A 55960-nucleotide genomic window follows, 5' to 3' on the forward strand; every position below is an offset into this window, starting at 1 on the left:
CATGCCCCGCTGCTTGAGCAGGGCCCGGGTGTCGTCGATCATCTGCGGATTACCGCAGAGCATGACCCGCGAATGGGCCGGATCAAGTTCAACACCTGCCGTCTGCTCCAGCTCCCCGTTTTCGATGAGCGTGGTAATGCGCCCGTTGAGGGCCCCCAAACAGGGCTCACGCGTCACCACAGGAATGAACTGGAACTTGTGAGCGTACTCGGCCAGATAGTCACGCTGCGTCAACTCGGCAATCAACTGTTGATAAGCCAGCTCCCGCGCCTCACGCACGCTGTAGACGAGGATGATTCGCTCGAATTTCTCCCACACTTCAAAGTCCTGCAGGATCGACAGAAACGGCGCCACGCCGGTGCCTGTGGATAACAGCCAGAGATCCCGACCCTCGACAAAACGATCCAGCGTCAGATACCCGAAGGCCTGGCGATCCACCAGCAAGGTGTCACCTGCCTTCAGACGGCTCAGCTCACTGGTGAACTCACCCCCGGGTACCACGATGGAAAAGAACTCAAGAAACTCATCGAACGGTGACGACACCATGGAATAGGCCCGCCACACCGTGCTTCCGTCGGCTTTGGTCACCCCAAGGCGGGCAAATTGCCCGGCGCGAAAGCGAAAGCCTGCGTCACGGGTCGTACGCAATGTGAACAGGCTGGGCGTCAAAGGCTGCACGTCAAGCAGCGTCTGGCTGCTGAATTTTTCTGCGCTGGCGGTCATGCGGCGCTCCCTCGACAAAGAGCTTCAGTGTCACTCAATTAGAGGCTTTGAAACACCGACGTTTTGTAGTGGTATTTAACACCATCATTTTTCAAGAAAAACAGAATTGTTAACAACGACCAAACAGCCTTTGAGTCAAAACTTTGAATGACGCCTTGAGTACAACTCACCCCACTTCAAGGCCTGAACTTTCACCTATCTTGAAATCCGATATTCCTATCCAGAGCAGCCTCTAAGAACAAAAAAATCCAAACACCCATACAAGAAGCGTCCTACACTCGTTTCCGTGCCTGACTCTTGGATCCAAGATCGCACCCCAGCGAAACACTCTCGGAGACTCTTCAAATGGAACTGTGGAAGGAGCGGCAGATACAGCAGGTGACATTCGCCACAAGAATTGAAACCGCCTACCCGATTCTGCTGACATTTGCCAAAAACATAGGCTTCAAATTCTGTGGGATTTCAGTCACATCGACTGAACGAGAGATACTACCCAAAGCCTTGAATATCAATAACTACCCCGAAGCATGGAACAAACAATACGAAGAGGAATGTTACTGCAAAGATGATCCGGTAGTAGCACACTGCAATCAGTCAATGCTGCCAATTACTTGGAACAAGGAACTCTTCTCAAAAACTCCGAAGTTGTGGGAAGCGTTACAGGAACAAGGACTGCAATACGGATGGTCGCAATCGTTTCATCACGAAGAAAGTGGCCTGTGCAGCATTCTCAGCCTGGCTCGGCCTCACTGTCCGATCAGCGCAATCGAGTTGTATGAACATTTTGGCTACATGTTTTACGTCACCAGCCATCTGGCCGAGTTGTTCGCGCAAGCGCTTCCCACGCGACCGGCCAAGGCCCGACCGCCTCGCCTGTCCGCTCGGGAGGTCGAGGTGTTGAAGCTGTGTGCATCCGGTAAAACCGCCTATGAAACCGCCCGAATCCTGAGCCTTAGCGAACGCACCGTTAACTATCATGTGCAAAACGTGATTCTGAAATTGAATGTCTGCAACAAGGTCTCCGCAGTCATCGCCGCCGCCAAGGCCGGGATCATCTAGTCGGCGTCCCCGAAATCAGGCAAGTAATGCAGTCGAAAAAAAAGTACCATTTGCGACCTTCCTGAGTGATGCCGCGAAACTTCGCGCCGCTGTCCACTCGGACGGTTCCGCCGCACAACACCCTGGGCCGCGGGACACCCGTTGATTACCCAGAGTCCCCCGCCCCATGCCTTTGCTCGATACGCCCTTCGCCCAGCTTGATCTGATCCGCCAGCCCGAACAGCAGAACGAACCGCTGCAAGCTTTCGATGCGGCCGACGAATACCTGCTCAATCATCTGGCCGAGCAGAACCCGGCGGCAAACACTCGGGTATTGGTGCTCAACGACAGCTTCGGCGCGCTGGCCATCAGCCTCTGCGGCAAAGTGCAGGTCAGCAGCAGCGGCGATTCGTTCCTGGCGTTTCAGGGTCTTGAAAAAAACCTGCTGCGCAATGGCCGGGTATTCGATGCGCTGCGCGGCACGCCGGCCAGCGAGCCGTTGGTCGGGCCATTCGACCGGGTACTGATCCGCGTTCCAAAAACCCTGGCGCTGCTGGAAGAACAACTGATTCGCCTGCAAGGCCAATTGGCACCCGGTGCCCAGGTGATAGCCGCAGCCATGGTCAAACACTTGCCCCGCGCTGCCGGTGATCTGCTGGAACGCTACATCGGCCCGGTTCAGGCTTCGCTGGCCGTGAAGAAGGCGCGCTTGTTGATCGCCACGCCTGAGGCCAAGGCTGCGGCCGTCTCGCCTTATCCGACCCGCTATCGCCTCGACGAGCCGGCCATCGAACTGCTCAACCACGCCAACGTGTTCTGCCGCGAAGGGCTGGATATCGGTACTCGCGCCTTTCTTCCGCACTTGCCGAAGAATCTCGGCGCGGCGCGGGTTGCCGATCTCGGTTGCGGTAACGGCGTACTGGCCATCGCCAGCGCCCTGCAAAACCCTGATGCGCATTACACGCTGGTGGACGAATCGTTCATGGCCGTGCAATCGGCGGCCGAGAACTGGCGCGCGGCGTTGGGTGAACGTGAGGTGATCGTTCGCGCCGGCGACGGTCTGGCCGGGCAGGAAGCGCAATCGCTCGACGTGGTGCTGTGCAACCCGCCGTTCCATCAACAACAGGTGGTCGGCGACTTCCTCGCCTGGCGCATGTTCCAGCAGGCTCGTGAAGCGCTGGTCGTCGGCGGTGCGTTGTACATCGTCGGCAACCGTCACCTGGGTTATCACAGCAAACTGGCGCGGCTGTTCCGGGGCGTCGAGCAAGTCGCGGCCACGCCGAAGTTCGTGATCCTCAAGGCGCGTAAATAATCCGGGCAAAAAAAACCCTCCGGTCGGAGGGTCAAAAATCCGTGCCGCAAGGCGACGGGATGGGAAGTTTCAGTGTGTAGTCAGGCCTGCGGCGTTCATGAACATGCGCATCAGGCTGGCGACGATGAACAATGCACCGACGCTGCCGACCCAGATCATGGCCAACCAGCCAAGCCGCTGCCACAGCGGCTTTTTTTCGGCTTCTTCAATGTCGTGCAGGGAATGTTTGCCGGTCATGCTTGCATCCTCCGGTTGAGGGAGATGGCGCCGCTGTCGGCGCCATCGTGATCACCCCTAGTGATAGCCGTCTTCATGGGTGACCTTGCCGCGGAACACGTAATAGCTCCAGAAGGTGTAACCCAGGATGAACGGGATGATGAACAGCGTGCCGACCAGCATGAAGCCCTGGCTTTGCGGCGGTGCGGCGGCGTCCCAGATCGAGATCGACGGCGGCACGATGTTCGGCCACAGGCTGATACCCAGACCGCTGTAGCCGAGGAAGATCAGCACCAGGGTCAGCAGGAACGGCATGTAGTTGGCATTGCGCGCCACCGCGCGGATCAGACCGTACATCGTCACCAGCACCAGAATCGGCACCGGCATGAACCAGAACAGGTTCGGCATGCTGAACCAGCGCGTCGCGATTTCCGGATGGGCCAGCGGCGTCCACAGACTGACGATGCCGATCACCGCCAACAGCACGAAGGCCAGAGGGCGCGCCAGGTCATGCATCTGCTCCTGAAGCTTGCCTTCGGTCTTCATGATCAGCCACGTGCAACCGAGCAAGGCATACGCCACCACCAGCGCAGCGCCGCAGAACAGCGTGAACGGCGTCAGCCAGTCCAGTGAGCCGCCGGCGTATTGCCGGTTGACCACCGGCAGCCCATCGATGAATGCGCCAAGCGCCACGCCCTGGAAGAACGTCGCCGCCACCGAACCACCGATGAACGCCTTGTCCCACAGGTGACGCTTGTCGTCCTTGGCCTTGAAGCGGAACTCGAACGCCACGCCACGGAAAATCAGCCCGATCAGCATGAAGATCAGCGGCAGGTACAGCGCCGACAGCACCACCGAATAGGCCAGCGGGAAGGCGCCGAACAACGCAGCGCCCCCCAATACCAGCCACGTTTCGTTGCCGTCCCATACCGGGGCGACAGTGTTCATCATCACGTCGCGGTCAGTCTTGCCGGGGATGAACGGGAAAAGAATCCCGATCCCCAGGTCGAAACCGTCCATGACCACGTACATCATGATGCCGAAGATGATGATCACGGCCCAGATCAGCGGAAGATCAATACCCATGACTCAAATCTCCTTGGTCAGGCTGCGGTCGTGTTCGGCGCCATCGTCGTCGGCAGCGGACAACGGACGGGCCGGTGTGCGTTTCTGGCCAGGACCACCGTCGTTGGTTTCCTTGCCTTCGTCGGTCTTCGGCCCTTTGCGCACCAGGCGCATCATGTAGCCCAGACCCGCACCGAACAGCGCGAAATACACCACCACGAACATGATCAATGTGATGCTCATCTGCATGAAGCTGTGGTTGGAGGACGCATCCGCCGTGCGCATCAGCCCGTAGACCACCCACGGTTGACGACCGATTTCAGTGGTGAACCAGCCCGCCAGGATCGCGATCAGGCCGGACGGGCCCATCCACAACGCCAGGTACAGGAACGGCCGCGAGGTGTAGAGCGTGTCGCGTTTGCGCAGCCACAGGCTCCAGAGACCGGTGAAGATCATCAGGAAACCGAGGCCGACCATGATCCGGAACGACCAGAACACGATGGTCGAATTCGGCCGGTCTTCCGGTGGAAACTCCTTGAGCGCCGGAACTTGCTTGTCCAGCGAGTGCGTCAGGATCAGGCTGCCGAGGTACGGGATCTCCACCGCGTACTTGGTTTTCTCTTCCTTCATGTCCGGCCAGCCGAACAGGATCAGCGGCGTCGCCTCATTGCCGTGGTTTTCCCAGTGGCCTTCGATCGCGGCAATTTTCGCCGGCTGATGCTTGAGGGTGTTGAGGCCGTGGAAGTCACCGATGACCGCCTGGATCGGCGCAACGATCAACGCCATCCACATCGCCATCGACAGCATGGTGCGAATCGCCGGGTTGTCCTTGCCGCGCAGCAGGTGCCAGGCCGCGGAGGAGCCGACGAAGAATGCGGTCGCCACGAACGCCGCCGTCGCCATGTGCATCAGGCGATACGGGAACGACGGGTTGAAGATGATCGCCAGCCAGTCGGTCGGGATGACCTGGCCATTGACGATCTCGAAACCCTGCGGGGTCTGCATCCAGCTGTTGGAAGCCAGAATCCAGAACGTCGAAATCAACGTGCCGATGGCAACCATGACCGTGGCGAAGAAGTGCAGCTTGCGTCCGACCTTGTTCCAGCCGAACAGCATGACGCCCAGGAAACCGGCTTCGAGAAAGAAAGCCGTAAGCACTTCATACGTGAGCAAAGGCCCGGTGACGGAACCGGCGAAGTCCGAGAAGCGGCTCCAGTTGGTGCCGAACTGATAGGCCATGACCAGGCCCGAGACCACCCCCATGCCGAAGTTGACGGCAAAGATCTTCGACCAGAAATGGTAGAGATCGCGGTAGGTGTCGTTGCCGGTTTTCAGCCACAGGCCTTCCAGCACCGCGAGATAACTCGCAAGACCGATGGTGATCGCCGGGAACAGGATATGGAACGAGATGGTGAACGCGAACTGAATTCGGGCGAGATCTAGTGCCTCTAAACCGAACATAAGCTTTCCTCTATCAGATAACGGTTCCAAGGCTGGCGGCCTTGAACCACTGCCCCCACGGGTATGGAGTGCGGCGAACTCGGATTCGTTCTTCTTTTTACAGGCATCGCGACGCAGGGAGTCTGCCGACGGGTCCCGGATCAGTTCCGCGAAGGGTCTTGATCTGGATCAATCAACGTTGAAAGAGTAGTCCCATTTCCGACGGGGAACCGCGTGGTCTTTTGCCGCGTGACAAGTTGCCTCAGAGTCTTGGTAAAGCCCTGAAATACATCGATGGCCGGGTTGAGTGTCCGGGTCCCGAAAAATCGATGCCTGGCTAACTAAATTTTTTGTCATAGCAACTTCCTGTTACAGACTGGTGATAATCTCGCGGTTCCCCTCGTTCAAGACCGGCCCGCAGATGCCCAGCCAAGAGCCCTTGCTGTTACGCCACCACCGTCCCTTTCTTGCGTTCTGGTTTGCCCGGATCTTCACCGCCAGCGGTTTCCAGATGCTCACCGTGGCGATCGGCTGGAATCTCTATCAACTGACCGGCAACGTGCTCGACCTGGGTCTGGTTGGCCTGGTGGAATTCGCGCCACGGGTGCTGTTCATGCTGCACACCGGGCATGTCGCCGACCGCTACGACCGGCGCAGGGTCGCGGCGATCTGTCAGTCCCTACAGGCCTTGATCGCCTTGGCACTGGCCATCGGCAGCGCCACCGACCATGTCACCCGGGAAATGATTTTTATCCTGGCATTCCTGCTGGGCGCCGCGCGCTCCTTCGAGATGCCGACCACCCAGGCGCTGCTGCCGAGTATCGTGCCCAGCGCTTTGTTCCCGCGGGCGGTCGCCGCCGCGCAATCGGCGCAGCAATCAGCCACTATCGTCGCCCCGGCGATGGGCGGTCTGCTCTACGCCTTCGGCAGCGTGTGGGTCTATGGCCCGACGGTCATTCTGTACGTCATCGCCTGCACCTTGATGCTCAACCTGCCTGCCCGACAAACCCCGCTGAACAAGGGCAAGGCGACGCTGGACTCGTTGCTGGCGGGGATTCGTTTCATCCGCAGCCGCCCGGACATCCTCGGGGCGATCTCGCTGGACCTGTTCGCCGTACTGCTCGGCGGTGCCACGGCATTGTTGCCGGTGTTCGCCAAGGACATCCTGCTGACCGGGCCGTGGGGCCTGGGGTTGCTGCGTTCGGCGCCGGCGGTCGGGGCGTTGATGATGTCGCTGTTCCTGGCGCGCTTCGCCGTCGAACGCAACGTCGGCCGGGTGATGTTCACCGCCGTCGGTGTATTCGGCGTGGCCACCATCGCCTTCGGTCTGTCGACATCGTTCTGGTTCTCGCTGGCAGTGCTGGTGGTACTCGGCGCGGCGGACATGATCAGCATGGTGATCCGCGCCTCGTTCGTGCAACTGGAAACCCCGGACGAAATGCGCGGCCGGGTCAGCGCGGTGAACGGCCTGTTCATCGGCGCCTCGAACCAGTTGGGCGAATTCGAATCCGGCCTCACCGCCCACTGGTTCGGCACCGTACCGGCAGTGGTGATGGGCGGGATCGGTACGCTGGTGGTGACCGGAACCTGGATCAAACTGTTCCCGACCCTGGCCAATCGCGACCAGATGCATGTGCCGGTGGAAGAGGTGAAGGCCTAGCTGCACCGCTGTCACCTGCGGAATAAACCCGCCAAGCACAATCAGCTCGAAAAGATGCGGTACATAGATACCGCATTGAGTGTAATGTATCGCCTTACACTCGCCCCATGATCAAATCCTTTCAGCACAAAGGCCTTCGTGGCTTCTATGAAAACGGTTCGACTCGCGGGATTCGCGCCGATCACGCTAAACGGCTGTCGCGTATGCTGCAGTTCATGGATCGGGCAGCGGTTCCCGGGGATCTGGACCTTCCCGGTTGGCGTCTGCATCCACTGAAAGGGGAACTTTGCGAGTACTGGTCACTGAGCGTGTCCGGGAACTGGCGGGTTATCTTTCGATTTGCAGGGTCGGACATCGAACTGGTTGATTATCTGGATTACCACTGACAGGAGGCAGGCTCATGCCCATGCACAACCCGCCACACCCCGGTGAAACGCTGCTGATGGATGTATTGCCGGAGCTTGGTATCAGTGTCACCGAATTGGCTCGGCATCTCGGATTCGCCCGCCCTCACCTTTCTCGTGTATTGCACGGACATGCACCGATCAGCCCGGATCTGGCCGTCCGTCTGGAGCGAGCGGGGATTGGCAAGGCTCGCATGTGGCTAGGGGTTCAAACCGATTACGATCTTTGGCAAGCGGAGCATCGTGAGCAGCCAGCCATCCAGCGAATCGCCGCTCACGCCTGACGATCTCAGGCCAGTAACTCTCCCGCCACCTTCGATCTGGCGGCCTTGCCCGCCAGTTGCTCAACCAGTGTCAGGGCGAACTCCAGTGCTGCGCCGGAACCCTGGGCAGTGATGCAATTGCCGTCGACCACCACCGCTTGATCGACAAACGTGCATCCGGAGAGGTTATGGCTGGTGGCGGGCAAACAGGTCATGCGTCTATGGCGCAAAACACCAAAGCTTTGCAGTGCGACCGCCGGGGATTCGGCGATGGCGGCGAACAGTCGCCCGGCGCTGGCCTGATCCTTGAGCAGTTGCTGTAAAGGCTGGTGGGCCGCCAAATGTTGAGCGCCGACGATGCCACCGGGCAGGACGATCAGGTCGAAGGTCTGGGCCAGCACATCAATGAGCATCCCGTCGGCGGTCAGTCGCGTGCCTCGGGCACAGGTCAGCATGCGCCGGCCTTCGATGCTGGCGGCCACCACTTCGACGCCGGCGCGGCGCAGCACGTCGATCAGGGTCACGCATTGCAGATCATCGATGCCCTCGGCGAGGGTAATCAGGGCTCTAAAGGTCATGGGCGCAATCCGCTGAGTGGTTCATTAAGCTTAGTCAGCTTTGTCCCGAACCGTTCAGCCTGTGCCGTTACTTGATGTAAAGCTGAGTCGACATCGTGTTGCGCGGGGCGTTGATCGATGTGTTGCTGAACGTGAAAGTGCCCTCCTGCCGGCCCGCCAGATCGAAGGTATAGAGAGAACCAACGGTTTTACTGCCGGGCGTGCACTCAGTCAGATTGCCGTTATCGAAGGCACACACCGGGCTTCGCGTGCCGTTCACTTCAAAACCGTCCAGTGCGGCCTGGGGCTGGCTCTGGCCATAGCCGATTTCCAGCACATAAACCTTGATGCCCGGCGCGCTGTGATCGCACCGGGTCTGCACCTGACCATCGGTAATGTCTTCGAGCCCGCAGGACGCCGACTGAACCTTGATGACTTTCACCTCGCTCAGCGGCGGTGCCGATGCGGCGAATGCAGCGGGGGCCCCGGTCAGCAACAGTGCGATCAACCCGCAGGCCTTCATCCAATGCTTGTTCATGCGATCCATTCCCGAAAAATCAGCGCGCAGTATGGCCGGTTTGGCCGCGACACAAAACTTCGCCGACGATCGATACCAACATCCGCCATATTCCTCACGCTGCTGGTATGATGCGCGGCTTTTTCCGGCCCACCACAATTTTCCAGGCGCTTGCGACGGTCTGTGCTTTGCTGTTGAGGTCGATACATTCACGGCGCCACGCGCGCCACGGGGAGCAGACATGCTGGAAAGGCTGTTTCAACTCAAGGCACACAACACCAACGTGCGGACCGAGATTCTGGCGGGCGTCACGACCTTCCTGGCCATGGCCTACATTCTGTTCGTCAACCCGAGCATCCTCGGCGAGACCGGCATGGACAAAGGCGCGGTGTTCGTCGCCACGTGCCTTGCGGCTGCCATCGGCTCCACGGTGATGGGCCTGATCGCCAACTACCCGATCGCCCTCGCGCCGGGCATGGGCCTGAACGCCTTCTTCACCTACACCGTCGTGCTGCACATGGGCCACACCTGGCAAGTGGCGTTGGGTGCAGTGTTCATCTCGGCCGTGTGCTTCTTCCTGCTGTCGATCTTCCGCATCCGTGAATGGATCATCAACAGTATCCCGCTGCCGCTGCGTTCGGCGATTGCCGCCGGTATCGGCCTGTTCCTGGCACTGATCGCCCTGCACAACGCCGGTATCGTGGTCAGTAACCAAGCGACCATGGTCGGCCTCGGTGACCTGAAGCAACCGGCACCGATCCTCGCCACCCTCGGTTTCGCCCTGATCGTTGCCCTTGAAGCCCTGAAAGTGCGCGGCGCGGTGCTGATCGGCATTCTCGCGGTGACTATCGTCTCGATCGTGATGGGCTTCACCCCGTTCGGCGGCGTGACTTCGATGCCACCTTCGCTGGCCCCGACCTTCCTGCAACTGGACATCAAGGGCGCACTGGACATCGGTCTGGTCAGCGTGATTTTCGCCTTCCTGTTCGTTGACCTGTTCGACAACTCCGGCACCCTGATCGGCGTCGCCAAGCGCGCCGGCCTGATGGGCAAGGACGGCCACATGCCGAAAATGGGCCGCGCACTGATCGCCGACAGTACAGCGGCAATGGCCGGTTCGCTGCTGGGCACCTCGACCACCACCAGCTACATCGAGTCCGCTGCAGGCGTGAGCGCCGGCGGCCGCACCGGCCTGACCGCCATCGTCGTCGCGATCCTGTTCCTGCTGGCGCTGTTCTTCTCGCCGCTGGCCGCCAGCGTGCCGGCCTTCGCCACCGCGCCAGCGCTGCTGTTCGTCGCCGTGCTGATGACTTCGGGCCTGGCGGAAATAGACTGGGACGACATCACCGTCGCCGCGCCGGTCGTGGTCACCGCACTGGCGATGCCCTTCACCTATTCCATCGCCAACGGCATCGCCTTCGGCTTCATCGCCTGGACTGCAATCAAACTGCTGTCCGGCCGCGCCCGTGAGCTGAACCCGGCGCTGGTGATCCTGTCGATTCTGTTCGTGATCAAGCTGGGTTGGTTCAACGCATGACTTTTGATTCCCAGGCCTACGCCGCACAACTCGAAGACAAGGTCACGCGCCTGCGTGACCTGCTGGCCCCGTTCGACGCACCGGAGCCAGCGGTGTTCGACTCGCCGCTGCAGAACTTCCGCCTGCGCGCCGAATTCCGCCTGTGGCGCGAGGGCGGTGAGCGGCATTACGCGATGTTCTCGCAGGATGACAAACGCACGCCGATCCTGATCGAAGAGTTCCCGATCGCCAGCCTGCGCATCAACCAGTTGATGCCACAGTTGAAAGCGGCATGGCAGGCCAGCGCGGCGCTGAGCCACAAGCTGTTCCAGGTGGAGTTTCTGACCACCCTGGCCGGCGACGCGATGATCACCCTGTGCTATCACCGTCCGCTGGACGAGCACTGGCATGCGGCGGCCACCAAGCTTTCGGCGGACCTGGGTGTCAGCATCATCGGTCGCTCCAAGGGCAAGCGCGAAGTACTCGGCCTCGATTACGTGGTCGAGAAACTCGACGTCGGCGGTCGCACTTTCAGCTATCGCCAGCCGGAAGGCGCGTTCACCCAGCCCAACGGCACCGTGAACCAGAATATGCTCAACTGGGCATACGAAGCACTGGGCGATCGCAGCGACGATCTGCTGGAGCTGTACTGCGGCAACGGCAACTTCACCCTGCCGCTGGCGACCCGCGTGCGCAAAGTGCTGGCCACGGAAATCAGCAAGACGTCGGTTAATGCTGCGTTGAGCAATCTGGCCGAAAACGCTGTGGATAACGTCACCCTGGTGCGTCTGTCCGCCGAAGAGCTGACCGAAGCCCTGAACGAAGTTCGCCCGTTCCGTCGCCTGCACGGCATCGACCTGAAGAGCTACGAGTTCGGCAGCGTGTTCGTCGACCCGCCACGGGCCGGCATGGACCCGGACACCTGCGAACTGACCCGTCGCTTCGACAACATCCTGTACATCTCCTGCAACCCGGAGACCCTGGCGGCCAACATCGCCCAACTGCACGACACGCATCGCATTACCCGCTGTGCGCTGTTCGACCAGTTCCCGTGGACCCACCACATGGAATCCGGCGTGCTGTTGACCCGGCGTTGATCGCAGGTGCCAGAAACAAGAAAGCCGTCCTGACCGACGGCTTTTTTGTGCCTGTTCATGACACAGGATCGATCTTGCGCGGGCGCCCGCCCTTCCTGCCGTTGGCCCGTGCAGCTTCTGCCTTGGCGGCGCTGCTCTGGCGACCATTGCGGGAAGCGATCACCGAGGCTGCCATGGCCATCAATGGCTGACTGGCCGAGATCATGCCGGCGATGGAAACCTGCAGGTCCTTGCCATCGTGGCAAAGGGCAGTGCCGGCAAAACCGACGATCAATCCGCTGAAGTCTTCCGGTTCGAAATCATCGAATTCCCGGTAAAGATTCACTGGCAGCAGCACGCCGCTGTCGTCTTCAAAGTGAATCACCAGGCACGGTTTCTGAAAGGACACCGATACGGCTTGCAGGCTGCTGCGTCGGCGCAGCCCCCCGCGATCGACAGCTTCATCGAGGCGCTTTTCCGTTACCGGTCGATCAGCATGCAAACCGGCCTTTACTGTTTTCATAGTTCGATCTCCACACCTTCCTGAGCACCGACCAGGGCCAGCAAGGTTTTGTTTTCTTCTGGCTCGTAATACGCCGATCCGATTCTGAAGGTTGCATTGGTGACTTCGCGCATGACGGCCACTTCGTTCGAGTCCCCGTCCCACCATTGATTATCGAGACACGCCGTCTGCAAACGAGTCCACCAGATTCGGCGAGCCCGCCGCAGATGAACGGTTTCACGGAGCGATTGGCGCAGCCCCTCAAGCACTGCAATCGGTGGCCGACGCGACAGCGGCAGCACATCCCATAACTCCACGCCGTTGTGCCAGAAGCTGAATTTGAAGCGGGCACTCCATGCACCTGAATCTACGTGCGCATGGGGCGGACAATGTTCGTCTCGCAGCATGATCACCACCGACAATCCCTTGTAACTGCACACTTTCATGCTAACCCATCCGTTAGGTTAAAGAGTTTCGAAAACTGCCATTCCCTGACAATTCCGACCATCGGCATTGTTGCCTTCAATGGTCATTACGTTTTCGAGCCTAGTGCGGGATTCAGGAAAGCCTCGCGCAAAATGGTAAGCAGTTCTTTCGCAGCGGCCGCGCATTTGCTACATACGAAGACTCATTCCCCGGTGTAATCAATCATGCAGCGCCACTTCGACGATCTTCAGCTGGGCAGCATCGAGTTGTTTTGCCTGGCCGCCGAGTGCGGCAGTTTCACCGGCGCGGCGCAGGCGGCTTCGGTGACGCCGGCTGCCGTGAGCCGCTCGGTGTCACGCATGGAGGAACGCCTGGGGGTGCGGCTGTTTGCGCGCACCACCCGCAGTGTGAAATTGACCGACAGCGGCCGGCGCTACTACGAAGAATGCCGTCAGGCGCTGGCGCAACTGGTCGAGGCGCAACGGGAAGTCATGGGCCAGCAGCAGGAACCGTCCGGCACCCTGCGCATCAGTATTCCTACGACCTACGCCCATCATCGGATCCTGCCGCTGCTGCCCGCGTTTCGCGCGCGCTTTCCTCAGGTGAAGGTCGACATGCACATCAGCAATCGCAACATCGACTTCGTCGGCGAGGGTTACGACATGGCGATCCGCGTGCGGGCCATTCCCGACTCAGGCCTGATCGCCCGACACCTGGAAGATGCGGCGCTGGTGATGGTCGCCAGCCCCGATTACCTGAAACGCGCCGGCACGCCGCAGACCCTCGAAGACCTCGAACAGCACGAGTGCATCCAGTACGAATTGCCCAGCAGCGGGCGGCGAATCACCTGGCTGTTTTACGACGAGGACGCGCCACGGGAAATCCTCGCCGAGGGCAATTTCTGCTGTTCCGATGACGTGCTCGGAGGCGTGACCCTGGCCAGACACGGCGCCGGGTTGTTCCAGACTTATCGCTTCATCGTGGAAAAGGAACTGGCCGACGGCTCGCTGGTGGAAGTGCTCAAACCCTACAGCGGACGCTCGCGGCCATTCACCCTGCTGTACCCGCAGAATCGCCACATGCCGCTGCGCGTCAGGGCTTTCATTGATTTTCTGGTGGAGCAATTGCCGCGTTGATTCTTGCCAGTGTGCGATCACCGCACACAAAACAGGACTGTCGATGTAGAGCAATTGATTAAAGTAACCAGCTAGTACAATTTAACTCCACAGGTCGAAACCCTCGACCCAAGCCAAAAACAATAAGTGGAGTTTGCCCCCATGCCCCCTATCGTTCTGGTGCTCAACGGCCCGAACCTGAACCTGCTCGGCACCCGTGAACCGGCGACCTACGGTCACGAAACCCTGGCCGACATCTCTGCCCTGTGCGGGCGCGCCGCCGAAGAATTCGGCCTGGCCGTCGAATTTCGCCAGACCAACCATGAAGGCGAACTGCTCGACTGGATTCACGGCGCCCGCCAGCGCTGCGCCGGCATCGTCATCAACCCGGCCGCCTGGACTCACACTTCGGTAGCGATCCGCGATGCCCTGGTCGCCAGCGAATTGCCGGTGATCGAAGTCCACCTGTCCAACGTCCACGCGCGCGAGCCGTTCCGTCATCACTCGTTCGTCTCGGCCATCGCCACGGCCGTGATGTGCGGCTTCGGCAGCCACGGTTATCGCCTGGCCCTGGAACATTTCAGCCAGCGTCTGAAGGGGTGAACCGCATGATCCGCGACAAAGTCATACTGGCCGGGCTGATCGGCGCCGGCATTCAGGCGTCACGCACCCCGGCGCTGCATGAACACGAAGGCGACGAACAGGGCCTGCGTTACCTGTACCGCTTGATCGATCTCGATCAACTGCAACTGGACAGCAACGCCCTGCCCGACCTGCTGCTGGCCGCCGAGCGGATGAATTACACCGGACTGAACATCACCTTCCCGTGCAAGCAGGCAATCATCCCGCTGCTCGATGAACTGTCACCCGAGGCCCGAGGCATCGGAGCGGTCAACACCGTGGTGTTGAAGGACGGCAAACGCGTCGGCCACAACACCGACTGCCTGGGGTTCGCCGAAGGATTTCGTCGCGGCCTGCCAGACGTCGCCCGCGAGCACGTCGTCCAGATGGGCGCCGGTGGCGCCGGTGCGGCGGTGGCCCACGCCTTGTTGAGCGAAGGCGTACAAAAACTGAGCATTTTTGATGTGGACATTGAGCGGGCCGAAAGCCTGGCCAACAACCTCAATCAGCATTTTGGCGCGGGCCGCGCCGTGGCCGGACATGATCTGCCGAGTGCGTTGAGTCACGCTGACGGGCTGGTGAACACCACGCCAATGGGCATGGCCAAACTACCGGGCATGCCCGTGCCGGCAGCATTGCTACGTCCAGAGTTGTGGGTGGCGGAGATCGTGTATTTCCCGCTGGAAACCGAACTGCTGCGCAACGCCCGCGCCTTGGGTTGCCGAACCCTGGATGGCGGCAACATGGCGGTGTTTCAGGCCGTGAAGGCGTTTGAACTGTTCAGCGGCGTGGCGCCGGATGCGCAGCGAATGCTGGCGCATTTTCAAAGCATGAAAGGATAAAACCGTGAGGGGGCGACGCCCCCCTCGATACCGATCAGGCCTGCAGGTAACGCAGCACCGACTCGCAAATCATTTCGCGATGACGCTGCTTGATGGTTTCGTCCGGCAGGTCGATCTGAAAGATCTCACCGAACGTGTGGCGGTTCGACACGCGATAGAAGCAGAACGAACTGATCAGCAGATGCACGTCCAGCGCGTCGAGCCCGGCGCGGAACACACCTTCAGCGGCACCGCGCGCCAGGATCTCGCCCAGCGAATCGAGGATCGTGTTGTTCATCGCCTTGATCGCATCGGAACGCTTCACGTATTCAGCGTTGTGGATGTTTTCGATGCAGACGATGCGCACGAAATCGACGTTGCGATCGTGGTGATCGAAGGTGAATTCCACCAGGCGCCGGATCGCTTCCACCGGCGGCAGCTCGGCCAGGTGCAGACGGCTTTCGGTGCTGCGGATATCGCCGTAGAGCTTCTCCAGCACCTCGACGTACAACTGCTCCTTGCTGCCGAAGTAGTAATAGATCATGCGCTTGGAGGTGTGGATGCGCTCGGCGATCGCGTCCACGCGAGCACCCGACAGGCCCTGCTGGACGAACTCGACGATCGCTTCCTGGAGGATGTTTTCGCGGGTTTTTTCCGGGTTGTTCTTGCGACTCTTGCGCGGCTCTACCGCTGGTAAAACGGGGGCTGCGGAAAGTTCTGAAGTCATTGTCATTGCGGGCTCACGGCCATCACTGCACAGGCTGGCGATTATGGGCCGCGCGCCCCAGCGAAGGAAGCCGCGCGACCCGTGTTTAATCCCGCGTTTACGAATTTCCTACAACTTCGCCTGGCGAACAGCGCCACTGCGTGCTTTGGCCATTGCCGCCAGTCGCACCGCGACGTTGGCCGCGCCATAACCCGCGTAACCGTTCTTGCGCTGGATGATCTCGAAGAAGAAGCGCCCTTCGAACGGCTCGGTGTAGACGTGGAACAACTCGCCGCCCTGGGCATCACGGTCGTAGAGCACGTTGTAGTACGCCAGTTCGCTGAGAAACTCGTCATCGAAATCGAAACGCGCCGCGAGATCATCGTAATAGTTGAGCGGGATATCCAGCAGCGGCACGCCCGCCTCTTTGGCACGGCTGACCTGATCAAAGATGTCGTCGCAGTCGAAGGCGATGTGATGCACCCCGGAACCGCGATAACTCGACAGCGCGTGTGAGATCGCGGTGTTGCGGTTCTCGGAAATGTTCAGCGGCAAGCGGATCGAGCTGTCGCGACTGCGCAGCGCGCGACTCTTCACCAGACCGTACGGATCCGGCAGCACCACTTCGTCGTCGGCCTCGAAATCCAGCAGGCTCTTGTAGAACAGCACCCAGCTGTCGAGGCTGTCCGCCGGCAGCGCCATGGCCATGTGATCGATGCGTTTGAGGCCGCCGCGAGCCACCGCATCCGGCAGCAGATTGAAGTCGGTGCCGTAGACATCCGCCTCTTCATCCACCAGATAAATCAGGCTGCCATCCGGCGCACGCACCGCTGCGAGTTCCAGCTCGTTGGGGCCGACCAGTCCGCGATACGGCTGACCTTTATAGGCAACGGCGCGGGCCAGCGCACTGGCGCTGTCCTTGACCCGCACGGCGGTGGCGCACAGCGACGGGCCGTGGGACTCGAAGAAACTGTGGGCGAACGAGTAAGGTTCGGAGTTGAGGATCAGGTTGATATCGCCCTGGCGCAGCAGGCTGACGCTCTTGGAGCGATGCTGCCCGGCCTTGACGAAACCCAGTCGCTCAAGCCAGTTCGACAGTTTGGCGCCGAGCGCTTCGTCGACGGCAAACTCAAGAAACTCGATGCCGTTGTAGGCGCTGGCCTTCGGCGTCTCGAAGAGGATTTCGCGGTTATCCACAGGGCGGATGTCCTGCTCCAGACGCTGGCGGGTTTTCTCCTCCAGATACAGCAGCGAACGCAGACCGTCAGCCGCATTGGCCCGAGGCGGCGCGGCACGGAAGCCGTCGTTGAAGATTTCCAGCGACAGCGGCCCGGTGTAGCCGCTCTGGATGATTGGCGCGAGGAAGCCCGGCAGATCGAATTCACCCTGTCCCGGGAAGCAGCGGAAATGCCGGCTCCACTCCAGCACATCCATCGCCAGGATCGGCGCGTCGGCCATTTGCACGAAGAAAATCTTGTCGCCGGGAATCTCGGCAATCGCCCGTGGATCGCCCTTGAGCGACAAGGTGTGAAAGCTGTCGAGCAACACGCCGAGGCTTGGGTGATCGGCTTGGCGCACGATGTCCCAGACCTGTTGATAAGTATTGACGTGACGACCCCAGGCCAGCGCTTCATAACCGATGCGCAAGCCACGGGCGCCGGCGTGTTCGGCCAGCAGGCGCAGGTCATCGATGAGGATCTGTTGATCGCCGATACTGTCAGGGGAGGCGTTGCTGCACACCAGCACCAGGTCGGTGCCCAGTTCCTGCATCAGGTCGAACTTGCGTTCGGCCCGCTCCAGATTGCGCTCCAGACGATCGCGGCGGCAGCCTTCGAAATCGCGAAACGGCTGGAACAGGGTGATGGCAATCCCGAGGTCGGCGCACATCTGCCGGATTTCCCGGGGACTGCCGTCGTAGTACAGAAGGTCGTTCTCGAAAATCTCCACCCCGTCGAACCCGGCCGCGGCAATGGCTTCGAGTTTTTCCGGCAGGGTTCCGCTCAAGGAAACGGTGGCAATGGATCGCTGCATGTTTCAACTCCCGGTGGAGACTTCGGCTACGAGGATTGCGCCGCTTTTATAAGGTGAGCGAATTATTGGTCCCGGTTTTTCATTGAGCAATTTAAACTGTACTACCCGGTTAGTTTTGCGTGCGATTATCGAACACAATGCCGGTTTGGCGAATTGACGATTTTTCGCCCACTGCCCAACATCCCTTTCACCTTGAGTCCGGATCTGAACCACCGGTCGCAGCGTGCACAAAAAAAGCACACCAAATAACAAATCCAAAAACGGGTGGAACACATGATTCCTTCACAGACTTCCCGCATGGCCCCGGCCATGAGCACTGCCACGGGTGGCATCGGCGACAAGATCCGCGGCGCCATGGCCGTCGGCAAGACCCGTTGGGGCATGCTGGCGCTGGTGTTTTTCGCCACCACCCTCAATTACATTGACCGCGCGGCCCTCGGCGTCATGCAGCCCATCCTCGCCAAGGAAATGAGCTGGACGGCGATGGACTACGCCAACATCAACTTCTGGTTTCAGGTCGGCTACGCCATCGGCTTCGTGCTGCAAGGACGACTGATCGACCGGGTCGGCGTAAAACGGGTGTTCTTCTGCGCCGTGCTGCTCTGGAGCCTGGCCACCGGCGCCCACGGTCTGGCGACCTCGGCGGTGGGCTTCATGGTCTGCCGGTTCATCCTCGGCCTGACCGAAGCGGCCAACTATCCGGCCTGTGTGAAAACCACGCGCCTGTGGTTCCCGGCCGGCGAACGTGCTGTCGCCACTGGCATCTTCAACGCCGGCACCAACGTCGGCGCGATGTTCACTCCGATGCTGCTGCCACTGATTCTTCATGTGTGGGGCTGGCAGGCCGCGTTCCTGTGCATGTCGGCACTGGGCGGGATCTGGTTGCTGTTCTGGGGCCTGAAGTATTTCAACCCGGAAGATCACCCGAGCGTGAAACAGTCGGAGCTGGACTACATCCAGAAAGAAGTCGAACCGGAACAGGCCCGCGTGCCGTTCTCGAAAATCCTGCGCATGCGCGGCACCTGGGCCTTCGCCCTCGCCTACTCGCTGACTGCGCCGGTGTTCTGGTTCTACCTGTACTGGCTGCCGCCGTTTCTCAATCAGCAATACAACCTGGGCATCAACGTCACCCAGATGGGCATTCCGCTGATCATCATCTACGTCACCGCCGACTTCGGCAGCGTGGGCGGCGGGATTCTGTCTTCGTTCCTGATCGGTCGCGGCATGAATTCGATCAAGGCACGGCTGCTGTCGATGTTCCTGTTCGCCTGCTGCATCATCGGTGTGGTCATGGCGGCCGGTTCCGCCAACCTGTGGGTTGCGGTAGCGGCCATCTCCCTGGCCATCGGCGCGCACCAGGCCTGGACGGCGAACATCTGGAGCCTGGTGATGGACTACACGCCCAAGCACATGATGAGCACGGTGTTCGGTTTCGGCGGCATGTGCGCGGCGATCGGCGGGATGTTCATGACCCAGATCGTCGGCCACATCCTCACCGTCACCAACAACAACTACACCGTGCTGTTCACCCTGATTCCGGCGATGTACTTCATCGCACTGACCTGGATGTACTTCATGGCACCGCGCAAAATTCCTACCATCACCGAATAACCTTCCTGCACCGACCGGCCTGATTTCAGGCCGGTTTTCCTTTCAGCGCCGGCTCTGCTGCCAAGCTGCCGCCAGTCCGCTGCAACAGATCACCGCGATCCCGATCACCGTCATCAGGGTCGGCGTGTGGGCAAACAGCAGCCACCCCAGCAACCCCGCAAACACGATCTGGCAATAGCCGAACGGCGCCAGCAACGCTGGCGCGGCATGGCGAAACGCCTGGGTCAGAAACAGGTGCGCCGTCATCCCGCACGTGCCCAGCGCCAGCATCAAGAAAGCGTGCCCAAGGCTCGGCACCTGCCAGAAGAACGGCACCAGCGCACTCATCACCAGCGTGTTGCACAACCCGGCGAAAAAGTTGCTGGTGGTCGGGCTGTCGATCTCGCTGAGCTTGCGGGTGAGCAATTGATAGAAGCAGAAAAACAGCGCCGAGCAGAACGGCAACAGAATCGCCGGGGTGAACAATTCACCACCGGGGTGGACGATGATCAGCACGCCGATAAACCCGCAGATCACCGCGATCCACTGGCCCCGCGTCACCCGCTCCTTGAGCAACGGCACCGACAGCGCCGTCACCAGCACTGGTGCAAGAAAGTTGACCGCTGTGGCCTCGGCCAGCGGGATGTACAGCAGCGCCGTAGTGAAAAACAGGCTGGTACCCAGCAGGCACAACGCCCGCGCCAACTGCCACAACGGGCGTTTGGTGCGCAAAACACGCAACCCGGACTGCGGCAGAAAAATCCCCGCCATCAGCAGCGTGTGCACCAGATATCGCGCCCACACCACCATGATGATCGGATAAAAACCCGAGAGGTATTTCGACAGCGCATCGTGGCTGGAGAACAGGAACGTCGCCACGACAATCAGCAAGATCCCCTTGAAGGGTTGGTTGACGCCGGAAAGCGGAGTGCTGACGGTCATTGGCTATCTCTAGAAATCAAAATGAGGAAAAAGCCTCCAGCGATAATTTAGAACCAGGTTCCAAATTCTCACACCCTTCAAGCCAAATTCTGTGCGATCAACGCACAGCTTTACAGACAACCCGATCCCGTCTTCCGTTGCGCGGCTAGACGAACAGCTCCGAAGCCAGGCTCGCCGCCGACAACTCCTCGGTAAACCTCAACAACAGCGGCGCCAGTTCATGCAACCTCGCCCCCGGCATCCGCGCACTCGGTCCGGCAATGCTCAATACCCCGATCACTCGGCCATCCGCCGGGTGCCGCACCACGGCGGCAATGGCCGATGTGCCCACCGCCGAACTCTCTTCGACACAGGCGTAACCCTGTTCCCGCGCCACGCGCAGATGCTCGAGCAATTCAATGTTGGTTCGTGGTGCATTCGGGCCGATATCCGCCGGCATTTCGGCGGCCTGACGTTCAACCCGCGACAAGGCCTCGGCATCACTCATGCTCGCCAGCCACGCATGGCCGGACGCGGTGTAGAACAGCGGCGCATCGCGGCCCATGTCCGGGTCGTAGCGCAATCCGCTGCGCGCGCCCTGTGACTTGGCAATCCAGGTCTGGCGCTCGCCGTCGGTGACACCCAGTCGTACCAGCTCGCCGGTTTCCTGCGCCAGTCGATCAAGCACCGGCTGCACGATGTCGGCGCCGCTGCTCGACAGGTAACGAAAACCCATCGCCACCAATTTGGTCGACAAGTGATAACGCAGGGTTTCCGGGTTCTGCCGGACATAGCCCAGCCGGGACAATTCGGCGAGCAAGCGATGTGTCGCACTTTTCGGAATGTCGATTTGTTCGGCGAGGGTTTGCAGCGGCAGTCCGCGCGGCTCGTGGGTGAGGCTTTCCAGTACGCTGAAAACCCGTTCGATCTGACTGCCGGCCATGGTGCGATCTCAGTGAAATTTTGCCGATTCTAAAATACATATCAGAGATTGCGAAATCTGGAACCGACCGCTCGATAATCGCCCTCTTTCTCGGCTGACGAGTTGCCCCTACTGGCTGGCGTTGTTTAGTTTTCGCAATCCCATTCTGAAACACCATCAATGCAGGAAGCGCCGACCATGCAGCACATCGTCAACAGACAAGGACTGAACCTGCCCAAACTCGGCCTCGGCACCTGGCCGATGCTCGGCGACGAATGCACCCGCGCCGTGGAGCAAGCACTGGAGCTCGGTTACCGACATATCGACACGGCGGCGGCCTACAACAATGAAGACGCGGTCGGACAGGCACTGGCGAATACGCCGACACCCCGCGAGCAGATCCACGTCACCACCAAGGTCTGGTGGGACCAGTTGCAACCGGATGCCATGCGTCACTCGCTGGATCGCAGCCTCAAGGCGTTGCGCAGTGAGTACGTCGACCTGTTCATGATCCATTGGCCGACTACTGACTGGGACTTGCCACGCACTCTTGAGACCCTCGCGTCGTTCAAAGAGCAAGGTCTGGCTCGCAATATCGGCGTGGCGAATTTTCCGCTGCCGTTGCTGCGCACGGTCGTCGAGGAATACGGCATCCCGCTGTCAGCGATTCAGGTCGAGTACCACGTCCTGCTCGGACAAAACGCTTTGCTCGACTACGCCCGTCAACACGATCTGGCGCTGACGGCCTACACGCCACTGGCGCGTAACAAGGTCTCGGAGGTTGCGCAGATTCAACAGATCGCCGAAAAACACGGCGTGCTGCCGACTCAAGTCGCGCTGAAGTGGTTGCTGGATCAGGACAATGTCGCAGCGATTCCCAAGGCCAGCAGCCGGGCCAATCAACTGGCCAACCTGGCGTCACTGAAGGTCGAACTGGACGATGAGGACCGTGCTTTGATTGCCGCGTTGTCCAAACGCGAACGTCAGGTCAGCCCGGACTTCGCGCCGGTGTGGGACGCCTTTGACCGCTGACACCTGACCCGGCGAAAGAAATTCGCCGGCGGATTGAATTCCCGGCGCCCGTGCTCGTCAATAACAGGCCCGACCTCGTCACGCGAGGTCGGGCCTGTTTGTCTGTGTGCGAATGGACGGACGACCGGACTGGCGCCACACTCACACACCAGCAACACTCATCACCACACACTTTCCACCTGAACAGACGAGGATTCCCACATGCTATGGAGAAAAGGTCGACGCAGTGACAACGTCGTCGATGCCCGTGGCGATGACATGGGCGGTGGCGGTGGAGGCATGCGCTTCGGTGGCGGCAAAGGCCTGAGCCTCGGGGCGATCCTGTTGATCGTCGGTATCGGCTGGATCACCGGGCAAGACCCGCTACAGATTCTCGGCCAGCTCACCGGCCAAGGCACACAGCAAGCCGCACCGACTTCGCAAACCCGTCAGGCACCGCCGGCCAACGATGAACAGGCTGAATTTGTGCGTTCGATCCTCGGCGACACCGAGGACACCTGGGGCGCGATCTTCCAGCAGGCCGGCCGCCAATATAAGGATCCGACCCTGGTGCTGTTCAGCAACCGGGTCAATTCGGCCTGCGGCATGGCCACCTCGGCCACCGGCCCGTTCTATTGCCCGGCGGACCAGAAGGTCTATCTGGACATGGCGTTCTTCCAGGAAATGTCGCAACGCTTCAAGGCGGCCGGCGACTTTGCCCAGGCCTACGTGATCGCTCACGAAGTCGGTCACCATGTGCAGACGCTGCTGGGCGTCTCGGCGAAAATCCAGGCCGCCCGCCAGCAAGGTCGGCAGATGGAAGGTGACGGCGGTCTGCTGGTGCGTCAGGAACTGCAAGCCGATTGTCTGGCCGGGGTCTGGGCCTACAACGCGCAGAAGCGTCTGAACTGGCTGGAACCGGGCGATATCGAAGAGGCCTTGAACGCGGCGAACGCCATCGGTGATGATCGCCTGCAACAACAGGGTCAGGGCCGTGTAGTGCCGGACTCGTTCACTCACGGTACGTCGGCGCAAAGGGTGCGCTGGTTCAAAACCGGATTCGCCCAGGGCCAGGTCGGCCAGTGCGATACCTTTGCGGCGAAAAACCTGTAAATGCATAAATGGCTGTTGGCTTTACTGTTCATCGGCGGCACCGCACAAGCGGCCGGCGTCGACGCGATCAGTCCCGGACGCCTGCAGTTGCAGGCCGGCGAAATGGCGGTGGGCATCGGCCCGGCGCCGGCGAAAATCGAGCGGGTGCTGATCGTCATTCATGGCAAGCTGCGCAACGCCGAGACCTATCGCAAAAGTGGCGAGAGCGCCGCCGAACTGGCCGGGCAAACCGCCAACACCCTGGTGATCGCCCCGCAGTTTCTCAACGAAAGCGATGTCGCCCTCTATTCGTTGCCCGCCAGCGTCCTGCGCTGGAAAGGCAATGAGTGGATGGGCGGCGGGTTATCCACAGGGCCGAACGCGCTCAGTTCTTATGCCGCCCTCGACGAAATCATTGGCCGGCTCAGCGACCGCAAGCAGTTTCCGGACGTGAAGCAGATCGTGATCTTCGGCCACTCCGGCGGCGGTCAGGTGGTGCAGCGCTATGCCCTGCTGGCCCGCGAACAGCCGGCACTCAAGGCCGAAGGCATTCGCTTGCGTTATGTGGTGGCCAACCCGTCGTCGTACGCCTACTTCAATGAACAACGGCCGGTAGCGTTCGATCACGCGCAGTGCCCGGGTTTCAATCGCTGGAAGTACGGTCTGGTGGATCCGCCGATCTACTCCGGTGGGCAAACGCCTGCGCAGCTTGAAGGCAGTTACGTCAAACGTGAGGTGATTTATCTGCTCGGCCAGCAGGACACCGACCCGCAACACCCGGCCCTGGACAAGAGCTGCGCCGCCGAAGCGCAAGGCGCCTATCGCCTGATGCGCGGAAAAATGTTCTTCAGCTATCTGCTGCGTCGGCATCCGGAAGGGGTGAATCAGCGGCTGGTGGAAGTGCCCGGTGTCGGGCATAACGGCGACGGCATGCTGACATCGCCGGAAGGCCAGAAAGCGATATTCGACCAATAAAAAACGGGGGCCGAAGCCCCCGTTTTTTTCAAGCGAACAACATCCGCCGCAATTCCACACAATCCTTCGCATGCCAGTCGGTCAGCTCCGGCCACGGATTATCCGGCAGGTTCACCAGCACCGTGTGGGTGCCCGCCGCCCGACCGCAGTCGAGGTCAAAGCGGTAATCGCCGACCATCACCATCTCGCTCGCCGGCACTTGCCAGGCATCCGCCAGTTTCAGCAAACCGCCCGGGTGCGGTTTCGGCGGCGCTTCATCGCGGCCCAGTACATCGTCCACCGCAAAGCAGTCCGCCAGGCCGATGGCCTCCAGCGTCACATGGGCCAGCTCCCGCGCATTGCGGGTCAGGATGCCGAGGCGATAACCCCGCGCGTGCAGATCGCGCACCAACTCCACCGCGCCGACTGCCGGGGTCGAGCCGAGCGCCAGATCGCGCTCATGCTCCAGCAGCCACGCATGTTTCGCCGCCGCTTCTTCGGCGGGTAACGCCGCGAGGTGTGTAAGGATGTCGTCCTCCGGCGGGATCGCCAGCGCCACGCGAATCGCCGCGAAGTCATGCACGGCGACGGTCAGGGTGCCGTCCATGTCGAACACCCAGTGCCGCACATCCGCCAGACTCATGCCCAATCCTTGCGATGACGGATCAGGCCTTCCTGAGTCACCGAGGCCACCAGTTGCCCGGCGCGGTTGAACACGCTGCCACGGGAGAAGCCGCGGGAATTGCCGGCCCACGGGCTGTCCATGGCGTAGAGCAACCAGTCATCGGCGCGCAGGTCGTTGTGGAACCACAGCGCGTGGTCGAGGCTGGCGACCTGCATGTCTTTCTGCCAGACCGATTTGCCGTGCGGCAGCATCGACGTGGTCAGCAGACCGAAGTCCGAGGCGTAGGCCAGCAGGTATTTGTGCAGCGCCGGGATGTCGGCCAATGCACCGTCGGCACGGAACCACACGTACTTGATCGGGTCCGCCGGTTGCGGGTTGTACGGGTCTTTTTCAGTGACCGGGCGCACTTCGATCGGCTTCGGGCACAGCAGTTTTTCGCGCATGTGTTCCGGGATCAGGTGCGCGCGTTGCTGGGTCAGTTCCAGCTCCGACGGCAGGTTTTCCGGGCCGACCACTTGCGGCATCTGGCTCTGGTGTTCGAAGCCTTCTTCGTCGTACTGGAACGAAGCGCTGCAAGTGAAAATCGGGTGGCCCTTCTGGATCGCGGTCACGCGGCGGGTGCTGAAACTGCCGCCGTCACGCACGCGATCCACCGAGTAGACCACCGGCAACTTGGCATCGCCCGGGCGCAGGAAATAACCGTGCATCGAATGCACATGACGCGTCTCTTCAACGGTCTGACTGGCCGCCGACAGCGACTGGCCGAGCACCTGGCCGCCGAACAACTGGCGAAAGCCCAGATCCTGACTGCGACCACGGAACAGGTTTTCCTCGATCGGTTCGAGGGTCAGCAGATCCACCAGATCTTCCAACACTTGGCTCATTCAGACTCTCCTCACACAACGCTATGCCGCGCAGTCTTGGCTGCGGCGGCCAATTCAGGTTCTGGCGCGAGCCATGATCGCGCCATTGTAAACGTCCGTGTCGGCTTAGCCATGCAGGGTCTGCAGCCATTGCTCCCTGGTGATGCGGTACAACAGATGTCGACGCAACGGGTGATCGACAGCCACTTTCGGGTGATCGAAATCATGGGCCGGGTCGTGATGCATGCCGATGGCTTGCATGACCTTTTCCGACGGCAGATTGCTCTGCGCAGTGAACGCCACAATTTCCTTCAGGGCCAACCGGTCAAAGCCACAGCGCAGCGCGGTCCACGCCGCCTCGCTGGCATAACCCAGGCCCCAGTGTTCTTTCGCCAGGCGCCAGCCGATTTCCACCGCCGGGGTGAACGGCGCGTCGAAACCGACCACGCCGAGCCCGGTAAAACCGATGAATTCGCCGGTGTCCTTGCGTTCCAGCGCCCACAAGCCAAAGCCGTGTTCGGCGAAATGACCGCGTACACGGCCGATCAGCGCGGCGCTTTCCAACCGACTCAAGGGGGCGGGAAAGTAGCGCATCACCTGCGGATCGGCGCACATCGCCGCAAATGCCGGCAAATCCGCGTCCTGCCACTGACGCATCAGCAGTCGCGCGCTTTCCAGCTCAAGTATCGGCTCCATCGTGCCCCTCCGTTTCCATGCCGCAAGTCTACATCGCTGGTAGGCTTTGCACTCTTTCCTACAGCCTTTATGAATAGTCCGCCATGCCATTGCCGTTGATCTACCACGAAGACTACAGCCCCGAGTTTCCGGCGGATCACCGCTTTCCCATGGACAAGTTCCGCCTGCTGCGCGATCACCTGGTGGACAGCGGCCTCACCCGCGACGAAGACCTGCTGCGCCCTGAACTGTGCCCTGCCGACATCCTCGCCCTGGCCCATGACCGCGGTTATATCGAACGCTACATGAGTGGCGAATTGTCCCGTGAAGACCAGCGGCGTCTCGGCCTGCCATGGAACGAAGCGCTGGCCCGGCGCACGGTGCGGGCCGTCGGCGGTTCGATTCTGGCGGCAGAGAAAGCGCTGGAGCATGGCCTGGCCTGTCACCTCGCCGGCGGCACCCATCACGCCCACTACGACTACCCCGCCGGGTTCTGCATCTTCAATGACCTGGCGATCATCAGCCACTACCTGCTGCAAAGCGGCCGGGTGAACCGGGTGCTGATCTTCGATTGCGACGTGCATCAGGGCGACGGGACTGCACGTATTCTGCACAACACCCCGGAAGCGATCACCGTTTCCCTGCACTGCGAAAAGAACTTTCCTGCACGCAAGGCCGAAAGCGACTGGGACATTCCGCTGCCCAACGGCATGGGCGATACCGATTACCTGAAAGTGGTCGACGATGCGCTCAACTACCTGCTGCCGCTGTATCAACCGGATCTGGTGCTGTACGACGCCGGTGTCGACGTACACAAGGACGACGCCCTCGGTTATCTGCAACTGACTGACGAAGGCGTCGCCGCCCGCGACGAAAGCGTGATGCGCCACTGTCTGGGCCGCGACATCCCGGTGGTCGGGGTGATCGGCGGCGGTTACAGCAAGGATCGCCAGGCCTTGGCCCGCCGTCACGGCATCCTGCATCACAGTGCGCAACGCGTCTGGCAGTCATCGGGTTGTCATTGAGTTGTGCTGCGTTACCCACAATGGCTGTGGAACGGCCTGTGGATAACCTGAGCGAAACGGACTACAGCCCACGCTGAACATGGCCCGCAGCAAGCTGGTTGTTTTTTGATCAGACCTGACAATGGCCGCTGCTGCTAGAATGCGCGGCTTATTCCGCCACGCTATTGCCGCTGCCATGACTCAGACTTCCGCCGCCCCTTCCGCTCACGTCGCCATCATCGGCGGTGGCCCCGCCGGCCTGATGGCCGCCGAAGTGCTGAGCCAGGCCGGAGTCCGCGTCGATTTGTACGACGGCATGCCCTCGGTGGGCCGCAAGTTCCTGCTGGCCGGGGTCGGCGGCATGAACATCACCCATTCCGAAGCCTACCCGGCGTTCCTCTCGCGCTACGCCGAACGCGCCCCGAACATCGCCCCGTTGCTGCGCGCGTTCGACGCCGATGCACTGTGCCGGTGGATTCACGAACTGGGCATTGAAACCTTCATCGGCAGCTCGGGCCGGGTGTTCCCCACCGACATGAAAGCCGCGCCGTTGCTCCGCGCCTGGCTCAAGCGCCTGCGCGACAGCGGTGTGGTTATCCACACCCGCCATCGTTGGCTCGGCTGGGATGAAAACGGTGCGCTGCGCATCGACAGCCCGGAAGGCGAGAAAACCCTCAACCCCGACGCCACCCTGCTCGCCCTCGGCGGTGGCAGTTGGTCGCGGCTGGGCTCCGACGGCGCGTGGATGCTGCCGCTGGAGCAACGCGGTGTAGGACTGGCGCCGTTGCAGCCGAGCAATTGCGGCTTCGAGGTGCAGACCTGGAGCGAAGTGCTGGTCAGCAAATTCGCCGGCGCGCCGCTGAAAAATATCGCCATCGGTTTGAACGACGATGTTCCGCGTCTGGGTGAATGCGTGATCACTGCGACCGGCATCGAGGGCAGTTTGATTTACGCGCTCTCAGCGCCGATTCGTGAGGCGATCAATGTGCACGGTGCAGCGACTATTCACATCGACCTGCTGCCAGGCCGACCTGTGGATAAATTGCAGGCGGCATTGAGCAAACCAAGGGGTTCGCGCTCGATGGCCAAGCATCTGCACAGTCAGGTCGGGATTGATGGGGTGAAAGCGGCGTTGCTGCGTGAACTCACTGACGCCGCAACCTTTGCCGATCCGGCGCTGCTGGCCCGGGCGATCAAGGCCTTGCCGCTGACCTTGGTGAAAACCCGTCCGCTGGACGAAGCGATCAGCAGTGCCGGTGGCGTGACGTTCGAGGCGATGGACGAGCGGATGATGCTCAAGGCGTTGCCGGGGGTGTTTTGTGCGGGGGAAATGCTGGATTGGGAAGCGCCGACTGGCGGGTATCTGCTGACAGCGTGTTTTGCCAGTGGCCGGGCGGCGGGGTTGGGGATGCTGGACTGGTTACGACGCTGATACCGAGTTGCACCTCTTCCCCTCACCCCAGCCCTCTCCCGGAGGGAGAGGGAGCCGACCGAGGTGTCTGGCGTCATACATCGACCTGAGAGACCGAGTCGATTATGGATTCGGGAAAACAGAATCAGGTCGGCGCATCTCTGAAGCATCCCCCAATCAGTCTCTCTCCCTCCGGGAGAGGGAGCCGACCGCGGTGTCTGGCGTCATACATCGACCTGAAAAACCGAGTCGATTATGGATTCATCGATCAAGTGCTTTTCACAACCTGAGTTCGACTCGGTATTTCAGGTCGGCGTAACTCGCAAAAACAACCCCGTCAGTCCCCTCTCCCCCCGGGAGAGGGTTAGGGTGAGGGGGCTTTTGATCTTTAAGGCAATCTTCAAGGCTTACGCTTACGCGGCCCGGTATTGAACACCGGCACTTTACGAACAGGCTTGATCGAAGGCTCCGGCGCCTGAGTCTCGCCGCTGTCCACCCACTTGCCCAGATTGCGCTTGCCACCGCCACCACCGGAAGCTTTCGGCTTCTTCGGTTTCTTCGGCTTCTTGATCACCTGGCCACTGGCATCGGTGTCCGGCACGCGGTGCTCCGGCACGAAGTCCGGTTCGATCTCGCGCTTCAACGTGCTGCGGGTCAGCATTTCAATGGCCGACAACATGTTCACTTCATCGGCACACACCAACGAAATCGCCTCACCGGTCGCACCTGCGCGGCCAGTCCGGCCGATACGGTGGATGTAATCCTCGGCAACGATCGGCAGATCAAAGTTGACCACCAACGGCAGGTCTTCGATATCCAGACCACGGGCGGCAACATCGGTAGCCACCAGAATCTGCACTTCGCTCATTTTGAAACGGTCCAACGCCCGCTGCCGGGTCGCTTGCGGCTTGTCGCCGTGGATGCCGTCGGCATTCACGCCCAGGCCCTGGAGCTTCTCGACCAGCGCGTCCACACCATTACGGGTCTTGGCGAACACCAGCACCTGCTTCCACTTGTTCTTGCGCATCAGGTGCACGAACAGTTCCGGCTTGCGCTTCTTGTCCACCGTCACCACCCACTGCTTGACGGTGTTGGCCGCCACGTTGCGCGGGCTGACTTCGATGCTCAGCGGATCGTTGAGCATCTGCCCGGCCAGCAGGCGGATGTCATCGGAGAAGGTCGCGGAGAACAGCAGCGTCTGACGTTTCTTCGGCAGCGCGCGGTAAATGTTCGCCAGCTCCTCGGAAAAGCCCAGGTCGAGCATGCGGTCGGCTTCGTCCAGCACCAGGGTTTGCAGCTGATTGAATTTCAGCGCCTTCTGGCGGAACAGGTCGAGCAAACGGCCCGGGGTTGCCACCAGCAGATCGACGCCGCCGCGCAGCTTCATCATCTGCGGGTTGATGCTGACGCCGCCGTACACCGCGTAAGTGCGCAACGGCAGGTTTTCGGCGTACTGGCGCACGGCTTCGTGGACTTGCTCTGCCAACTCGCGGGTCGGTACCAGGATCAATGCACGGACCGAGTTGGCAGCGACTTTCGGCCCTTCCATGCTCAGCAGCTGCAACAGCGGCAAGGCGAAACCGGCGGTCTTGCCGGTGCCGGTCTGGGCTGCGGCCATCAGGTCGCGACCGGCCAGCACGGCCGGAATGGCTTGCGCCTGCACCGGCGTCGGGGTCTGGTAGCCGAGCTTCTCGAGGGAGCGCAGCAAGGGTTCGATCAGGCCAAGGGTGGCGAAAGTCATGGGAGTACCGTAGGAAAAATCAGAGCAAAGTGTGCGATGGCGCGCAGTTTACCCTAATTCGCACGCTGCTCCGTCGCTATGGCCTTCGTTGCGGCAGCCGGCTCGGTGACCACCGGCAGCTGCCGTGGACGGCGCCACTGCGGCAGACCGATCAGCACCACCGCGCCGATGATCACCAGCATCGCCAGCGCCTCTTCGATCCCGATGGTCTCGCCGACAAACACGATCCCCAGCAACACCGCCACCGCCGGGTTCACATAGGCATAACTGGTGGCCGCCGCCGGACGGACGTTTTTCAACAGATACATGTAGGCGTTGAAGGCGATGATCGAGCCGAAGAAAATCAGGTATGCCAGCGCCAACCAGCCTTCCAGTGGCGGCATGGCCTGCAGGTGTTCACCGCTCGCCGCGCTGCCGATCAGCAGCACCACGCCGCCGACCAGCATTTCCACCGCACTGGCCATTGCGCCTTGAGGCAGCGGCAGGTGCTTGCTCCACACCGAACCGAACGCCCAGCTCGCCGCCGCGAAAATCAGCAGCGCCGCGCCCAGCGGGCTCGATTGCAGGTTGGAACCCATGTTGAGCATCGCGATGCCGATAATCCCCATCGCCACCCCGGCCCATTCCAGACGCGTGTTGCGAGCGCCCCAGAAATAACCGCAGAGCAAGGTAAACAGCGGCACCGTCGCCACTGCCAGTGCGGCAACACCCGACGCCACACCGCTGTGTTCGGCCAGGGTCACCGCACCGTTGCCGAAACTGAGCAACAGAATCCCGATGATCCCCGCCGCTTTCCACTGCGCCCAGGTCGGCGCCGGTGCCCCGCGCCAGCGCAGGAACGCGTACATCAGGCTGCCGGCGATCACGAAGCGCACACCGCCGAGCATCAGCGGCGGCCAGTATTCGACGCCGATGCGGATCACCAGATAGGTCGATCCCCAAATCACGTACAACGCAAAAAACGCGGCGATCAGCGGCAAGGAAAAACGGCGCACGGCAGACATGAGACGACTCGACATCAAGGCAGGGAGACTGGTTATTCTAGAAAGGCCAACCGCTAAAAATAAGTTACAAAACCTGTTTATAGCGCCGGTACACTTTTGAAAACACGGAGATCGACGGCCAAAACCGCGATTTCGAAAGTCTGGCATTTTCAGGAGTCCGACCTTGGACAAATACGACCGCATGCTGCTCAGCGCCCTGCTCGAAAACGGTCGCGCGTCCTACGCCGATCTCGCCCGCAAAGTGAACCTCTCCGCCCCCGCCGTCGCCGAGCGCGTGGCCAAACTCGAGGCCAGCGGCGTCATCACCGGTTACTCGGCCAAGGTCGACATGGCCAAGCTCGGCCTGCCGATCCAGTGCGTCATCGAACTGCGCCTGAACCAGCACGGCAACCCGAAGGTGTACGACGAACTGATCAGAATTCCGCAACTCACCGAATGCCACCGCGTCACCGGCGACCCGTGCGTGATCATGCAGGCCGCCGTGGGCTCGATGACCGAGCTGGAAGAGCTGATCAACCGGGTGGCGAAATTCGGGTTCAGCAAGACGTCGATCGTGTTGTCGAGTGCGATAGAGAAGCGGGTGCCGCTCGGTCATATCGAGGGCAACGGCAAACCCTGAGGCAATAACACCTACTGCCGCTCGTTCCCACGCTCTGCGTGGGAATGCAGCCCGGGACGCTCTGCGTCCCATTCGAGAGCTGGAACGCGGAGCGTCCCTTGAGGCATTCCCACGCGGAGCGTGGGAACGATCAACCAGGGGTGGACTTCAGCGATAGCGCTGGAGGTGTTCGCCGACTTTAGCGGCCGGGACTTTCTGCAATTTGCACAGCAGGTCGTGCGATAGCTCCCGCACCCCATGCTTGCGCCGCAACTCATCCGCCAGATGCGCCAGCAGGTTCGCCGCCATCTCCGCATCCGCCATCGCCCGGTGGGCCTGGCCGGTATGCGGCAGTTGGGCGAAGGTCGTGAGCGTGCCGAGCTTGTGGTTCGGCGCCGCCGGCATCAGGCGACGGGCCAGCAGCAGCGAACAGGCAAAGTTCTGCAGGCGGGTGCGTTTGATCCGGCCCAGTTCAAAGTCCCAGAACTTCTGGTCGAACGCGGCGTTGTGCGCCAGCAGGGGCGTGCAGCCGACGAATTCGTTGACTTCGTTCATCACTTGCTCGGCCGAAGGCGCGGTGCGCAGCATGGCGTTGCTGATGCCGGTGAGTTGTTCGATGAAGGCCGGGACGCGTACGCCGGCGTTCATCAGGCTCTGGTAACGCTCGACGATGCGGCCGTTTTCCAGCATGACCACGGCGATTTCCGTGGCCCGGCAGCTGCTGCTCGGCGAGATGCCGGTGGTTTCAAAGTCGATGACTGCAATGCGTTCCAAACCGGGTTCAACTCCGTTCAATTCTTGAGCAACAGCGTGCCTTCAATCGGCACATAACGGCTGGCGGCGCGGATCAACGAGTTGGCGGTCAGGCCGGGAACGCCATAGGCCACCGCTTGCACGCCGTGTTTGTTGATGATGCGTTCGAGCAGCATGTCGAAGTCGCCATCACCGGAAGCCAGGACGATTTCGTCGACGTGGTCGGCGGCGTCCATGATGTCGAGGGTAATGCCCACGTCCCAGTCGCCCTTGGCCGAGCCGTCGCTGCGCTGAATGTAGGGTTTGAGTTTCACGGTGAAACCGAGGTTGCGCAGGATCTGCTGGAACTGCTGCTGTTTGCTGTCGCCCCGGTCGATCGCATAGGCGTAGGCCTCGACGATCTGCCCGTCCTTGCTGATGTCCGCCCACAGTGCCGCGTAGTTGAAGTGGCAACCATAGGCCTGACGCACGGTGTAGTAGAGGTTCTGCACATCGGCGAACACTGCGATTTTTTTCACCGGAGTTCCTGTGAGCGCTGACGCGCATGAGCCGGATCAGGCACCAGGCCCGAAAAAGGCGCTCAGTATGCCAGCCCGAAGGAAGGTTCCGCGAATAATCGGCCCGGGGCGCTCAGGCGCCCCGGACGAATGGTGAATCAGACGAAGGAATCGTCGTCATCGAAGAACGATGAGTTGTCATCGCTGTAGTCGGTGTCGGTGAAGCCACCCTGGTTGTTGCCGAAGGAATCGTTGTTGGCCATGCGCTGGTCATCGCCCCAACCGTTATTACCCTGATCGGCCACTTGCGCAGGCTCTTCCTTGATCACTTCGACGATTTCTTCCGGCTGCTGGTTGTGATGGAACAGGCTGCTGATGCCTTGTGCCAGCATCACGCCACCGGCCACACCGGCCGCGGTTTTCAGGGCGCCGCCGAGGAAGCTGCTGCCCGCCGCCGGGGCCGCTTGCTGTTGGCCATAACCCGGTGGTGGCGCGCCAAAGTTCTGTTGTGGCGCGGGTGCACCGAAGTTCTGCTGCGGTGCCGGCTCACGCCAGCCGCCAGTAGAAGCCGGGGCGCTCTGGGTCGGCGCCGGGCGCGGGCTGCTGCCACCGAAGATGCTCGACAGGAAACCACCGCCGCTCGGCGCCGGGGCAGCACTTTGCGCCTTGGCCGATTGCAGTTCGGCCTGCAGTTGCTGAACCTGTTGAGTCAGTTGTTTGTTCTGTTCGTCGAGGCTCTTGATCGCGGCCTCCTGCACCAGAATCGCCTGGGTCATGAAATAGCCTGCGGCCGGCTGGCGCGTCAGGTGTTCCTTGATCCGCGCCTCGGCCTGGGCGTCACGCGGGGCTGCCTCCGTTTCGGCCTGCTGCAGCCGGGAAAACAGTCCATCGATCAGGGTTTGCTCTTCGCTGTTCATGGCGACCTCGTAGATTGCCGGGGATAACGTTGCCCTCCTCCACAGTGGAGGAGGCGCACCTCTGTAATGGAGGCAGTGACAGAATGTTTCAATGGTCTTTACCGAACGTTTACGTTTGCGCCCGGCAGCACATCATCGGTTAAAGTGAGCCACTGTTTTTGACCTGCGATACCGACTGATGAATGCCTTCGATGTGCTGCGTGACTCGCTGTATTTCTTTAAACGCAATCTGGTGCGGATCGTCCAGCTGTGCCTGCCGCTGGTGATCTTCGAAGCCGCGCTGCAACAAGTGGTCGATCGCGCCAGCGACCCGGACGGTTATTCGGCCATCAGCGTGATCGTCGGCCTGCTGGTCTATCCGCTGTACACCGCCGCGCTGATCCTGTTTCTCGACGCCCGCACCCGTGGCGAATCCCCGCAAACCCTCGATCTGCTGGCGATGTCGGCGCGCCTGTGGCCGCGTTTCGCCGTGCTCACTGCGCTCAACACGATGTTGATCCTGCTGGGCCTGTCCCTGTATTTCCTGCCAGGCCTGTGGCTGATGGTCACCCTGGCCTTCGGTGAATACCTGCTGGTGCTGCGCGGCTACGGCCCGTTGCAGGCGATGAAGGAAAGCCTGCGCCTGAGCCGTGGGCATTTCCTGCGGATTCTGGCGTGCATCCTCTGTGTGATGGGGCCGTTGTGGCTGCTCAAGGGCCTGACCTTGCAGGTCTATCCCGATCCGCAGAATCCGTTGATCGCCGTGCTGATCGACAGTGGCCACAGCTTCCTGCAACTGTTCACCAGCGTGGTGCTGTTCCGTCTGTTCATGTTGATCAGCGAATTACCCGACAAACGTGACGGAATAGCCTGACCGCTCTGCGCTTGGGCTGAGCGACGGGTCTCGGGTATGCTCGGGACCACTTCCGTATCGCTATAAGCCGAGCCATGACCCGTCTACTGCGCTACATCCTGCTCTCCGTGCTGCTGGCCGTTGCCCTGATCGGCGTGATGATTTTCAGCCTGACCTGGCGCCCCGACGCCCGGGAGACCCTGCCGGTCAGTTGCACCGGGCAGCCGCCGACGCTGGTGCCCGGCCAGGCGCTGAAGGTCATGACCTGGAACGTGCAATACCTGGCCGGCAAGCGTTACGTGTTCTGGAATGACCTGGCGCAAGGCGACGACGAAGCACCCACCCCGGAAGACATGGCGTTCAGCCTCGATGAAGTGGCGCGGGTGATCCGCGACGAACAGCCCGACGTGGTGCTGTTGCAGGAACTGGATGACGGCGCCAAGGCCAGCGACTATCAGAACCAGCTCAAGCTGTTGCAGGAACGCCTCGCCGACCTCTACCCGTGCAGTGCCCATGCCTTCGACTGGAAGGCCGATTTCGTCCCGGATCCGCATGTCTTCGGCAGCGTCGGCCGGCAACTCGCAACGCTCAGTCGCTTGCGCATCGAACACGCTGAACGCCTGCAATTGCCGGTGCAGCCGCTGAATATCATCAGCCGTCAGTTCCAGCCGAAAAACGCCCTGCTCGCCACCACCCTGCCGTTCAGCGATGGCGGGCAACTGGTGGTGTTCAACACGCATCTGGATCGCGCCATGCAGCCGGACGAAACCTTGCAGGCGCAAGTGACGGCGGTGGCCAAGGTTCTCGACAAACACGAAAGCCACGGCACGCCGTGGCTGATCGGGGGTGACTTCAACCTCTTGCCGCTCGGCCAGTACCGGCGCCTGCCCACCGAACAGCGCACGCCCTACTCCGTGGACAGTGCGCTGCATCTGTTGTGGGACAAGTACCCGATGATCCCGACCAACAACGAAGCCAGCGGCATCGACCGCGCCAAGTGGCTGACCCATTACCCCAACGACCCCGGTCTCAACGGCCCGGACCGCACGGTCGATTACCTGTTCTACAGCCCGAAGATCAAACGGGTCGAAGCCACAGTGCGGCAGGACGATACGTTGCGCATTTCCGATCATTTGCCGGTGATTGCGAAGTTCCTCCTGCCACCCAACTGATCTCAGTGAGCCTCTTCGAGATCGTCGTGCAACAGCCCGAAGATCTGCCGTTTCATGTCGATGAACGAGCGCTCCATGACCATGTCCAGCGTGCGCGGTCGTTCGATCGGCACATCCAGGATCTGCTTGATCCGCCCGGGCCGCGCGCCCATCACATACACCCGGTCGCCGAGCAGGATCGCTTCGTCGATATCGTGAGTGACGAACAGCACGGTTTTCTTGCTGTTGCCCCACACCCGTAACAACAGCTGCTGCATTTGCAGGCGAGTCTGGCTGTCGAGGGCGCCGAAGGGTTCGTCCATCAGCAGGATCTGCGGGTCGTTGGCCAGCGCCCGGGCAATCGCCACCCGCTGCATCATGCCGCCGGACAACTGCTTGGCGTAGTTGTCGGCAAACCCTGACAACCCGACCTCGTGCACGTAGTGATCGACGATCTCCTTGCGCCGCGCCGCCGGCATGCCCCGGCGCTTGAGGCCGAACTCGACGTTTTGCCGCACGGTCAGCCACGGGAACAGCGTGTAGCTCTGGAACACCATCCCGCGATCCGCGCCGGGGCCCTGCACTTGCTGGCCGCCGACGTAGATCTCGCCGGACGTCGGCTCGGCCAGGCCGGCGGTGAGGTACAGCAGGCTCGACTTGCCGCAGCCCGACGGCCCGACCAGCACCGCGAATTGCTGATCCGGCACTTCGAACGACACTTCTTCAAGCGCAGTGAATGTTCCGCCGCCGGGTTTGCTGTAGCGCAGGCTGACCTTGTCCACCTGCAACCTTGGCGCGGCGAGTGCCGGTGCGGCGACCGGCTCGATGAAACGACGGTTGGCAGCGGTTACTGAGCCCATGCGGCAATCCTCAAACGCAAGAAGCGGAACAGTTGATCGGTGACCAGGCCGAGCAGGCCGATGATCGCGATGGCGAGAAAAATCACATCCACCTGAAAGCCGCGCATGGCCTTGAGGCTCAAGTAGCCGAGGCCACTCGATGCGGCGACCAGTTCGGCGACCACCAGATAGGTCCAGGCCCAGCCCATGGTCACCCGCAAGGTGTCGAGCACACCCGGCAACGACGCCGGGGCGATCACATGCAGCACCGCGTCACGCCGGTTGGAACCGAGGGTGTAAGAGGCGTTGATCAAATCCTTGGAAATGCCTTTGGACACGTCCGCGACCATCACCAGTTGCTGGAAGAACACGCCGAAAATGATCACCGACACCCGCTGCTCCAGACCGATACCGATCCACAGGATGAACAGCGGCACGAACGAGGTCACCGGCAGGTAACGGATGAAATTCACCAGCGGTTCGAGGAACGCCTGGACGATACGGAAGCTGCCCATCAGCAAGCCCAGAGGCACTGCCACCAGCGACGACACGATGAAGCCCACCATCACCACTTCGACACTGGCCCAGACATGCTGGCCGAGGGTGCCGTCGCGGCTCAGGCGCACGGCGGCTTCAACCACCGCGCCGGGCGTCGGCAGGAACATCCCCGGCACGATGCCGCCGTAGGACAACCCGGCCCACAGGCCGACCAGCAACACCCAGGCCAGACCGCTGGCGCTCCACACCACCGGCACCGGCAATCCGGTCTTCGGCGTGATGCAGCGGCTCAGCCATGAATTGCGCTTGAACATGACCAGTCTCCTAGAGCGGGCTGACGAAACGGTTATCCACCAGATCGTCGTTGCTGACGTTGTAGGGCTTGCCCTGCAATTCGCTGGCGGTTTCGTTGGCCAGTTTGATCAGCGGTGCGCTGTCACCCGGCGCGCCGGGTTTGCCCAGCAGCTTCTCGCTCATGGCCTGATCGTAGAAGCGCACGCCTTGCGCGGCGGCAGCCAGTTCCTTCGGATCGGACAGGTAACCGCCGACGCCCTTGGCCATGATTTCGTAGGCTTTCTGTGGATGGTCCTTGGTGTACTGCACCGCTTTGTAGAGACCGGCGACCAGCGCCTTGACGTCTTCCGGCTGCTTCTCGATCACCGTGCAGTTGAGCGCCACCACATCGACGATCACCCCCGGCGTACTGCTGCTGTCGATCAGCACCTTGCCCTGCTGCTTGTCGCGCACCATCGACAGATGCGGTTCCCAAGTCACGGCGGCCGGCACACGACCGGCGATGAACGCCGTGGCGGCATCGTCGGCGGTCATGTTCTGCACGGTGATGTCACTCATGCTCATGCCGTTCTTTTTCAGCAGGTACGACAGCCAGAACTGCGAGGTCGAACCTTCATTGACGGCCACGGCCTGGCCCTTGAGTTCTTGCAGGCTCTTCACGTTTTTGCCGACCAGCACGCCGTCGCCGCCATGGCTGTCATCCAGCGCGGCCACGGCCTTGAAGCAGAACTGCGGGCGGTACTTGAGCACTTCGTCGATGGTCGAGGCCGAGCCGGACAATTGCCCGGACGCCTGGGCGGCCATGTACATCGACGCTTCTTCGACCACCGGCAATTCGACGGTCAGGCCGTTTTCCTTGAAGTAGCCCAGATCCTGGGCCAGATACAGGGTGCCGTAACCGACCCACGTGGTGTGGCCGATCGACAAGGTGCCGGCCTGGGCGCCGGTGACTGAAAGGGCGGAAATCGCCAGAGGACATGCAAGACGGGTAAACAAGGACTTGTTCATGGAGCACTCCCAACGCTGTTGATTTAGTTGTCATGGGCAGTACGGCCAGCCGTGGTGTCGCGATTGCACGCTGCGGTCTCTGCTGGACTCTGGCGGGCAATGCCTTGGCTGGCGAAATCGATGTTGACCCAGGCTTGGCGTCAGGAAAACGAGGAAATAGTTAGACGCGAACGATGAAAAAACTGGGTAGTGCGCACCGCGAAAGGGCGCGTCGGGCGGGGGTGCCCGAGGTGGGTGCAGATTGGGAAAAGTCTGGCGGAGATCGTTCCCACGCTCCGCGTGGGAATGCAGCCCGGGACGCTCTGCGTCCCATTCGAGAGCTGGAACGCGGAGCGTCCCTTGAGGCGTTCCCACGCAGACGGTTCGACGCCTCGACGTGGGAACGATATTGGGAGTTAGAGCCGGCCGTATTCCTGCGCCGTACGATCCAGCGCTTTCAACGTCTTGCCCACCAGCTCGTCAATCTCTTCACGGCTGGCAATCAACGCCGGCGCCATGATCATTCGCCCCAGGGTCGAGCGAATGATCACCCCCTCTTCAAAACCGATCGTGCGGCAGCGCCAGGCGATGTCGTTCTCGTTGGCGAAGCGCTTGCGTGTCGCCTTGTCTTCGGCCAGTTGCAGCGCCGCGACCATGCCCGTGCCCTGGATATCGCCCACCAACGGGTGATTGCCGAACACCTCGCGCAGACACTGCTGCAGGTACGGCCCGATGTCATCCTTGACCCGCGTCACCACGCCTTCATCGCGCAATGCCTTGAGGTTGGCAATCGCCACCGCCGCCGCCACCGGGTGCCCGGAATAGGTCAGGCCGTGGGCGAATACGCCGCCCTGCTCCACCAGCACGTCGGCCATTTTCTTCGACAGGATCAAGCCACCCATCGGGATATAACCGGAGGTCAAACCCTTGGCGATGGACAGAGTGTCCGGCTCGAAACCGAAGTATTCGTGGGCGAACCATTCACCCGTGCGACCAAAGCCGCCGATCACTTCATCGGCACACAACAGCACATCGTATTTGCGGCAGATGCGCTGGATTTCCGGCCAGTAGCTTTCCGGCGGAAAGATCATCCCGCCCGCGCCCTGGAACGGTTCGGCAATGAACCCGGCAACCTTGTCCGCGCCCAGTTCGAGGATCTTCGCTTCCAGTTGCTGTGCCGCCCGCAGGCCGAATTCCGCCGGAGTCAGGTGGCCTTCGTGGGCGAAGAAGTACGGCTCGTCGATGTGCGTGATGTCGGGAATCATCCCGCCCATTTCGTGCATGAACTTCATGCCGCCGAGGGCCGTCGCCGCGAGGGTCGAACCGTGGTAGCCGTTCCAGCGGCCGATCATGATTTTCTTCTCGGGCTTGCCCAGCACCTGCCAGTAACGGCGCACGGTTCGGATCAGCACCTCGTTGGCCTCGGAGCCGGAGTTGGTGTAGATCGCGTGGCTGTAGTGCCCCGGCAGCAGGCTGAACAGCAGCTCGGAGAGCTCGATCACCTGCGGGTGAGTGGTGTGGAAAAACATGTTGTAGTACGGCAACTGCTCCAGTTGCCGGCTCGCCGCCGCGTTCAGGTCCTTGCGCCCGTAGCCGAGGTTGGTGCACCACAGCCCGGACATGCCGTCGAGGTAACGCCGACCGTCGTTGTCCCACAGGTGCAGGCGGTCGCCACGTACCATCACCCGTGGGCCTTCGTCGTTGAGGGCCTTCTGGTCGACGAACGCATGAATGTGGTGCGCTGCATCGGCGGCCTGGTAGTCGCGGGTTTCACGTGAGGTGGTCATCGCCGGATCTCCTTTTTTGTTGTGAGCGGCTGTCATGAGCGCAGTTGAAACCAGGTGGTTTTCAACTGGGTGTATTTGTCGAACGAGTGCAGCGACAGATCGCGGCCGAAACCGGATTGCTTGCCGCCGCCGAACGGCACGGTCACGTCCAGCGCATCGACGCTGTTGACCGACACCGTACCGGCTCGCAATTGCCGCGCCACCCGATGCGCGCGGTGCAGATCATCCGTCCACAGCGACGCCGCCAGACCGTAGACGCTGTCGTTGGCCAGTTGCAAGGCGTGGGCTTCATCATCGAACGGAATCACCGCCAGCACCGGGCCGAACACTTCTTCGCGAAACAGGCTCATGTGCGGCTGCACGTCGGTGAAAATCGTTGGTTTAATGAAGTTGGCCGAACCGTTGAAACTCAGCTGCCGCCCGCCGCAGACGCGGGTCGCGCCTTCGCGTTCGGCCTGGTGGATGAAGCGCAGAATGCTATCGGTCTGACGGGTGTCGACGATCGCCCCGGCCGCACTCGCCGGATCCAGCGGATCGCCCGGCTGCCAGCGCTCGGCCTGAGCTTTCAGTCGCTCGACGAACTCATCATGAATCGAGCGCTCCACCAGCAATCGCGAGTTGGCCGAGCAGACTTCGCCCTGATTGAAGAAGATCCCGAACGCGGCTTTCTGCGCCGCCAGATCCAGATCCTTGCAGTCGGCGAACACCAGATTGGCGCTCTTGCCGCCGCACTCCAGCCACACCTGTTTGAGGTTCGACTGCGCGGAGTACTGCATGAAATATTTGCCGACCTGAGTCGATCCGGTGAACACCAGGCAATCGACATCCGGGTGCAGGCCCAGGGCTTTACCGGTTTGTTCGCCGAGCCCCGGCAGCACGTTCAACACACCGGCCGGCAGCCCGGCCTCCAGCGCCAGTTCGGCCAGACGCAATGCGGAAAAAGGTGATTGCTCGGCGGGTTTGAGGATCACCGAGTTGCCCGCCGCCAGCGCCGGGGCGAGTTTCCACGCGGCCATGTCCAGCGGGAAGTTCCAAGGCACCACGGCGGCGACCACGCCCAGCGCTTCGCGGGTGATGGTCGCCAGCACGTTCGAGGCGCTCGGCGCGACTTGATCGTAGAGTTTGTCGAGGCTTTCGGCGTACCAGCGAAACACCCCGGCGGCGCCCGGCACGTCGATGTTGTAAGCGTCCATCACCGGTTTGCCCATGTTCAACGAATCGAGCAGCGCCAGCTCTTCGCGATTGGCCAGAATCAGATCCGCCAGACGCAGCAGCACTTGCTTGCGCTCGGTCGGTGAACGCCCGGCCCAGGTGCCGGCCTCGAATACCTGCCGCGCATTGCGCACCGCCGCGTCGACATCTTCTTCACCGCACGCGGCGACGTTTGCCAGAAGCTGGCCGGTGGCCGGGTTGATCGCGGCAAAGGTCTGCCCCGACTGCGCTGAACGCAACTTGCCGTCGATCACGGCCTGATCGGGAAAACTCAATTCAGCGGCCTTGCGCTGCCAGTCTGCAAGCTCGAACACGGTGGTTGCTCCTTGGACTTTTATTCTTTTGAGAACAGTGCGGAGTCGATAGTCGCTCAGGCCCGTGCGAGCTAAAACCAGTAAAAATGTCTTCGCAGACAATAAAAAAGGTAACCAGCCGATAGCCCCCTCGCGCGCGTATGGGGCTATTGTTCAGGGACAAAAAAACCGCCGACAGAACGGAGGCCGGCGGCGTACAAATTGCTTGGATGTGGAATCCGTTCGCTTTGAGGTTCACCGTGGCCGCTTACAACCTGCGTCAGTTGAAATACTTCATCACCACCGTCGAATGCGGCAGCGTCGCCGAAGCCTCGCGCAAGCTGTACATCGCGCAACCGGCGATTTCCACGGCGATCAAGGGGCTGGAAGACAGCTTCGGCGTGCAACTGCTGATCCGCCATCACGCTCAGGGCGTGTCCCTGACGCCGAGCGGTGCACGGTTCTTCCGCAAGGCCCAGGAACTGCTGCGCATGGCCAAGGAGTTCGAACAGAACGCCCTCGCCGACAACAACGTGGTGGCCGGGCAGATCGATATCGGCTGTTTCGAAACCGTCGCGCCGCTGTACTTGCCACAACTGATTGCCGGCTTCTCGGCGCTGTATCCGGGGGTGAAAATCCGCATCCGCGACGGCGAACAACAGGAACTGGTGCAAGGCCTGACCTCGGGCACCTTCGACCTCGCGATCCTGTACAAGCACGACCTCGACGCCACCATCGAAACCGAACCCTTGATGCCGGCCCAGCGGCCTTACGCCCTGCTCCCGGCGGATCACCGCTTCGCCCAGCTCAAGCAGGTTTCGCTGCGGGACTTGTGCCTGGAACCGATGATCCTGCTCGACGTGCAACCGAGCCGCACCTACTTCGTCAGCCTGTTCGAAGAGCTCGGCCTGTCACCACGCATCGAGTTCAGCTCGCCGTCGATCGAAATGGTGCGCGGCATGGTCGGCCAGGGTTTCGGCTTCTCAATCCTGGTCACCCGCCCGCACTCGGAATGCACCTACGACGGCAAGAAAGTCGTGTGCGTCGACATCGTCGAAGACGTCACCGGCTCAGGCCTGGTGGCCGCGTGGCTCAAGCGCGGACAACTGACCAAACCGGCGCAGTTGTTTGCCGATTATTGCCGGGAGCAGCTGACCGCCAAGGCCAGTCGCTGAACCTCACGTACCGCGCGGTTTGGCCCGCGCAGTGGCTTCAGCCACCAGCGGATCATCCGGCCAGTAATGCTTCGGATACCGCCCCTTCAAATCCCTCTTCACTTCCGCATAGGTGCTGCGCCAGAAGTTGGCCAGATCCTGCGTCACCTGCACCGGCCGCCGTGCTGGCGATAGAAGATGCAACTTGACCACTTGCCGCCCGCCGGCAATGCGCGGTGTGTCGGCGAGGCCGAACAACTCCTGCAAACGCACGGCGAGAATCGGTGGCTGCTCGCTGTAGTCGAGGCGAATCGACGAGCCCGACGGCACGCTCAGGTGATGCGGTGCCTGTTCGTCAAGTTGTTGCGGCAGTGGCCACGGCAGCAGATTGCGCACGATGCTCGACAGGTCGAGGTTGGCGAAATGGCTGAGCCGCGAGACCTTGCCCAGATAAGGCATCAGCCAGTCTTCAAGGGTTTTCAGTAGTGTGGCGTCGCTGACGTCCGGCCATTGGCTGTCGCCCTTGGTGTCCAGATCGAGCTGGCGCAGCAACGCGACTCGCGCCTGCCATTGGCGCAGCTCCGGGGTCCACGGCAGCAGTTCCAGACCCTTGCGCCGCACCAGATTGACCAGTGCCTGACTGCGGGCGTTTTCGTCGAGACCGGTCAGCGGTTCGCGGCTGAGGATCAGTTCGCCAACCTTGCGCTGACGCTCAGCACGCAGCACGCCCTCGCGTTCGTCCCAGTCCAGTTGATCGACGTTGTGTACCTGTTCGGCCAGCACCGAATCGAACAGCGCCGGATCAAAATCCGCCGCCAGATAAATCCGTTCCTCGCGTTGCCCCTGACGGCTGCCCAAGTCGGCAATGACGATCCACGGTTCTTTCATCAGGCTGTCGGCTTCGGCGAACAACGCCGCACGGCCGTTGGCCAGTCGATATTCGGCACCACCGGCGCGCCGCTGCTGGGCGACGCGGTCCGGGTAGGCCAGCGCCAGCAAGGCGCCGAGCCAGCGCGGGTGATCCGGGTCGGCGACCGGTTCACTCGCCTTACCGCGCAGATAACCACGATATTGCCGCGCCAGTTGCCGGGCGCGCTGCACGCCGCCCTGAGCACCGCGCGCCGCACGTTCTTCGCCGGACAGCAGCACCAGACGACTGTGCAGATCCGCCCCGGCGCCGCGCAAGATATCCCGCTCGCCGAGCAACGCAGCGACGTCGCACGCCATGGTCGCCAGCCCCAACGCCTGACCGCGTAGCAATAAATGCGCGATGCGCGGATGCGCCGGCAGTTCGGCCATGGCCTGACCGTGACGGTTGAGAGTTTCGCCGTCCAGCGCACCGAGGCGCTGCAACAAATCCTGCGCCTGTGCATAAGCGGCCGCTGGCGGTACGTCCAGCCAGATCAGATCACTCGGCGCCACGCCCCAACGCCCGAGTTGCAAAGCGAGACCGGCGAGATCCGCCGAAAGAATTTCCGCACTGCCATAAGCCGCCAGTTGCTCATGCTGATCCTGCGACCACAGGCGATAACACACGCCCGGTTCCAGACGCCCGGCCCGGCCCGCGCGCTGAGTGGCGCTGGCCCTGGAGATGCGTTGGGTGTCGAGGCGGGTCATGCCGCTGCCCGGATCGAAACGCGGCACTCGCGCCAGCCCGGCGTCGATCACCACGCGCACACCGTTGATGGTCAGGCTGGTCTCGGCGATGTTGGTGGCCAGCACCACTTTGCGCTGGCCAGCCGGGGCCGGGTCGATGGCGGCACGCTGGGCGTTCAGGTCGAGTTCGCCGTGCAACGGGCAGAGCAACACGTCGCTGCGCTCACCGATGGCGTCCGCCAATTGCTGATGAACACGCCGGATTTCCGCCTGCCCCGGCAGGAACACCAACAGGCTGCCGGTTTCGTCGTGCAGGGCTTCGAGCACCGTTTGTGTGACGCGTTGATCGATGTATTCGCCGGGCTGGAACGGCCGGCCCCAGCGCATCGTCACCGGGAACATCCGGCCCTCGCTGCGCAGGATCGGCGCGTCGTCGAGCAACCCGGCCAGACGTTCGCCTTCAAGGGTGGCGGACATCAGCAGAATCTTCAGCGGTTGTTCAGCTCGAAACAGTTCGCGACCGTTCAGACTGAGCGCCAGCGCCAGATCGGCGTCGAGGCTGCGTTCGTGGAATTCGTCGAAGATCAGCAGACCCACGCCTTCCAGCGCCGGGTCGTCCTGCAAACGCCGGGTGAGAATGCCTTCGGTGACCACTTCGATGCGCGTGTTGGGGCCGACCTTGCTGTCGAGGCGAATGCGATAACCGACAGTTTCACCGACCTTCTCGCCCAGTTCGCTGGCCAGCCGTTCTGCGGCTGCACGCGCGGCCAGTCGGCGGGGTTCGAGCATGAGAATGGTCTGCCCGTTCAGCCACGCTTCATCGAGCAGGGCCAAGGGCACGCGGGTGGTTTTACCAGCGCCGGGCGGTGCTTCGAGCACGGCTTCGTGGCGTGTCGCGAGGGCTTCACGCAGGGCGGGTAAAACTTCATCGATTGGCAACGAATTCATACTGGCTCCCCAGGGCGTGCCCACAGTAAATTGCGAGTCGCGTTAAAGCTGTGAGCGTGCCAGGCAAGGCGCGGGACGCAGGTAAGGGTCGTTTCCTTACCAAGTCCCGCAACGCAGCATGGCGCGCTCACAGCTTTAGCCCGGAGGGCCGAACCCCGGAAGGATTCGGTAGCCATCACGCGATATGGATCTGGAGAAAACAACTTCAATCCTCAACGTATTTCGATAGGGGTGAGACGGGGCCGCAATTTACTGTGGGCATGCCCTGCCGGGCCGAGTATAACGGCGAACTGCTGAGCGTTCGTCAGGGTCTTAACTTCACACGATGACGCTTCGTTAATAGATGACTCAGGAGATTCCCATGCGCTTACCTTTTCGCCTGATCGGCGGTGTACTGGTTGCCACCCTGCTCACTCAGATCACCGCGTGCGGTTCGATTTTCTATCCCGACCGGCGCGGCCAGATCGACGGCAAGATCGACCCGGCGATTGCCGTGCTCGATGCCGTGGGCCTGCTGTTCTATATCCTTCCGGGCGTGATCGCGTTTGCCGTGGACTTCACCACCGGCGCGATCTATTTCGAACCGGGCCACACGGCGCAGGTCGATCCGGCCAAGCTCAAGCAAGCCATCGGCCCGGACGGCCAGGTCGATAACCTCAAGTTGCAGGCTATTCTCGAAACAGAACTGGGCCGCAATCTACCGCTGGACGACCCACGGCTGATCCAGCACAAGGGCAGCACCCAGCAACTGGCGATGTTCGGCCTGCAACCTGCCGCATAAGGAATCAACGCACCCATGACCTCCAGCCCCGAACACGCCCGCCTGCTAAGGCTGGCGACCCGCGCCTCGGTGGCGGTGGCCTGTACGCTGATCATCGCCAAAGCCATCGCCTGGTGGCTGAGCGGTTCGGTGAGCATGCTCGCCGGCCTCACGGACTCGGCCCTCGATGGCGTCACTTCGTTGCTCAACCTGCTGGCGGTGCATTACGCGCTGCGCCCGGCGGATGACGATCACCGTTATGGTCACGGCAAGGCCGAATCCCTGGCGGGCATGGCGCAGGCGCTGTTCATTGGCGGCAGTGCGGTGTTGATCGCGTTTCAGGCTTATGAGCGTTTGAACAATCCGGAGCCGCTCGGCGCGCCATGGCTGAGCATCGGCGTGATCGTGTTTTCCCTGTTGCTGACGGCGGCGCTGTTGATGCTGCAGCACCGGGTGATCAAGCAGACCGGCTCCAACGCGGTGCGAGCGGACTCGCTGCATTACCGTTCGGACATGTTGCTCAACGGCAGCATTCTGATCGCGCTGGTGTTGGCCGGATTGGGTTTCGCTCAACTGGATGCGTGGTTCGGCCTGGGGATTGCGGCGTACATTCTTTGGAGCGCGATCCAGATCGCCCGGGAAAGTTTTTCGGTGCTGATGGATGAAGAACTGCCGGGGGATGTCAGTCAGCACATGCTCGAACTGGCGTGCGGCGTGCCGGGCGTTTTGGGCGCACATGATCTGCGCACACGAATTTCCGGCAATCACTGGTTCGTGCAGTTGCACCTGGAATTGCCGGGGGATCTGACGCTGTCAGTCGCCCATGGCATCAGCGATCAGGCGGCGGATGCGATTCATGCCGCCTACCCACGGGCCGAAGTGCTGGTGCACGCCGACCCGCAGGAAGTGGTCAAGGCCGCCAGGGCTCAATAACTGACCTGATAACCGCGACTGCTCAGGCAATTGCCCTGGGCCTGGCGGTAGGCCTGCACCACTTCGGGCGCGGGCTGGTAGGTCGCGGTGCGCGGATCGAAACCGCTTTGCTGCACCGCGTACTGATAGCACTGATAGCCGTCCTGCTGGACCTGCTCCGGCGACTGACCGTTGGCGGGATACGCTTCGACGTCATAGCCGTTGCTCGCCGGTTGCGGAGGTTGCTGCACCGGCGGCTCGACCACCACGTAATCCTGCGTCGCTTCCTGGTAGGCGTAGTACGAGCCTGCCGCCAGGAACAACAGCGAACCGCCGATCCACACTTCACGGGCGTAATCCGGCAGGTACTGGATACGAATACCGCGTGGCGGCTGAACCACGATGTAGCGCGGGCCTTGCGGGCGATACCAGTAACCGCCGGAGTAGAAGTAATCCTGGCCACGATATGGCACGCGGAAGTCACGATCCGGGAAACGGTCGATCACATGGCCCGGCCGGTATTGCGGGCCGGGGCCCCAGCCGTTGCCATGCCCGTCCGGACGACCCGGCCAGCGGTTGTCGTTGGGACGATTGCCGGTCTGCCAGTTCTGGTGGTAGCCATTCTGCGGACGCTCATCGCGGTAATAGCCCTGACGCGGTTCCTGAGTCTGGCGCACGGTGTCGGGGCGTGGCTGGATCGGCAGGCTGTTGGCCGGCAGTTGTGGCGGCGGTGGCGGTTGGCGAACCGGATTGGGATTGTAGGCCGGACGGTTCTGGTCGTGGTTCTGCCACTGGCCGTTGTTGTGCTGCTCGCCGTTGTGCTCGAACTGGCGGCTGTTGTCGCCGCGAATGATTTCGTTGTTCTGCGGGCGCGGCTGATTGTTGCCGCCGTGGCCCTGATTGTTTTCCTGATGTTCCCGCTCGCGTCCGCCATTTTCAGGGCCGCGATTCTGCGGCTCATCGGCCAGCGCTTGCGCGCAGACACTCACACACAGCACACCAACACTGGCCAGACGCCAGATACGCGACTTCATGAAATTCCTCACTGCGGGCTGGACCCTGTAATTAAGAGGGTTTGTAGCTAAGACCGGGAATGGGCACACCGGGTTCTGCTACAGGTTATCAGTCACGCCATTTATTTATTGAGCGAGCGAGGCCAAATTGCGGGCAAGAAAAAAGGGAGACCCGTCGGCCTCCCTTTTAGAGAACTTCGTCCTGGCTCGACGCTTTTGACGTCGGCTCACCTCACGCCGTCTTCTGGACAGTGTGCAGCTCGGGGGCCGGCACAACCCCGGTGGGGGTGGCGGCCGCGGCAGGCCGGATAGGGCGGGCCGCGTGGACTGTGTTACCGAGCAGTGATTCTGGTGATAAGAATAGGCCGGAGGCTGCGACAGATGATTGCGAAGATTGCTCAAATAAACATCACTTGCGCAATTTTTAACCCTGGATAGATAATCCGCCGCAATAGTTAGGACAAAGGACCGATTGATGAGCAAACTCGACCGTTACGACCTCAGCATTTTGGCGGAATTGCAGCGCGACGCCCGCATCTCCAACCAGGAACTGGCCGAGCGCATCGGTCTGTCGCCCTCCCCGTGCTCGCGCCGGGTCAAGCAACTGGAGGACGACGGATACATTTCGCGTCAGGTGGCCCTCCTCGATCGCAAGATGCTCGGCCTGAGCCTGACCGCCTACGTGCTGATCGGCATGGACCGGCACACGCCGGAGCGTTTCGAGAACTTCGAAGCAGCGATCCGCACCTTGCCGCAAGTGCTGGAATGCAGTCTGGTCACCGGGGTGGATGCCGACTATCAGTTGAAAGTGGTGGTGCCGGACATGGACCATTATCAGAAGCTGCTGCTGGGGCACCTGACCCGCATCGAAGGCGTGACCAGCGTGCGCTCGAGCTTTGTGCTCAATCAGGTGCTCAACAGCACCGAACTGCCGCTGACTCATTTGCGTAGCTGAAATCGACGAATGACTGCGGCACACCGACGCAGGTCAATGCTGCGTCGTTCGCCGCTGGCGTATACTCCCGGCCGCCCTTTCAGCCGCACAGCGCCGGAGATGCCCGATGGATCCAGCAGTATTTGAAGAGTGGATGATGACCGGTCTGGTCAGCATCCTGATCATTTTCATGGGTTTCATCGTCTGGGATCTGGCGAAGAAGTCCAAGGCCGGGCGCTTCGGCTCGTTCATTCTGTTCTTCGTGCTGGGCCTCGGCGTGGCCGCGTTCATCATCAAGAGCGTGGTGATCGGTCTGATCGAATCCGGCGCTCTATAAGCGAGCCGGCACTTCTTTCCACTGGCCCTGGTCGAGCCCTTCGATCGTCCAGTCACCAATCCTGACCCGCACCAGCCGCAATGTCGGCAGCCCGACCGCCGCCGTCATCCGCCGCACCTGACGGTTGCGGCCTTCGCGAATCACCAGTTCCAGCCAGGTTGTCGGAATCGTTGCACGAAAGCGTACCGGCGGATTGCGCGGCCACAGTTCAGGCTCCTCCAGTTGCCGCGCTTCAGCGGGCAAGGTCATGCCGTCATTCAGTTCGACGCCGTCACGCAGACGCTGCAACTGCTCGGCCGTCGGCACACCTTCGACCTGCACCCAATAGGTTTTCGCCAGTTTGTGCTTCGGATCGGCGATCCGTGCCTGCAACTGACCGTCGTTGGTCAGCAGCAGCAAACCTTCGCTGTCGCGGTCCAGCCGCCCGGCCGGGTAGATGCCCGGAACGTCGATGTAATCCTTGAGCGTCGCCCGCCCTTCGCCGTCGCTGAATTGCGTCAGCACATCGAACGGTTTGTTGAACAGGATCAGCTTCGGCTCGGCCGGTGGTGCCTTGGCGACACGGCGCGGGGCTGAAGAGGATGGCTTCGCGCCGGGGCGGCGGGAAGGTGGACGTGGGGGACGGGACATGGGCAAAACAACATCTGGCGATCTGGGCTGCTAATGCTAGTGCCCAGACCGCCAAATGACCACGACAAACCGTTAGCGGAACGGCGGCTCGTCGAAGCTGCGCAGTTTGCGCGAGTGCAGCGAGTTGAGTTCGGTGCGCAGCAGGTCCACCGCTTCGATACCGATCTTCAAGTGCTGGCTCACCGCGCGCTCGTAGAACGCGTTGGCCGAACCCGGCAGCTTGATTTCGCTGTGCAGCGGCTTGTCCGACACACACAACAACGTGCCGTACGGCACCCGCAGGCGATAACCCTGGGCGGCGATGGTGCCGCTTTCCATGTCCACGGCCACGGCGCGGGACAGGTTGATCAGCGGTCGTTCCTGGGCCCAGCGCAATTCCCAGTTACGGTCGTCGTAGGTCAGCACGGTGCCGGTGCGCAGGCGTTTCTTCAGGTCGTCGCCCTTCTCGCCGGTGATGTTGGCAGCCGCTTGTTGTAACGCCAATTGCACCTCGGCCAGCGCCGGGATCGGAATGTTCGGCGGCACCACCCGGTCGAGAATCCCGTCGCGACGCATGTAAGCGTGGGCCAATACGTAGTCGCCGATGGTCTGCGACTGACGCAGGCCGCCGCAGTGACCGATCATCAGCCAGCAATGCGGACGCAGCACCGCCAAGTGGTCGGTGATGTTCTTGGCGTTGGACGGGCCGACGCCGATGTTCACCAGGGTCACGCCGTGGCCATCGCTGGCGATCAGGTGATAGGCCGGCATCTGGTAGCGGTGCCAGACCACACCGGCCGCAATGGCCGAGGCTTCGCCGTGGTCCATGCCCTTTTCGATGATCACGTTGCCCGGCAACACCATGCGCACGAAACGCGGGTCGCGGCGCAATTGCTCAAGGCCATGAAGGATGAACTGATCGACATAGCGGTGGTAGTTGGTCAGCAGGATCCAAGGCTGCACATGGCGCCAGTCGCTGCCGGTGTAGTGCACCAGGCGACGCAGCGAGAAGTCGACGCGGGCCGCATCGAACAGCGCCAGCGGCAGCGGATCAGTGTTTTCCCAGTCGTAGAGACCGTCGGCGATGCCATCGGTGGCGGCGGACAGGTCGGTACTCGGGAACACCCGCGCCAGGACAGCCGCGGTGACGCCGGAGCCGGCCAGTTCATCGCCCTGCTCGACCACGTACGGGTACGGAATGTTCTGTGCGCTGACCCCGACTTCCACGGTCACCGTGAAGTCGTGCATCAGCGGCACCAGCTGTTCCAGCAGGTATTTGCGAAACGCCGCCGGGTGGGTGACGGTCACGCTGTAGGTGCCCGGCAACTGCACCTTGGCGTAGGCGCGGGTGGTCTGCGGGACTTCGCCCTGGCAGTGGTAGGTCAGACGCAGTTCGGGATAACGGAACAGGGCACGTTGCTCGGCGTCGGGCTCGACGCGATCCTTGAGATAACGCTTGAGCGCCGAGTTCAGCGCCGTGGTGGCCCGCTCATGGAGCTCGGCCAGACGATCCACGGCTTGTTCGGCGGTTTGAACGACAATAAACGCTTCGGTCACGATCAGCTTCCTGTGTTCTGACTTGCAGAGCTTCATCTTGCCTGCATCGTGGCGTCACGGAAACAGTGGCGTAATGGCTTTGTCGCAATCGCCCTTCAGAAACCTTGCGGTGTCGAGCGGGCGACGATGGACTCGACATCCAGCCCACGGGGCAAGGCACCGTAGACCCGGCCGCCACCGCTCAGACGACTGGCGATAAACGCATCGCTGACCGCCGAATTCCCGGCCTCCAGCAACAGCTTCGCTTGCAGCCCCAGGGCAATGTCTTCGGTCAATTGCCGCGCACGGTACTGAATGTCGCCGGTGTCCTTGAACGACGCCTGCAATTGCTGGATATGCGCGGCCAGCCGCTTGTCGCCATGGCCGTCGCCCAGCTCGTTGAACAGCACATCGAGCACGCCCGGCTCCTTCGACAGTGCACGCAACACATCAAGGCACTGCACGTTGCCGGAGCCTTCCCATGTCGAGTTCACCGGCGCTTCGCGGTACAGGCGCGGCAGAATGCTGTCTTCGACATACCCGGCGCCGCCCATGCACTCGGCGGCTTCATTGATCATGGCCGGCGCGCGTTTGCAGATCCAGTATTTGCCCACCGCCGTCACCAGTCGGGCGAACTGCGCTTCGTGGCGATCATTAAGATGATCCAGCGCCTTGCCCATGCGCAGGCTCAGGGCCAGCGCGGCTTCGCTTTCCAGCGCCAGATCGGCCAGCACGTTCTGCATCAGCGGTTGTTCGCTGAGCAATTTGCCGCCGACCTTGCGATGGGCGCAGTGATGACTGGCTTGGGTCAGGGCCTGACGCATCAGCGAACTGGAGCCGACCATGCAGTCGAAACGGGTCATCGCCACCATCTCGATAATGGTCGGCACCCCGCGCCCTTCTTCACCGACCATCCACGCCAGCGCACCACGGAACTCCACTTCGCTGGAGGCGTTGGACTGGTTGCCGAGTTTGTTTTTCAGGCGCTGGATATAGAACTGATTGCGCGTGTCGTCCGGACGATGGCGCGGCAACAGGAAACAGGTCAGGCCCTTGTCGGTCTGTGCCAGCGTGAGGAACGCATCGCACATTGGTGCAGAACAGAACCACTTGTGCCCCACCAGTTCATAAGCCTGGCCCGGGCCGCTGGCGCCGACCGGATAAGCCTTGGTGGTGTTGGCGCGCACGTCGGTGCCGCCCTGTTTCTCGGTCATCGCCATGCCGATGGTGACGCCCGCCTTGTGGGCCATGCCGACATTGCGCGGATCGTATTCGGTGGCGAGGATTTTCGGCAGCCACTGTTCGGCCAGATCCGGCTGCAAACGCAGCGCGGGAACACTGGCGAAGGTCATGGTCAACGGGCAACCGCTGCCGGCCTCGGCCTGGCTATGCAGATAGCTCATGGAGGCGCGGGCAACGTGGGCGCCGTCCTGTGGATGAGCCCAGGGCAACGACGTCAGGCCATGTTCGATGGCGGTGCGCATCAGCTCGTGATACGCCGGATGAAATTCCACCAGATCGACGCGATGACCGTAGCGGTCATGGCTGGCGAACACCGGTTTGTTCTGGTTGGCGAGGAACCCGGCCTCCATCAGCGGCCCGCCGGCCAACGCGCCGTAGGCATCGATCCGCGACTCGGCCCAGCCGGCGCCGAACCGCCGCGACCACTCCTGCAACGGCAGGTCGATGCGGTACAGGTTGGTGCCGTCCAGCGACGGTGGCTGGTTGGTGACTTCGTGGGTTTCGGCGAACTGATGCAGGTTCATGACGGGGCTCCTTGATCGGCCAGAGCTTCAGTTAAGCACCGCCCCCGAACCGATCAAAGTGTCATACCGGCCTAAATGCCGGCGCTTTCACCCTATCAACAACTCAACACCCGCCGTTGCATCGCAACCTGCAAGTCTTCGAATTTCACCGGTTTGCTCAGGTAATCGATCGAGCCGGCGGATGCGCAATGCTCTCGATCCACCCCCAGCGCGATCACGAACACCGGCAGGTTGGCGCAGCCCGGCAGGTCATGGATCTGGCAGCACAACGATGCGCCATCAAGCGGTGGCAGCTGGCAATCGATCAGCACCGCATCGAACGCTTCGCGCTGCAAATATTCGAGCGCCGCGGCACCATGGTCGGCAGTGCGCACGCGGAAACCGAGCTTGAGCAGCATGCCGCGCATCACCAACTGATTGACGCTGTTGTCGTCCACCAGCAACACGGTGCAGTCCTGCGGTGCGCGCACGGCATCGCGAACGAGCGTCGGCGCCGCTTCAACCGCCGGCAACTCAAACTCGACATCCAGCTGAAAGCGACTGCCGCGCCCCGGCTCGGAACGGTGCGTGAGCTTGCCGCCGAGCAGTTCCACCAGTTGTCGGCAGATCGCCAGACCAACGCCCAGGCCGCCGTACTCACGAGTCATCGAACCGTCGAGCTGGAAGAATCGCTGATACATCGTCGCCTCGCCCAGATCGGTGAAGCCGATGCCGGTGTCGATCACTGCAAAGGACAGCGCCAGACGATTGTCTGTCGACGGTTTACCGGTAACCCGTAGTGCGAGGCCACCGACGCGGGTGAACTTGATCGCGTTGTCCAGCAGGCATTCCAGGCATTGCGCGAGCTTGGCGCTGTCGCCCTGCAGACGATCCGGCAGAGTCGGCAGCACGTCGACCTTGAAGTCCAGCGACTTGCTCGAGGCGTTGCCATCGAACTGCACACGCAACGCCTCGACCACGGCGCGCAGGCTGAAACTGCCCGGCGTCGCCTTGAGCTTGCCGGCCTGCAGTTCGGTCAGGGTCAGGATGCCGTTGACCATGCGCATCATGTCCCGCGCCGAACCGGCGGCGGTCTGCTGGTATTGCTCCAGCTCCGGGTCCAGTTCGACGGTCTGCATCAACTCGAGTGAACCGATCACACCGTTCATCGGCGTGCGCAGTTCGTGGGTCAGGGTCGCGAGGAACTCGTCCTTGAGCTTGTTGCTGTGGGCCAGTTGCTGGTTGAGCACTTCCAGCTTCTGGCCGGCGTCGAACAGGGTCTGCGCCTGTTGTTCGCGCATCGCGTTGATGCGGTCGGCCAGCGCCAGCGACAGCAGCGCCACCTCGATGGCCGAGCCGATCTGGCTGGCGTACATGGTCAGGAACACGTTCGGCAGCAAACCCAGGACCATCATCGTGTTGACGATCCCGCCGAGCAGAAACGCTGACCAGGCGATGATGAAGTAGCGCGCCACTCGCAGGCCGCGCCACCAGGCGAGGATCCCGGCGGCGAAGATCACCACGGTAAAGGTCAGCGCCAGGGTCGTCGCCAGACGCAGGGCCAGGGCATAACTGGTCATCAGCGACAGACCGATTACCAGTGCGCCGAAGGCAATCAGGGCGATCAACAAACGGTCGAGCCAGCGGCTGTGGTTCTTGGTCTGCAGGAAACTGCGGGCGAACTGGCTGCCGAACAGCCCCGCGCAACCGATGAAGAACGGCGTCGCAGCGTTGGCCCACCAGGGGTTGTCCGGCCAGAAATACTCGACCGCCGCGCCATTGACCGACAGCTGATACAGGCCGAACGAGCCGATATAGAAGATGTAATAGAGGTAACTGGTGTCGCGCACACTGAGGTAGATGAACAGGTTGTAGACCAGCATCCCCAGCAGCACGCCATAAATCAGGCCCAGCACGTACAGGCGCACCGGCTGAT

At 61.6% G+C, this 55960-nt stretch carries 55 protein-coding genes (2 of these 55 cut by a window edge); 24 read left to right on the top strand and 31 right to left on the bottom strand.

From position 1 onward, the window contains the following. Positions 1 to 723, bottom strand: partial view of a ferredoxin--NADP reductase gene (locus tag AC07N4_RS24485; RefSeq protein WP_493066471.1) — the 5' portion only. The gene continues 54 nt to the left of window position 1, outside the view; the window shows 723 of its 777 coding nt (coding positions 1-723); its start codon is at positions 721 to 723; the stop codon falls past the left edge of the window. Positions 724 to 1068: 345 nt separating this feature from the next. Here AC07N4_RS24485 and AC07N4_RS24490 point away from each other — a divergent pair, with 345 nt between their 5' ends. Together AC07N4_RS24490 and AC07N4_RS24495 are read left to right on the top strand one after the other, a co-directional pair. Further along, positions 1069 to 1782 (top strand): autoinducer binding domain-containing protein, encoded by a 714-nt coding sequence (locus AC07N4_RS24490; protein WP_102621114.1) that lies wholly within the window; start codon positions 1069 to 1071, stop codon positions 1780 to 1782. Positions 1783 to 1948: 166 nt separating this feature from the next. Further along, positions 1949 to 3073 (top strand): methyltransferase, encoded by a 1125-nt coding sequence (locus tag AC07N4_RS24495; protein ID WP_102621115.1) that lies wholly within the window; start codon positions 1949 to 1951, stop codon positions 3071 to 3073. A gap of 69 nt (positions 3074 to 3142) precedes the next feature. Here AC07N4_RS24495 and AC07N4_RS24500 read toward each other — a convergent pair whose 3' ends face one another. From AC07N4_RS24500 to AC07N4_RS24510, 3 genes are read right to left on the bottom strand one after another with little or no spacing between them, the layout of a single operon-like run. Then, positions 3143 to 3310, bottom strand: coding sequence for a DUF2474 domain-containing protein (locus AC07N4_RS24500; RefSeq protein WP_007950992.1), 168 nt, complete (start codon positions 3308 to 3310; stop codon positions 3143 to 3145). Positions 3311 to 3367: 57 nt separating this feature from the next. Beyond that, entirely contained in the window at positions 3368 to 4375 is a 1008-nt protein-coding gene (gene cydB / locus AC07N4_RS24505) for a cytochrome d ubiquinol oxidase subunit II (RefSeq protein ID WP_085697554.1), read from the bottom strand. Positions 4376 to 4378: 3 nt separating this feature from the next. Then, on the bottom strand, positions 4379 to 5815 hold the full coding sequence (locus AC07N4_RS24510; RefSeq protein ID WP_096820838.1) for a cytochrome ubiquinol oxidase subunit I: 1437 nt from the start codon (positions 5813 to 5815) through the stop codon (positions 4379 to 4381). Positions 5816 to 6215: 400 nt separating this feature from the next. Between AC07N4_RS24510 and AC07N4_RS24515 the strand changes: the two genes are divergently transcribed. From AC07N4_RS24515 to AC07N4_RS24525, 3 genes are all read left to right on the top strand, one after another. After that, the gene (locus tag AC07N4_RS24515) at positions 6216 to 7454 is read left to right on the top strand and encodes an MFS transporter (protein ID WP_493066470.1); all 1239 of its coding nucleotides are present in this window, start codon (positions 6216 to 6218) and stop codon (positions 7452 to 7454) included. 107 nt (positions 7455 to 7561) lie between these two features. Next, positions 7562 to 7840, top strand: coding sequence for a type II toxin-antitoxin system RelE/ParE family toxin (locus tag AC07N4_RS24520; protein ID WP_102621117.1), 279 nt, complete (start codon positions 7562 to 7564; stop codon positions 7838 to 7840). 14 nt (positions 7841 to 7854) lie between these two features. Continuing rightward, positions 7855 to 8142, top strand: a complete 288-nt coding sequence (locus AC07N4_RS24525) for a HigA family addiction module antitoxin (RefSeq protein ID WP_102621118.1) — start codon at positions 7855 to 7857, stop codon at positions 8140 to 8142. Positions 8143 to 8147: 5 nt separating this feature from the next. Here AC07N4_RS24525 and AC07N4_RS24530 read toward each other — a convergent pair whose 3' ends face one another. After that, positions 8148 to 8699, bottom strand: coding sequence for a DJ-1 family glyoxalase III (locus tag AC07N4_RS24530; RefSeq protein WP_493066469.1), 552 nt, complete (start codon positions 8697 to 8699; stop codon positions 8148 to 8150). 67 nt (positions 8700 to 8766) lie between these two features. Continuing rightward, complete coding sequence (locus AC07N4_RS24535; RefSeq protein ID WP_102621120.1) at positions 8767 to 9216, bottom strand: DUF4879 domain-containing protein; 450 nt, start codon at positions 9214 to 9216, stop codon at positions 8767 to 8769. Positions 9217 to 9436: 220 nt separating this feature from the next. Here AC07N4_RS24535 and AC07N4_RS24540 point away from each other — a divergent pair, with 220 nt between their 5' ends. Continuing rightward, positions 9437 to 10732, top strand: coding sequence for an NCS2 family permease (locus tag AC07N4_RS24540; RefSeq protein WP_096820834.1), 1296 nt, complete (start codon positions 9437 to 9439; stop codon positions 10730 to 10732). Next, positions 10729 to 11808, top strand: a complete 1080-nt coding sequence (gene trmA / locus AC07N4_RS24545) for a tRNA (uridine(54)-C5)-methyltransferase TrmA (protein WP_493066468.1) — start codon at positions 10729 to 10731, stop codon at positions 11806 to 11808. Before AC07N4_RS24540 ends, trmA begins: the two co-directional genes overlap by 4 nt. 55 nt (positions 11809 to 11863) lie before the next feature. Here trmA and AC07N4_RS24550 read toward each other — a convergent pair whose 3' ends face one another. Both AC07N4_RS24550 and AC07N4_RS24555 read right to left on the bottom strand, forming a co-directional pair. Continuing rightward, complete coding sequence (locus AC07N4_RS24550; RefSeq protein ID WP_493066467.1) at positions 11864 to 12310, bottom strand: hypothetical protein; 447 nt, start codon at positions 12308 to 12310, stop codon at positions 11864 to 11866. Further along, positions 12307 to 12735: a DUF4160 domain-containing protein gene (locus tag AC07N4_RS24555; RefSeq protein WP_102621122.1), complete on the bottom strand. Its 429-nt coding sequence runs from the start codon at positions 12733 to 12735 to the stop codon at positions 12307 to 12309. Before AC07N4_RS24555 ends, AC07N4_RS24550 begins: the two co-directional genes overlap by 4 nt. Before the next feature lie 204 nt (positions 12736 to 12939). Here AC07N4_RS24555 and AC07N4_RS24560 point away from each other — a divergent pair, with 204 nt between their 5' ends. From AC07N4_RS24560 to AC07N4_RS24570, 3 genes are all read left to right on the top strand, one after another. After that, positions 12940 to 13851: a LysR family transcriptional regulator gene (locus AC07N4_RS24560; RefSeq protein WP_102621123.1), complete on the top strand. Its 912-nt coding sequence runs from the start codon at positions 12940 to 12942 to the stop codon at positions 13849 to 13851. A gap of 141 nt (positions 13852 to 13992) precedes the next feature. Beyond that, positions 13993 to 14433: a type II 3-dehydroquinate dehydratase gene (gene aroQ, locus AC07N4_RS24565; RefSeq protein ID WP_011336043.1), complete on the top strand. Its 441-nt coding sequence runs from the start codon at positions 13993 to 13995 to the stop codon at positions 14431 to 14433. Positions 14434 to 14438: 5 nt separating this feature from the next. After that, positions 14439 to 15293, top strand: a complete 855-nt coding sequence (locus AC07N4_RS24570; protein WP_493066466.1) for a shikimate dehydrogenase — start codon at positions 14439 to 14441, stop codon at positions 15291 to 15293. Positions 15294 to 15327: 34 nt separating this feature from the next. On the opposite strand, the gene AC07N4_RS24575 is transcribed toward AC07N4_RS24570, so the two are convergent. Together AC07N4_RS24575 and quiC are read right to left on the bottom strand one after the other, a co-directional pair. After that, a complete protein-coding gene (locus AC07N4_RS24575) occupies positions 15328 to 16005 on the bottom strand; it encodes a TetR/AcrR family transcriptional regulator (RefSeq protein WP_096820828.1) in 678 nt (225 codons plus the stop codon). Between the two features lie 102 nt (positions 16006 to 16107). Then, positions 16108 to 18009: a 3-dehydroshikimate dehydratase QuiC gene (gene quiC, locus AC07N4_RS24580; RefSeq protein WP_102621125.1), complete on the bottom strand. Its 1902-nt coding sequence runs from the start codon at positions 18007 to 18009 to the stop codon at positions 16108 to 16110. Between the two features lie 273 nt (positions 18010 to 18282). Between quiC and AC07N4_RS24585 the strand changes: the two genes are divergently transcribed. Beyond that, a complete protein-coding gene (locus tag AC07N4_RS24585) occupies positions 18283 to 19620 on the top strand; it encodes an MFS transporter (protein WP_397482743.1) in 1338 nt (445 codons plus the stop codon). A gap of 42 nt (positions 19621 to 19662) precedes the next feature. On the opposite strand, the gene AC07N4_RS24590 is transcribed toward AC07N4_RS24585, so the two are convergent. Both AC07N4_RS24590 and AC07N4_RS24595 read right to left on the bottom strand, forming a co-directional pair. Then, on the bottom strand, positions 19663 to 20541 hold the full coding sequence (locus AC07N4_RS24590; protein ID WP_096820825.1) for a DMT family transporter: 879 nt from the start codon (positions 20539 to 20541) through the stop codon (positions 19663 to 19665). Positions 20542 to 20686: 145 nt separating this feature from the next. After that, the gene (locus tag AC07N4_RS24595) at positions 20687 to 21463 is read right to left on the bottom strand and encodes an IclR family transcriptional regulator (protein ID WP_096820824.1); all 777 of its coding nucleotides are present in this window, start codon (positions 21461 to 21463) and stop codon (positions 20687 to 20689) included. A gap of 177 nt (positions 21464 to 21640) precedes the next feature. On the opposite strand from AC07N4_RS24595, the gene AC07N4_RS24600 reads away from it, so the two are divergent. The 3 genes from AC07N4_RS24600 to AC07N4_RS24610 all read left to right on the top strand — a co-directional run bounded on the left by AC07N4_RS24600 (position 21641) and on the right by AC07N4_RS24610 (position 24520). Further along, the gene (locus AC07N4_RS24600; RefSeq protein WP_493066465.1) at positions 21641 to 22474 is read left to right on the top strand and encodes an aldo/keto reductase; all 834 of its coding nucleotides are present in this window, start codon (positions 21641 to 21643) and stop codon (positions 22472 to 22474) included. Positions 22475 to 22675: 201 nt separating this feature from the next. Continuing rightward, positions 22676 to 23566, top strand: a complete 891-nt coding sequence (gene ypfJ, locus AC07N4_RS24605) for a KPN_02809 family neutral zinc metallopeptidase (RefSeq protein WP_096820823.1) — start codon at positions 22676 to 22678, stop codon at positions 23564 to 23566. Next, positions 23567 to 24520, top strand: a complete 954-nt coding sequence (locus tag AC07N4_RS24610) for a S49 family peptidase domain-containing protein (protein WP_096820822.1) — start codon at positions 23567 to 23569, stop codon at positions 24518 to 24520. Between the two features lie 28 nt (positions 24521 to 24548). Here the strand turns inward: AC07N4_RS24610 and AC07N4_RS24615 are convergent, their stop codons facing one another. From AC07N4_RS24615 to AC07N4_RS24625, 3 genes are all read right to left on the bottom strand, one after another. Then, positions 24549 to 25142: an HAD family hydrolase gene (locus tag AC07N4_RS24615; protein ID WP_273538849.1), complete on the bottom strand. Its 594-nt coding sequence runs from the start codon at positions 25140 to 25142 to the stop codon at positions 24549 to 24551. Further along, the gene (gene tesB, locus AC07N4_RS24620) at positions 25139 to 26008 is read right to left on the bottom strand and encodes an acyl-CoA thioesterase II (RefSeq protein WP_085712241.1); all 870 of its coding nucleotides are present in this window, start codon (positions 26006 to 26008) and stop codon (positions 25139 to 25141) included. The genes AC07N4_RS24615 and tesB overlap by 4 nt, the downstream gene beginning before the upstream one ends. 105 nt (positions 26009 to 26113) lie before the next feature. Then, on the bottom strand, positions 26114 to 26683 hold the full coding sequence (locus AC07N4_RS24625) for a GNAT family N-acetyltransferase (RefSeq protein WP_102621130.1): 570 nt from the start codon (positions 26681 to 26683) through the stop codon (positions 26114 to 26116). Between the two features lie 83 nt (positions 26684 to 26766). On the opposite strand from AC07N4_RS24625, the gene AC07N4_RS24630 reads away from it, so the two are divergent. Together AC07N4_RS24630 and AC07N4_RS24635 are read left to right on the top strand one after the other, a co-directional pair. After that, positions 26767 to 27687, top strand: coding sequence for a histone deacetylase family protein (locus tag AC07N4_RS24630; protein WP_102621131.1), 921 nt, complete (start codon positions 26767 to 26769; stop codon positions 27685 to 27687). Between the two features lie 175 nt (positions 27688 to 27862). Beyond that, positions 27863 to 29098, top strand: coding sequence for a TIGR03862 family flavoprotein (locus AC07N4_RS24635; protein ID WP_493066464.1), 1236 nt, complete (start codon positions 27863 to 27865; stop codon positions 29096 to 29098). A 379-nt stretch (positions 29099 to 29477) separates the two neighbouring features. Here AC07N4_RS24635 and rhlE1 read toward each other — a convergent pair whose 3' ends face one another. Continuing rightward, a complete protein-coding gene (gene rhlE1 / locus AC07N4_RS24640; protein WP_493066463.1) occupies positions 29478 to 30818 on the bottom strand; it encodes an RNA helicase RhlE1 in 1341 nt (446 codons plus the stop codon). A gap of 53 nt (positions 30819 to 30871) precedes the next feature. Beyond that, the gene (yedA, locus tag AC07N4_RS24645; protein WP_096820816.1) at positions 30872 to 31822 is read right to left on the bottom strand and encodes a drug/metabolite exporter YedA; all 951 of its coding nucleotides are present in this window, start codon (positions 31820 to 31822) and stop codon (positions 30872 to 30874) included. A gap of 163 nt (positions 31823 to 31985) precedes the next feature. On the opposite strand from yedA, the gene AC07N4_RS24650 reads away from it, so the two are divergent. Next, positions 31986 to 32441: an Lrp/AsnC family transcriptional regulator gene (locus tag AC07N4_RS24650; RefSeq protein ID WP_102621133.1), complete on the top strand. Its 456-nt coding sequence runs from the start codon at positions 31986 to 31988 to the stop codon at positions 32439 to 32441. Between the two features lie 147 nt (positions 32442 to 32588). Here the strand turns inward: AC07N4_RS24650 and AC07N4_RS24655 are convergent, their stop codons facing one another. The 3 genes from AC07N4_RS24655 to AC07N4_RS24665 form a co-directional block, all read right to left on the bottom strand. Further along, entirely contained in the window at positions 32589 to 33194 is a 606-nt protein-coding gene (locus AC07N4_RS24655; RefSeq protein WP_039771802.1) for a 3'-5' exonuclease, read from the bottom strand. 17 nt (positions 33195 to 33211) lie between these two features. Further along, positions 33212 to 33691 carry a LabA-like NYN domain-containing protein gene (locus tag AC07N4_RS24660; protein WP_493066462.1) on the bottom strand — a complete coding sequence of 160 codons (480 nt, stop codon included), beginning with the start codon at positions 33689 to 33691 and terminating at the stop codon, positions 33212 to 33214. 137 nt (positions 33692 to 33828) lie between these two features. Next, the gene (locus AC07N4_RS24665) at positions 33829 to 34587 is read right to left on the bottom strand and encodes a DUF2076 domain-containing protein (RefSeq protein ID WP_096820813.1); all 759 of its coding nucleotides are present in this window, start codon (positions 34585 to 34587) and stop codon (positions 33829 to 33831) included. Between the two features lie 178 nt (positions 34588 to 34765). On the opposite strand from AC07N4_RS24665, the gene AC07N4_RS24670 reads away from it, so the two are divergent. Both AC07N4_RS24670 and AC07N4_RS24675 read left to right on the top strand, forming a co-directional pair. Further along, positions 34766 to 35440 carry a YciC family protein gene (locus AC07N4_RS24670; protein ID WP_102620832.1) on the top strand — a complete coding sequence of 225 codons (675 nt, stop codon included), beginning with the start codon at positions 34766 to 34768 and terminating at the stop codon, positions 35438 to 35440. Between the two features lie 74 nt (positions 35441 to 35514). After that, positions 35515 to 36591, top strand: coding sequence for an endonuclease/exonuclease/phosphatase family protein (locus AC07N4_RS24675; RefSeq protein WP_096820811.1), 1077 nt, complete (start codon positions 35515 to 35517; stop codon positions 36589 to 36591). Positions 36592 to 36593: 2 nt separating this feature from the next. Here AC07N4_RS24675 and AC07N4_RS24680 read toward each other — a convergent pair whose 3' ends face one another. The 5 genes from AC07N4_RS24680 to AC07N4_RS24700 all read right to left on the bottom strand — a co-directional run bounded on the left by AC07N4_RS24680 (position 36594) and on the right by AC07N4_RS24700 (position 42501). Then, complete coding sequence (locus AC07N4_RS24680; protein ID WP_064382153.1) at positions 36594 to 37430, bottom strand: ABC transporter ATP-binding protein; 837 nt, start codon at positions 37428 to 37430, stop codon at positions 36594 to 36596. Beyond that, entirely contained in the window at positions 37418 to 38221 is an 804-nt protein-coding gene (locus tag AC07N4_RS24685; RefSeq protein ID WP_085732919.1) for an ABC transporter permease, read from the bottom strand. Before AC07N4_RS24685 ends, AC07N4_RS24680 begins: the two co-directional genes overlap by 13 nt. 10 nt (positions 38222 to 38231) lie before the next feature. Then, on the bottom strand, positions 38232 to 39209 hold the full coding sequence (locus tag AC07N4_RS24690) for an ABC transporter substrate-binding protein (protein WP_096820810.1): 978 nt from the start codon (positions 39207 to 39209) through the stop codon (positions 38232 to 38234). A 395-nt stretch (positions 39210 to 39604) separates the two neighbouring features. Next, positions 39605 to 40975, bottom strand: coding sequence for an aspartate aminotransferase family protein (locus tag AC07N4_RS24695; protein WP_493066461.1), 1371 nt, complete (start codon positions 40973 to 40975; stop codon positions 39605 to 39607). 32 nt (positions 40976 to 41007) lie between these two features. Continuing rightward, positions 41008 to 42501, bottom strand: a complete 1494-nt coding sequence (locus AC07N4_RS24700; RefSeq protein ID WP_493066460.1) for an aldehyde dehydrogenase — start codon at positions 42499 to 42501, stop codon at positions 41008 to 41010. A 239-nt stretch (positions 42502 to 42740) separates the two neighbouring features. On the opposite strand from AC07N4_RS24700, the gene AC07N4_RS24705 reads away from it, so the two are divergent. Further along, complete coding sequence (locus AC07N4_RS24705; RefSeq protein ID WP_493066459.1) at positions 42741 to 43655, top strand: LysR family transcriptional regulator; 915 nt, start codon at positions 42741 to 42743, stop codon at positions 43653 to 43655. Between the two features lie 3 nt (positions 43656 to 43658). Here AC07N4_RS24705 and hrpB read toward each other — a convergent pair whose 3' ends face one another. Next, positions 43659 to 46178: an ATP-dependent helicase HrpB gene (gene hrpB, locus AC07N4_RS24710; protein ID WP_493066458.1), complete on the bottom strand. Its 2520-nt coding sequence runs from the start codon at positions 46176 to 46178 to the stop codon at positions 43659 to 43661. Positions 46179 to 46539: 361 nt separating this feature from the next. On the opposite strand from hrpB, the gene pmcY reads away from it, so the two are divergent. Together pmcY and AC07N4_RS24720 are read left to right on the top strand one after the other, a co-directional pair. Further along, positions 46540 to 46959: a periplasmic Zn2+ metallochaperone PmcY gene (pmcY, locus tag AC07N4_RS24715; RefSeq protein ID WP_102620837.1), complete on the top strand. Its 420-nt coding sequence runs from the start codon at positions 46540 to 46542 to the stop codon at positions 46957 to 46959. A gap of 15 nt (positions 46960 to 46974) precedes the next feature. Continuing rightward, a complete protein-coding gene (locus AC07N4_RS24720; RefSeq protein WP_493066457.1) occupies positions 46975 to 47871 on the top strand; it encodes a cation diffusion facilitator family transporter in 897 nt (298 codons plus the stop codon). Here AC07N4_RS24720 and AC07N4_RS24725 read toward each other — a convergent pair. Continuing rightward, entirely contained in the window at positions 47865 to 48884 is a 1020-nt protein-coding gene (locus tag AC07N4_RS24725; protein ID WP_493066456.1) for a DUF6515 family protein, read from the bottom strand. The genes AC07N4_RS24720 and AC07N4_RS24725 overlap by 7 nt on opposite strands. Positions 48885 to 49338: 454 nt before the next feature. Here AC07N4_RS24725 and AC07N4_RS24730 point away from each other — a divergent pair, with 454 nt between their 5' ends. After that, complete coding sequence (locus AC07N4_RS24730) at positions 49339 to 49818, top strand: Lrp/AsnC family transcriptional regulator (protein ID WP_007909658.1); 480 nt, start codon at positions 49339 to 49341, stop codon at positions 49816 to 49818. Between the two features lie 106 nt (positions 49819 to 49924). Further along, positions 49925 to 50134 (top strand): DUF2788 domain-containing protein, encoded by a 210-nt coding sequence (locus tag AC07N4_RS24735; protein WP_003228500.1) that lies wholly within the window; start codon positions 49925 to 49927, stop codon positions 50132 to 50134. Here the strand turns inward: AC07N4_RS24735 and AC07N4_RS24740 are convergent. The 4 genes from AC07N4_RS24740 to AC07N4_RS24755 all read right to left on the bottom strand — a co-directional run. Further along, positions 50129 to 50764: a pseudouridine synthase gene (locus tag AC07N4_RS24740; RefSeq protein WP_096820804.1), complete on the bottom strand. Its 636-nt coding sequence runs from the start codon at positions 50762 to 50764 to the stop codon at positions 50129 to 50131. The two genes, AC07N4_RS24735 and AC07N4_RS24740, sit on opposite strands and share 6 nt — an antisense overlap. Before the next feature lie 72 nt (positions 50765 to 50836). After that, entirely contained in the window at positions 50837 to 52336 is a 1500-nt protein-coding gene (amn, locus tag AC07N4_RS24745) for an AMP nucleosidase (RefSeq protein ID WP_192559068.1), read from the bottom strand. A gap of 59 nt (positions 52337 to 52395) precedes the next feature. Next, complete coding sequence (locus AC07N4_RS24750; protein WP_102620840.1) at positions 52396 to 54045, bottom strand: acyl-CoA dehydrogenase family protein; 1650 nt, start codon at positions 54043 to 54045, stop codon at positions 52396 to 52398. A 95-nt stretch (positions 54046 to 54140) separates the two neighbouring features. Then, positions 54141 to 55960: the 3' portion of a hybrid sensor histidine kinase/response regulator gene (locus AC07N4_RS24755; RefSeq protein WP_493066455.1), read on the bottom strand. 529 nt of this gene lie beyond the right edge of the window; the window shows 1820 of its 2349 coding nt (coding positions 530-2349); its start codon lies beyond the right edge, outside the window; it ends in the stop codon at positions 54141 to 54143.

This window comes from Pseudomonas sp. GW821-FHT09E04, from assembly GCF_059416185.1.

Excerpts from the sequence above, each read along its gene's own strand:
- AC07N4_RS24750 (WP_102620840.1), bottom strand. The coding sequence starts at position 54,045 with ATGAACCTGCATCAGTTCGCCGAAACCCACGAAGTCACCAACCAGCCA.
- AC07N4_RS24570 (WP_493066466.1), top strand. The coding sequence starts at position 14,439 with ATGATCCGCGACAAAGTCATACTGGCCGGGCTGATCGGCGCCGGCATT.
- AC07N4_RS24600 (WP_493066465.1), top strand. The coding sequence starts at position 21,641 with ATGCAGCACATCGTCAACAGACAAGGACTGAACCTGCCCAAACTCGGC.
- aroQ (WP_011336043.1), top strand. The coding sequence starts at position 13,993 with ATGCCCCCTATCGTTCTGGTGCTCAACGGCCCGAACCTGAACCTGCTC.
- AC07N4_RS24530 (WP_493066469.1), bottom strand. The coding sequence starts at position 8,699 with ATGACCTTTAGAGCCCTGATTACCCTCGCCGAGGGCATCGATGATCTG.
- AC07N4_RS24735 (WP_003228500.1), top strand. The coding sequence starts at position 49,925 with ATGGATCCAGCAGTATTTGAAGAGTGGATGATGACCGGTCTGGTCAGC.
- AC07N4_RS24730 (WP_007909658.1), top strand. The coding sequence starts at position 49,339 with ATGAGCAAACTCGACCGTTACGACCTCAGCATTTTGGCGGAATTGCAG.
- AC07N4_RS24515 (WP_493066470.1), top strand. The coding sequence starts at position 6,216 with ATGCCCAGCCAAGAGCCCTTGCTGTTACGCCACCACCGTCCCTTTCTT.
- AC07N4_RS24510 (WP_096820838.1), bottom strand. The coding sequence starts at position 5,815 with ATGTTCGGTTTAGAGGCACTAGATCTCGCCCGAATTCAGTTCGCGTTC.
- pmcY (WP_102620837.1), top strand. The coding sequence starts at position 46,540 with ATGCGCTTACCTTTTCGCCTGATCGGCGGTGTACTGGTTGCCACCCTG.
- ypfJ (WP_096820823.1), top strand. The coding sequence starts at position 22,676 with ATGCTATGGAGAAAAGGTCGACGCAGTGACAACGTCGTCGATGCCCGT.
- AC07N4_RS24665 (WP_096820813.1), bottom strand. The coding sequence starts at position 34,587 with ATGAACAGCGAAGAGCAAACCCTGATCGATGGACTGTTTTCCCGGCTG.
- AC07N4_RS24675 (WP_096820811.1), top strand. The coding sequence starts at position 35,515 with ATGACCCGTCTACTGCGCTACATCCTGCTCTCCGTGCTGCTGGCCGTT.
- rhlE1 (WP_493066463.1), bottom strand. The coding sequence starts at position 30,818 with ATGACTTTCGCCACCCTTGGCCTGATCGAACCCTTGCTGCGCTCCCTC.
- AC07N4_RS24625 (WP_102621130.1), bottom strand. The coding sequence starts at position 26,683 with ATGGAGCCGATACTTGAGCTGGAAAGCGCGCGACTGCTGATGCGTCAG.
- AC07N4_RS24695 (WP_493066461.1), bottom strand. The coding sequence starts at position 40,975 with ATGACCACCTCACGTGAAACCCGCGACTACCAGGCCGCCGATGCAGCG.
- AC07N4_RS24610 (WP_096820822.1), top strand. The coding sequence starts at position 23,567 with ATGCATAAATGGCTGTTGGCTTTACTGTTCATCGGCGGCACCGCACAA.
- AC07N4_RS24500 (WP_007950992.1), bottom strand. The coding sequence starts at position 3,310 with ATGACCGGCAAACATTCCCTGCACGACATTGAAGAAGCCGAAAAAAAG.
- AC07N4_RS24690 (WP_096820810.1), bottom strand. The coding sequence starts at position 39,209 with ATGAACAAGTCCTTGTTTACCCGTCTTGCATGTCCTCTGGCGATTTCC.
- AC07N4_RS24575 (WP_096820828.1), bottom strand. The coding sequence starts at position 16,005 with ATGACAATGACTTCAGAACTTTCCGCAGCCCCCGTTTTACCAGCGGTA.
- AC07N4_RS24635 (WP_493066464.1), top strand. The coding sequence starts at position 27,863 with ATGACTCAGACTTCCGCCGCCCCTTCCGCTCACGTCGCCATCATCGGC.
- AC07N4_RS24725 (WP_493066456.1), bottom strand. The coding sequence starts at position 48,884 with ATGAAGTCGCGTATCTGGCGTCTGGCCAGTGTTGGTGTGCTGTGTGTG.
- AC07N4_RS24590 (WP_096820825.1), bottom strand. The coding sequence starts at position 20,541 with ATGACCGTCAGCACTCCGCTTTCCGGCGTCAACCAACCCTTCAAGGGG.
- quiC (WP_102621125.1), bottom strand. The coding sequence starts at position 18,009 with ATGCAGCGATCCATTGCCACCGTTTCCTTGAGCGGAACCCTGCCGGAA.
- AC07N4_RS24490 (WP_102621114.1), top strand. The coding sequence starts at position 1,069 with ATGGAACTGTGGAAGGAGCGGCAGATACAGCAGGTGACATTCGCCACA.
- AC07N4_RS24555 (WP_102621122.1), bottom strand. The coding sequence starts at position 12,735 with ATGAAAGTGTGCAGTTACAAGGGATTGTCGGTGGTGATCATGCTGCGA.
- AC07N4_RS24550 (WP_493066467.1), bottom strand. The coding sequence starts at position 12,310 with ATGAAAACAGTAAAGGCCGGTTTGCATGCTGATCGACCGGTAACGGAA.
- yedA (WP_096820816.1), bottom strand. The coding sequence starts at position 31,822 with ATGTCTGCCGTGCGCCGTTTTTCCTTGCCGCTGATCGCCGCGTTTTTT.
- AC07N4_RS24535 (WP_102621120.1), bottom strand. The coding sequence starts at position 9,216 with ATGAACAAGCATTGGATGAAGGCCTGCGGGTTGATCGCACTGTTGCTG.
- AC07N4_RS24685 (WP_085732919.1), bottom strand. The coding sequence starts at position 38,221 with ATGTTCAAGCGCAATTCATGGCTGAGCCGCTGCATCACGCCGAAGACC.
- amn (WP_192559068.1), bottom strand. The coding sequence starts at position 52,336 with ATGAAGCTCTGCAAGTCAGAACACAGGAAGCTGATCGTGACCGAAGCG.
- AC07N4_RS24540 (WP_096820834.1), top strand. The coding sequence starts at position 9,437 with ATGCTGGAAAGGCTGTTTCAACTCAAGGCACACAACACCAACGTGCGG.
- tesB (WP_085712241.1), bottom strand. The coding sequence starts at position 26,008 with ATGAGCCAAGTGTTGGAAGATCTGGTGGATCTGCTGACCCTCGAACCG.
- AC07N4_RS24595 (WP_096820824.1), bottom strand. The coding sequence starts at position 21,463 with ATGGCCGGCAGTCAGATCGAACGGGTTTTCAGCGTACTGGAAAGCCTC.
- AC07N4_RS24520 (WP_102621117.1), top strand. The coding sequence starts at position 7,562 with ATGATCAAATCCTTTCAGCACAAAGGCCTTCGTGGCTTCTATGAAAAC.
- hrpB (WP_493066458.1), bottom strand. The coding sequence starts at position 46,178 with ATGAATTCGTTGCCAATCGATGAAGTTTTACCCGCCCTGCGTGAAGCC.
- trmA (WP_493066468.1), top strand. The coding sequence starts at position 10,729 with ATGACTTTTGATTCCCAGGCCTACGCCGCACAACTCGAAGACAAGGTC.
- AC07N4_RS24560 (WP_102621123.1), top strand. The coding sequence starts at position 12,940 with ATGCAGCGCCACTTCGACGATCTTCAGCTGGGCAGCATCGAGTTGTTT.
- AC07N4_RS24670 (WP_102620832.1), top strand. The coding sequence starts at position 34,766 with ATGAATGCCTTCGATGTGCTGCGTGACTCGCTGTATTTCTTTAAACGC.
- AC07N4_RS24525 (WP_102621118.1), top strand. The coding sequence starts at position 7,855 with ATGCCCATGCACAACCCGCCACACCCCGGTGAAACGCTGCTGATGGAT.
- AC07N4_RS24585 (WP_397482743.1), top strand. The coding sequence starts at position 18,283 with ATGATTCCTTCACAGACTTCCCGCATGGCCCCGGCCATGAGCACTGCC.
- cydB (WP_085697554.1), bottom strand. The coding sequence starts at position 4,375 with ATGGGTATTGATCTTCCGCTGATCTGGGCCGTGATCATCATCTTCGGC.
- AC07N4_RS24630 (WP_102621131.1), top strand. The coding sequence starts at position 26,767 with ATGCCATTGCCGTTGATCTACCACGAAGACTACAGCCCCGAGTTTCCG.
- AC07N4_RS24740 (WP_096820804.1), bottom strand. The coding sequence starts at position 50,764 with ATGTCCCGTCCCCCACGTCCACCTTCCCGCCGCCCCGGCGCGAAGCCA.
- AC07N4_RS24720 (WP_493066457.1), top strand. The coding sequence starts at position 46,975 with ATGACCTCCAGCCCCGAACACGCCCGCCTGCTAAGGCTGGCGACCCGC.
- AC07N4_RS24495 (WP_102621115.1), top strand. The coding sequence starts at position 1,949 with ATGCCTTTGCTCGATACGCCCTTCGCCCAGCTTGATCTGATCCGCCAG.
- AC07N4_RS24680 (WP_064382153.1), bottom strand. The coding sequence starts at position 37,430 with ATGGGCTCAGTAACCGCTGCCAACCGTCGTTTCATCGAGCCGGTCGCC.
- AC07N4_RS24615 (WP_273538849.1), bottom strand. The coding sequence starts at position 25,142 with ATGAGTCTGGCGGATGTGCGGCACTGGGTGTTCGACATGGACGGCACC.